The sequence below is a fragment of the Synechococcus sp. 65AY6A5 genome (assembly GCF_002760415.1).
GTDB lineage: Bacteria > Cyanobacteriota > Cyanobacteriia > Thermostichales > Thermostichaceae > Thermostichus.
The window spans coordinates 108,746-164,184 of record NZ_AXUW01000001.1; the positions used below are offsets into that span (position 1 = coordinate 108,746).

At 59.9% G+C, this 55,439-nt stretch carries 57 protein-coding genes (1 of these 57 cut by a window edge); 29 read left to right on the plus strand and 28 right to left on the minus strand.

Going from position 1 to position 55,439, the window contains the following annotated elements:
• Positions 1-56: 56 nt before the first annotated feature.
• From SYN65AY6A5_RS14225 to ubiE, 4 genes are all read left to right on the plus strand, one after another.
• Positions 57-218 carry a transposase gene (locus SYN65AY6A5_RS14225; RefSeq protein ID WP_240527399.1) on the plus strand — a complete coding sequence of 54 codons (162 nt, stop codon included), beginning with the start codon at positions 57-59 and terminating at the stop codon, positions 216-218.
• A gap of 145 nt (positions 219-363) precedes the next feature.
• A complete protein-coding gene (locus SYN65AY6A5_RS00495; protein WP_099812897.1) occupies positions 364-642 on the plus strand; it encodes a hypothetical protein in 279 nt (92 codons plus the stop codon).
• Between the two features lie 102 nt (positions 643-744).
• A complete protein-coding gene (locus SYN65AY6A5_RS14625; RefSeq protein WP_099812898.1) occupies positions 745-1,485 on the plus strand; it encodes a hypothetical protein in 741 nt (246 codons plus the stop codon).
• 51 nt (positions 1,486-1,536) lie between these two features.
• Positions 1,537-2,247, plus strand: a complete 711-nt coding sequence (gene ubiE, locus SYN65AY6A5_RS00505; protein WP_011431047.1) for a bifunctional demethylmenaquinone methyltransferase/2-methoxy-6-polyprenyl-1,4-benzoquinol methylase UbiE — start codon at positions 1,537-1,539, stop codon at positions 2,245-2,247.
• A 93-nt stretch (positions 2,248-2,340) separates the two neighbouring features.
• Here the strand turns inward: ubiE and SYN65AY6A5_RS00510 are convergent, their stop codons facing one another.
• The 7 genes from SYN65AY6A5_RS00510 to SYN65AY6A5_RS00540 form a co-directional block, all read right to left on the minus strand.
• On the minus strand, positions 2,341-3,000 hold the full coding sequence (locus SYN65AY6A5_RS00510; RefSeq protein ID WP_228375280.1) for a VanW family protein: 660 nt from the start codon (positions 2,998-3,000) through the stop codon (positions 2,341-2,343).
• Between the two features lie 5 nt (positions 3,001-3,005).
• Entirely contained in the window at positions 3,006-3,758 is a 753-nt protein-coding gene (locus tag SYN65AY6A5_RS00515; RefSeq protein ID WP_168173337.1) for an anti-sigma factor, read from the minus strand.
• A 35-nt stretch (positions 3,759-3,793) separates the two neighbouring features.
• Positions 3,794-4,384, minus strand: coding sequence for a sigma-70 family RNA polymerase sigma factor (locus SYN65AY6A5_RS00520; RefSeq protein ID WP_011431044.1), 591 nt, complete (start codon positions 4,382-4,384; stop codon positions 3,794-3,796).
• Positions 4,385-4,581: 197 nt separating this feature from the next.
• On the minus strand, positions 4,582-5,199 hold the full coding sequence (locus tag SYN65AY6A5_RS00525) for an ABC transporter permease (RefSeq protein WP_011431043.1): 618 nt from the start codon (positions 5,197-5,199) through the stop codon (positions 4,582-4,584).
• Positions 5,196-6,164: an ATP-binding cassette domain-containing protein gene (locus SYN65AY6A5_RS00530; protein WP_011431042.1), complete on the minus strand. Its 969-nt coding sequence runs from the start codon at positions 6,162-6,164 to the stop codon at positions 5,196-5,198. Before SYN65AY6A5_RS00530 ends, SYN65AY6A5_RS00525 begins: the two co-directional genes overlap by 4 nt.
• A gap of 21 nt (positions 6,165-6,185) precedes the next feature.
• Positions 6,186-7,085, minus strand: coding sequence for a glycine betaine ABC transporter substrate-binding protein (locus SYN65AY6A5_RS00535; RefSeq protein WP_011431041.1), 900 nt, complete (start codon positions 7,083-7,085; stop codon positions 6,186-6,188).
• Between the two features lie 151 nt (positions 7,086-7,236).
• On the minus strand, positions 7,237-8,499 hold the full coding sequence (locus SYN65AY6A5_RS00540) for an HhoA/HhoB/HtrA family serine endopeptidase (RefSeq protein WP_099883701.1): 1,263 nt from the start codon (positions 8,497-8,499) through the stop codon (positions 7,237-7,239).
• 537 nt (positions 8,500-9,036) lie between these two features.
• Here SYN65AY6A5_RS00540 and SYN65AY6A5_RS00545 point away from each other — a divergent pair.
• From SYN65AY6A5_RS00545 to SYN65AY6A5_RS00565, 5 genes are all read left to right on the plus strand, one after another.
• Positions 9,037-9,738, plus strand: a complete 702-nt coding sequence (locus SYN65AY6A5_RS00545) for a hypothetical protein (protein ID WP_099812900.1) — start codon at positions 9,037-9,039, stop codon at positions 9,736-9,738.
• A 321-nt stretch (positions 9,739-10,059) separates the two neighbouring features.
• Positions 10,060-10,545, plus strand: a complete 486-nt coding sequence (gene apcA, locus SYN65AY6A5_RS00550; RefSeq protein ID WP_011431038.1) for an allophycocyanin subunit alpha — start codon at positions 10,060-10,062, stop codon at positions 10,543-10,545.
• Between the two features lie 60 nt (positions 10,546-10,605).
• Positions 10,606-11,091, plus strand: a complete 486-nt coding sequence (gene apcB, locus SYN65AY6A5_RS00555) for an allophycocyanin subunit beta (protein WP_011431037.1) — start codon at positions 10,606-10,608, stop codon at positions 11,089-11,091.
• A gap of 140 nt (positions 11,092-11,231) precedes the next feature.
• Positions 11,232-11,435, plus strand: coding sequence for a phycobilisome linker polypeptide (locus SYN65AY6A5_RS00560; protein WP_011431036.1), 204 nt, complete (start codon positions 11,232-11,234; stop codon positions 11,433-11,435).
• Between the two features lie 132 nt (positions 11,436-11,567).
• Entirely contained in the window at positions 11,568-12,599 is a 1,032-nt protein-coding gene (locus SYN65AY6A5_RS00565; RefSeq protein WP_011431035.1) for an ATP-binding cassette domain-containing protein, read from the plus strand.
• Between the two features lie 24 nt (positions 12,600-12,623).
• On the opposite strand, the gene SYN65AY6A5_RS00570 is transcribed toward SYN65AY6A5_RS00565, so the two are convergent.
• From SYN65AY6A5_RS00570 to tnpA, 3 genes are all read right to left on the minus strand, one after another.
• Positions 12,624-14,264, minus strand: coding sequence for a 2-isopropylmalate synthase (locus SYN65AY6A5_RS00570; RefSeq protein WP_011431034.1), 1,641 nt, complete (start codon positions 14,262-14,264; stop codon positions 12,624-12,626).
• Positions 14,265-14,307: 43 nt separating this feature from the next.
• Positions 14,308-14,850, minus strand: coding sequence for an arylamine N-acetyltransferase (locus SYN65AY6A5_RS00575; RefSeq protein ID WP_011431033.1), 543 nt, complete (start codon positions 14,848-14,850; stop codon positions 14,308-14,310).
• Positions 14,851-14,944: 94 nt separating this feature from the next.
• A complete protein-coding gene (gene tnpA, locus SYN65AY6A5_RS00580) occupies positions 14,945-15,421 on the minus strand; it encodes an IS200/IS605 family transposase (protein WP_099883703.1) in 477 nt (158 codons plus the stop codon).
• Here tnpA and SYN65AY6A5_RS00585 point away from each other — a divergent pair.
• Positions 15,377-16,648, plus strand: a complete 1,272-nt coding sequence (locus SYN65AY6A5_RS00585) for an RNA-guided endonuclease TnpB family protein (protein ID WP_099883705.1) — start codon at positions 15,377-15,379, stop codon at positions 16,646-16,648. The genes tnpA and SYN65AY6A5_RS00585 overlap by 45 nt on opposite strands.
• A 12-nt stretch (positions 16,649-16,660) precedes the next feature.
• Here SYN65AY6A5_RS00585 and SYN65AY6A5_RS00590 read toward each other — a convergent pair whose 3' ends face one another.
• Complete coding sequence (locus SYN65AY6A5_RS00590) at positions 16,661-17,086, minus strand: arylamine N-acetyltransferase (RefSeq protein WP_011431031.1); 426 nt, start codon at positions 17,084-17,086, stop codon at positions 16,661-16,663.
• A 143-nt stretch (positions 17,087-17,229) separates the two neighbouring features.
• Between SYN65AY6A5_RS00590 and SYN65AY6A5_RS00595 the strand changes: the two genes are divergently transcribed.
• Positions 17,230-19,368 carry a polyribonucleotide nucleotidyltransferase gene (locus SYN65AY6A5_RS00595; protein WP_011431030.1) on the plus strand — a complete coding sequence of 713 codons (2,139 nt, stop codon included), beginning with the start codon at positions 17,230-17,232 and terminating at the stop codon, positions 19,366-19,368.
• 195 nt (positions 19,369-19,563) lie between these two features.
• On the plus strand, positions 19,564-21,558 hold the full coding sequence (locus SYN65AY6A5_RS00600; protein WP_240530955.1) for a CHASE2 domain-containing protein: 1,995 nt from the start codon (positions 19,564-19,566) through the stop codon (positions 21,556-21,558).
• A gap of 397 nt (positions 21,559-21,955) precedes the next feature.
• Here SYN65AY6A5_RS00600 and gshB read toward each other — a convergent pair whose 3' ends face one another.
• The gene (gene gshB / locus SYN65AY6A5_RS00605) at positions 21,956-22,903 is read right to left on the minus strand and encodes a glutathione synthase (protein ID WP_011431028.1); all 948 of its coding nucleotides are present in this window, start codon (positions 22,901-22,903) and stop codon (positions 21,956-21,958) included.
• 218 nt (positions 22,904-23,121) lie between these two features.
• On the opposite strand from gshB, the gene SYN65AY6A5_RS00610 reads away from it, so the two are divergent.
• Entirely contained in the window at positions 23,122-23,850 is a 729-nt protein-coding gene (locus tag SYN65AY6A5_RS00610; protein WP_240527835.1) for a pentapeptide repeat-containing protein, read from the plus strand.
• A 73-nt stretch (positions 23,851-23,923) separates the two neighbouring features.
• Here SYN65AY6A5_RS00610 and rpmB read toward each other — a convergent pair whose 3' ends face one another.
• Positions 23,924-24,160, minus strand: coding sequence for a 50S ribosomal protein L28 (gene rpmB / locus SYN65AY6A5_RS00615; RefSeq protein ID WP_011431026.1), 237 nt, complete (start codon positions 24,158-24,160; stop codon positions 23,924-23,926).
• A 24-nt stretch (positions 24,161-24,184) separates the two neighbouring features.
• Positions 24,185-24,547 carry a hypothetical protein gene (locus tag SYN65AY6A5_RS00620; protein WP_011431025.1) on the minus strand — a complete coding sequence of 121 codons (363 nt, stop codon included), beginning with the start codon at positions 24,545-24,547 and terminating at the stop codon, positions 24,185-24,187.
• A 187-nt stretch (positions 24,548-24,734) separates the two neighbouring features.
• On the opposite strand from SYN65AY6A5_RS00620, the gene SYN65AY6A5_RS00625 reads away from it, so the two are divergent.
• Together SYN65AY6A5_RS00625 and SYN65AY6A5_RS00630 are read left to right on the plus strand one after the other, a co-directional pair.
• Positions 24,735-25,841, plus strand: coding sequence for a dockerin type I domain-containing protein (locus SYN65AY6A5_RS00625; protein WP_099812909.1), 1,107 nt, complete (start codon positions 24,735-24,737; stop codon positions 25,839-25,841).
• Positions 25,842-26,275: 434 nt separating this feature from the next.
• Entirely contained in the window at positions 26,276-26,452 is a 177-nt protein-coding gene (locus SYN65AY6A5_RS00630) for an AI-2E family transporter (RefSeq protein ID WP_011431023.1), read from the plus strand.
• Positions 26,453-27,224: 772 nt separating this feature from the next.
• Here the strand turns inward: SYN65AY6A5_RS00630 and SYN65AY6A5_RS00635 are convergent.
• The 6 genes from SYN65AY6A5_RS00635 to SYN65AY6A5_RS00660 form a co-directional block, all read right to left on the minus strand.
• Entirely contained in the window at positions 27,225-27,854 is a 630-nt protein-coding gene (locus tag SYN65AY6A5_RS00635) for a biotin transporter BioY (protein ID WP_099812911.1), read from the minus strand.
• Between the two features lie 240 nt (positions 27,855-28,094).
• Entirely contained in the window at positions 28,095-28,703 is a 609-nt protein-coding gene (locus SYN65AY6A5_RS00645) for a hypothetical protein (RefSeq protein WP_143596978.1), read from the minus strand.
• A 216-nt stretch (positions 28,704-28,919) separates the two neighbouring features.
• A complete protein-coding gene (locus tag SYN65AY6A5_RS00650; protein WP_011431021.1) occupies positions 28,920-29,456 on the minus strand; it encodes a VWA domain-containing protein in 537 nt (178 codons plus the stop codon).
• Between the two features lie 297 nt (positions 29,457-29,753).
• Complete coding sequence (pyk, locus tag SYN65AY6A5_RS00655; RefSeq protein ID WP_011431019.1) at positions 29,754-31,595, minus strand: pyruvate kinase; 1,842 nt, start codon at positions 31,593-31,595, stop codon at positions 29,754-29,756.
• Positions 31,596-31,999: 404 nt separating this feature from the next.
• Positions 32,000-32,158 (minus strand): hypothetical protein, encoded by a 159-nt coding sequence (locus SYN65AY6A5_RS13905; RefSeq protein WP_011431018.1) that lies wholly within the window; start codon positions 32,156-32,158, stop codon positions 32,000-32,002.
• Positions 32,155-32,502, minus strand: a complete 348-nt coding sequence (locus tag SYN65AY6A5_RS00660; protein WP_011431017.1) for a hypothetical protein — start codon at positions 32,500-32,502, stop codon at positions 32,155-32,157. The genes SYN65AY6A5_RS13905 and SYN65AY6A5_RS00660 overlap by 4 nt, the downstream gene beginning before the upstream one ends.
• A 41-nt stretch (positions 32,503-32,543) precedes the next feature.
• Here SYN65AY6A5_RS00660 and SYN65AY6A5_RS00665 point away from each other — a divergent pair, with 41 nt between their 5' ends.
• From SYN65AY6A5_RS00665 to SYN65AY6A5_RS00675, 3 genes are all read left to right on the plus strand, one after another.
• Positions 32,544-32,870 (plus strand): phasin family protein, encoded by a 327-nt coding sequence (locus SYN65AY6A5_RS00665; protein WP_011431016.1) that lies wholly within the window; start codon positions 32,544-32,546, stop codon positions 32,868-32,870.
• A 138-nt stretch (positions 32,871-33,008) separates the two neighbouring features.
• A complete protein-coding gene (leuD, locus tag SYN65AY6A5_RS00670; RefSeq protein WP_041438503.1) occupies positions 33,009-33,611 on the plus strand; it encodes a 3-isopropylmalate dehydratase small subunit in 603 nt (200 codons plus the stop codon).
• Complete coding sequence (locus SYN65AY6A5_RS00675) at positions 33,608-34,678, plus strand: SAM-dependent methyltransferase (RefSeq protein ID WP_011431013.1); 1,071 nt, start codon at positions 33,608-33,610, stop codon at positions 34,676-34,678. Before leuD ends, SYN65AY6A5_RS00675 begins: the two co-directional genes overlap by 4 nt.
• Here SYN65AY6A5_RS00675 and SYN65AY6A5_RS00680 read toward each other — a convergent pair.
• On the minus strand, positions 34,660-34,848 hold the full coding sequence (locus SYN65AY6A5_RS00680) for a hypothetical protein (RefSeq protein WP_011431012.1): 189 nt from the start codon (positions 34,846-34,848) through the stop codon (positions 34,660-34,662). The two genes, SYN65AY6A5_RS00675 and SYN65AY6A5_RS00680, sit on opposite strands and share 19 nt — an antisense overlap.
• Positions 34,849-34,990: 142 nt before the next feature.
• On the opposite strand from SYN65AY6A5_RS00680, the gene SYN65AY6A5_RS00685 reads away from it, so the two are divergent.
• Positions 34,991-35,230 carry a hypothetical protein gene (locus tag SYN65AY6A5_RS00685; RefSeq protein ID WP_011431011.1) on the plus strand — a complete coding sequence of 80 codons (240 nt, stop codon included), beginning with the start codon at positions 34,991-34,993 and terminating at the stop codon, positions 35,228-35,230.
• Between the two features lie 81 nt (positions 35,231-35,311).
• The gene (locus SYN65AY6A5_RS00690) at positions 35,312-35,737 is read left to right on the plus strand and encodes an NfeD family protein (protein ID WP_011431010.1); all 426 of its coding nucleotides are present in this window, start codon (positions 35,312-35,314) and stop codon (positions 35,735-35,737) included.
• A gap of 321 nt (positions 35,738-36,058) precedes the next feature.
• Here the strand turns inward: SYN65AY6A5_RS00690 and SYN65AY6A5_RS00695 are convergent, their stop codons facing one another.
• The 6 genes from SYN65AY6A5_RS00695 to sufB all read right to left on the minus strand — a co-directional run bounded on the left by SYN65AY6A5_RS00695 (position 36,059) and on the right by sufB (position 42,999).
• Positions 36,059-37,459: a 1-acyl-sn-glycerol-3-phosphate acyltransferase gene (locus tag SYN65AY6A5_RS00695; RefSeq protein ID WP_011431009.1), complete on the minus strand. Its 1,401-nt coding sequence runs from the start codon at positions 37,457-37,459 to the stop codon at positions 36,059-36,061.
• Between the two features lie 136 nt (positions 37,460-37,595).
• On the minus strand, positions 37,596-38,048 hold the full coding sequence (locus SYN65AY6A5_RS00700) for an AbrB family transcriptional regulator (RefSeq protein ID WP_011431008.1): 453 nt from the start codon (positions 38,046-38,048) through the stop codon (positions 37,596-37,598).
• A 672-nt stretch (positions 38,049-38,720) separates the two neighbouring features.
• Positions 38,721-40,010 carry a Fe-S cluster assembly protein SufD gene (sufD, locus tag SYN65AY6A5_RS00705; protein WP_011431007.1) on the minus strand — a complete coding sequence of 430 codons (1,290 nt, stop codon included), beginning with the start codon at positions 40,008-40,010 and terminating at the stop codon, positions 38,721-38,723.
• Complete coding sequence (gene sufC / locus SYN65AY6A5_RS00710) at positions 40,007-40,822, minus strand: Fe-S cluster assembly ATPase SufC (RefSeq protein WP_099883709.1); 816 nt, start codon at positions 40,820-40,822, stop codon at positions 40,007-40,009. Before sufC ends, sufD begins: the two co-directional genes overlap by 4 nt.
• A gap of 97 nt (positions 40,823-40,919) precedes the next feature.
• Positions 40,920-41,318 carry a large-conductance mechanosensitive channel protein MscL gene (gene mscL / locus SYN65AY6A5_RS00715; RefSeq protein ID WP_011431004.1) on the minus strand — a complete coding sequence of 133 codons (399 nt, stop codon included), beginning with the start codon at positions 41,316-41,318 and terminating at the stop codon, positions 40,920-40,922.
• Positions 41,319-41,562: 244 nt separating this feature from the next.
• Entirely contained in the window at positions 41,563-42,999 is a 1,437-nt protein-coding gene (sufB, locus tag SYN65AY6A5_RS00720) for a Fe-S cluster assembly protein SufB (protein WP_099883711.1), read from the minus strand.
• Between the two features lie 180 nt (positions 43,000-43,179).
• On the opposite strand from sufB, the gene sufR reads away from it, so the two are divergent.
• From sufR to SYN65AY6A5_RS00755, 7 genes are all read left to right on the plus strand, one after another.
• Positions 43,180-43,908, plus strand: coding sequence for an iron-sulfur cluster biosynthesis transcriptional regulator SufR (sufR, locus tag SYN65AY6A5_RS00725; protein WP_099883713.1), 729 nt, complete (start codon positions 43,180-43,182; stop codon positions 43,906-43,908).
• Positions 43,909-43,958: 50 nt separating this feature from the next.
• Positions 43,959-44,084 carry a hypothetical protein gene (locus tag SYN65AY6A5_RS14630; RefSeq protein ID WP_255322479.1) on the plus strand — a complete coding sequence of 42 codons (126 nt, stop codon included), beginning with the start codon at positions 43,959-43,961 and terminating at the stop codon, positions 44,082-44,084.
• An 87-nt stretch (positions 44,085-44,171) separates the two neighbouring features.
• Positions 44,172-45,527, plus strand: a complete 1,356-nt coding sequence (locus tag SYN65AY6A5_RS00735) for an efflux RND transporter periplasmic adaptor subunit (protein ID WP_099883714.1) — start codon at positions 44,172-44,174, stop codon at positions 45,525-45,527.
• A 546-nt stretch (positions 45,528-46,073) separates the two neighbouring features.
• Positions 46,074-47,144: a 3-deoxy-7-phosphoheptulonate synthase gene (locus tag SYN65AY6A5_RS00740; RefSeq protein ID WP_011431000.1), complete on the plus strand. Its 1,071-nt coding sequence runs from the start codon at positions 46,074-46,076 to the stop codon at positions 47,142-47,144.
• Positions 47,145-47,345: 201 nt separating this feature from the next.
• Positions 47,346-47,951, plus strand: a complete 606-nt coding sequence (locus SYN65AY6A5_RS00745) for a tRNA-(ms[2]io[6]A)-hydroxylase (RefSeq protein WP_011430999.1) — start codon at positions 47,346-47,348, stop codon at positions 47,949-47,951.
• A gap of 25 nt (positions 47,952-47,976) precedes the next feature.
• Positions 47,977-49,311 (plus strand): HAMP domain-containing sensor histidine kinase, encoded by a 1,335-nt coding sequence (locus SYN65AY6A5_RS00750; protein ID WP_011430998.1) that lies wholly within the window; start codon positions 47,977-47,979, stop codon positions 49,309-49,311.
• A 301-nt stretch (positions 49,312-49,612) separates the two neighbouring features.
• Positions 49,613-51,904: a DUF1796 family putative cysteine peptidase gene (locus tag SYN65AY6A5_RS00755; RefSeq protein WP_099883716.1), complete on the plus strand. Its 2,292-nt coding sequence runs from the start codon at positions 49,613-49,615 to the stop codon at positions 51,902-51,904.
• Between the two features lie 55 nt (positions 51,905-51,959).
• On the opposite strand, the gene SYN65AY6A5_RS00760 is transcribed toward SYN65AY6A5_RS00755, so the two are convergent.
• Positions 51,960-52,952 (minus strand): hypothetical protein, encoded by a 993-nt coding sequence (locus SYN65AY6A5_RS00760; protein ID WP_240527936.1) that lies wholly within the window; start codon positions 52,950-52,952, stop codon positions 51,960-51,962.
• Between the two features lie 270 nt (positions 52,953-53,222).
• On the opposite strand from SYN65AY6A5_RS00760, the gene SYN65AY6A5_RS00765 reads away from it, so the two are divergent.
• Both SYN65AY6A5_RS00765 and murI read left to right on the plus strand, forming a co-directional pair.
• Entirely contained in the window at positions 53,223-55,094 is a 1,872-nt protein-coding gene (locus SYN65AY6A5_RS00765) for an N-acetylmuramoyl-L-alanine amidase (protein ID WP_099884471.1), read from the plus strand.
• A gap of 150 nt (positions 55,095-55,244) precedes the next feature.
• A protein-coding gene (gene murI / locus SYN65AY6A5_RS00770; protein WP_099883718.1) for a glutamate racemase crosses the window boundary here: on the plus strand, positions 55,245-55,439 show its beginning. 684 nt of this gene lie beyond the right edge of the window; the window shows 195 of its 879 coding nt (coding positions 1-195); its start codon is at positions 55,245-55,247; its stop codon lies beyond the right edge, outside the window.

Genomic DNA, 55,439 nt, shown 5'->3' on the forward strand with positions numbered 1-55,439 from the left:
CGTCCCAAAATTGTTGTGTTTGTGAGGAGCGTGTTCCCAAGACCTTGTCGGAACGGGTGCATGATTGCCCTCGTTGCGGGTCGTGGGACAGAGACTTGAACGCTGCTATCGAGATTTTGAAGCGTGGACTCAGGTCCCCCCGTATACGGGGGGATATAGGGGGGCGGTGGGACTGCCGCTCTCTGGCTGTGGAGGATCCTGGTTTACCAGTCCGTTGAAGCAGCAACTCCGGGAAGTGATTCTCGGAAGCTCCCGTCTACAGCCCGTCAGGGCTTAGCGGGAGAGGATGTCACGAGTTTGGAACCACGATAAGGCTCAATTAAGGCTAGGTTGAGATAGAGAATTCACCTTCAAAAAGCAGACATGACGGATCCCAAGTCGGCCTCTTTCCCCAACCAAAAGGCTTCTCCAACCACCTCCCAGTCCTCTCCGCCCCTTTGGCTAAGCCTAGCGCTGGGGATCACCACCGCTCCTGTTTTGTTGGGGCTGGTCTTGGCGGATCGCGCCGCCAAGTGGCTGCGATCCCTGAGCTGGGAGGATCCAGGCTGGTGGTTGGGGGAACGGCTGCCCAACCTAGATAGCGCTGCTCTCTGCGCCCAGCAGCAAGAGCGCAAAGATTCTGGGCCAGCGGAGAATCCCTAGCTCCTCGTCGCTTTCGTATCATAGGTAGAGCAAGCCGGTAGCAGGAGTGAGCATCCTTTGCGAAGATCGGTCAGGCCAGCGCAAGAGTTCACCTCCCCATTCTTGGGAGCGCTGTTTTGGCTGGGTGCGTTTTTCTTCACAGCCGTGTTGAGCGCCTGTTTGGGCTACCTCTTCGGCCAGCGCGCCCTGTCGGGGGTCTCCTCTCCCGTCACCACAGCCGGCAATGCTTCCTCCTCCCGTGGCGTTCGCGATCCCCGCACCGTGCCCCTCTTGAACGAGGCCGCGGTGATTGCAGCAGCGGAAGCGAGCCTGCGCCCACCCCCCACCCCCGCCCCTCTCTCCACTCCTACATCCGTTCCCGTGGCTAGACCTACCCCGACGCCCACCCCCCGCTTGTCTCCTGAGTTGGCGGCAGCCCCATCCCCCACCCCGCGGCCTGCTTCTCCCTCTCCCCAACCGCCGCGCCCCTCGCCGCCACCGGTGTTTACACCACCTCCCCCACCTCGGCAAGTGGCTGCCGGCGGGCAGGTTGCCATGCAGGTGCTCTCGGTTCGCCGCGAGGGAGGGCAGGTGGTTTTGAACGTGGCGATGCAGAACAATTCGGCGGAGACGGTGCGTTTTCTCTACAGCTTCCTGAACGTTACCGACGACACCGGACGGTCGATCAACGCCCTCACCCAAGGCCTGCCTGGGGAGCTGCCTCCCAACAGCCAAGTCTTCCAGGGAACTGTTCGCATCCCCGCCTCCAGCTTGGCCGGATCCCGGTCTTTGTCCTTGAGCCTGGCCGATTATCCCAGCCGCCGCCACCGAGTCGGGGTGAGCGGGATCCCGGTGCCGCAGTAGTCCCGTCTGGTGACTGCGGCCACGACTGATGCAAAGCGGAGTTGAGAAGCGGTGCCCAGCCCAACCTTTGAGCGCCCTGAGCAGATTCGGGAGCTATTCGACCGCATCGCCCCCCACTACGATGCCCTCAACCAAACCCTGAGCCTGGGCCTGCATCAGGTTTGGAAGCGCATGGCTGTGCGCTGGTCGGGCGCCGGCCCTGGCGGGCAGGTGTTGGATCTCTGCTGCGGCACCGGCGACCTGGCGCTGCAACTGGCCCGGCGGGTGGGACGAAGCGGACAGGTGGTCGGCCTGGATTTCTCCCCGGCCATGCTGGAGATTGCTCGGCGGCGCTCCCGTCTTTTCCCCGGCTACTCCCTAGAGTGGGTATTGGGAGATGCTTTGGCCTTGCCTTTTCCCAACGCCAGCTTTGATGCCGTTACAATGGGCTACGGTCTGCGCAACGTAACCGATATCCCTCAAGCGTTGCGGGAGATTTACCGGGTGCTCAAGCCCGGCTGTCGCGCCGCTCTCTTGGACTTTCATCGCCCCACAGGGATCCCTTTCCTTGCGGACTTCCAGCGCTGGTACCTGAACACCCAGGTCGTCGCCCGGGCGCAAGCTCTGGGATTGGCATCTGAATATGCCTACATCGATCCCAGTTTGGATGGTTTCCCATCTGGCCAAGAGCAGCAGCAAATGGCCTTGCAGGTAGGGTTTTCTGTTGCCAAGTTTTATCCCCTAGCCGGTGGCATGATGGGGGTGCTGGTGATTGGAAGATGATCCAAACGGCTTGTCCCCTTGCTCCTTAAAGAGGCAGCTTAGGATGCGGTTCCCCAGAAGGTGCAGCGGACTTCGCCAAGACGGTTTTGGCAGCTAGGGAGCAACGTAGCGATCTTGGGAGAGGCGCTCGTTACCGCGATAGACGCTTACCTGCAAATGCTGGGGATCCAGTCGCCGCTGCTCTACGCGGATGGGTGGAATGGCTGGAGCAGGGTGGGATCCCCGTCCCAGCACCGACACGATTAGAGTTTGGCCGCGGATCTGAAAGCGCAGGCGTACTGGCCAAGGGAAAGGATTGCGCAACCTGAGATCGGCCAAGCCGTACCAAACCGTGGCATCTAGCCCTGGCGGCACCGACTCCACCTGCCGGTAATGGGGGTGCCTTTCCACCACTTCCAGCCCCGCCAGCAGAGCCGCATTGTAAAGGCTGGAGGAGACTTGACAGATCCCGCCGCCAACCGAATCCAGGGTTTCGGCCACCATGAATACCGGCGCAGGCAGATAGCCCCGCTCCAGGGTGCGCGGCCCCACCACCTGGTTGAAAGAAAAAACCGCCCCCGGCTGAATGTAAACCCCATCCAGGCTTTGGACTGCTTGGCGGATGTTGTGGAGCTGTGGGAGAGTGCGCTCCTGTAAGGAAGTGGTGTATTGGCTCAGGGTGGTTGGGGTGGGATCCATCCACCACAAAGCCAGCAGGGCCAGGGCCAACCCCACCGATAAGGCCAATCCCCGCAGCGCTAGCTTTCCCCTCACTTCTCCTAGAACACCCTGGCTTTGAGAAGAACCTTGCCCTGGGGTTTGCGAGGGACGGCAGCGGCTTGGGCCGTAACCAGCACCTCTTGGGGGCGAGCGTCCTCTGGCAGCGGGCGCGGCGGACGTAAGGCGACAAGCGCGGATCCCTGGGCATCCACTTGAAAGTTGCCGCAGTGGAGGGTCTCGCCGTCCTCCAGCTTGAGCCAGAGATGGTAACGCTCCCCAGGGGCCGGTTGGGGCAGATCCCTCGCCGCCAAGACCACCTCCTGCCACTCTCCTGGGCGATAGAGGAGGTTAGCCGCTGCCGCCTCTCCCTGCAAATTGACCAGGCGGGATCCCGGCTGTTGCAGCAAATGGGCCAGCGCCTGCACCGATTCTAGGCGGGCCAGTTGGAGCGCCTGCCGCAGTCGCCAGTTGTCGAAAACCAGCAGGGCCAAAACCACTGCCGCCAACCCCCCCAGCCAGCGCCACTCAGCGGTGAGGCGACCGAACCCCAGAGAGGACAGGGCCGGCTGAAGAGGTGTCGGCACCTGCTCAATGCCCGCCTCTGCCATCACCTTGCCCCGCAAGCTGGCCGGCGGGATCACCCCCGGCAAGCCGTAGGGCAACAGGTGCAGGGTTTCTTGCAAAGCCTGCAATTCCGCCAGCAACCGTGGGTCTTGGGTTAGGCGTGCCTCTAGGGCGCTTGCCTGCTCAGGAGATAAATCCCCCAGCAGATAGCCGGCCAGTTCTTCCTGTTCTTCCGATGCAAGGGGCAAATGGGATGCAAACATGGCCAGGCCGACAACAGAACCTAACTCCAAACCTCAAGGAGCGCGCGCAGGGATCCCCGCAACTTGCAGAGGGCTTGGCGAGCGCGGGCTTTAACGGTTGCCGGCGGGATCCCCAGGTGTCGGGCAACGTCCGCCTGGCTCAGCCCCTGGTAGTAGATCAACTCTAGAACCTGCCGTTGGCTTTCCGGCAGTTGGCCGAGGGCCTCTTGTACGGCTTGCCGTCGCTCCTCGAGGGAGAGCTGCTCAAAGGGGGCCGGCGCCCTGTTCTCGGCGGCGAGCAGAGATTGCCAGTGCTTCAAAAGACGTTGAGAGCTGTCTTGGGAACGCAGACGGTCGATGGCACGCGAACGGGTCAACAGACAGAGAAAACTGCTCACCGATCCCCGCTGCGGATCATAGCTGGCTTTGCGCCACAGTTCGACAAACACCGCCTGAGTCAGATCTTCCGCCTCGGCCACATGGCCCAGGATCTGGAGGGCCAGCCCATAGACCAAGCCGGCATAGCGGTCGTAAAGCACCCCCAGCGCTGCCCCTTGCCTCTCTCGGATAGCCTCCATCAGTTCCCCATCGCTGCGAGAAGGCCAATCCCTTAGCGGAGGTTGCTCACCCATGTTGCGTCAGGCCCACTCTATAAAGCTACGGTCTTTCCAAGCGGCACCGAATAGCAGGAGGCTGGAATCGTCTCGCCTGGAGAAGTACTTGGCTTCTCGTCCATGCTATAGCTCTTCGTAAAATGGCAGGGGCAGACCGTTGTTCCGTCTTGCGAGGGGGGCTGTCTCCAGCGACTTGAAAAAGGCTCTGGCTCTCTTTAGCCGCGGCGGGCCGCCCACTCCAGCCCCCACAGGGCCGTGTTCACCAGCAAGGCCAAGGATCCCACGGCCAAAGATCCGGCCCAGATCTTGTCGTAGCGACCGGCCTGGGCAATGCCCTCAAAAAGCAGGGTGCCCAGCCCTCCCGCCCCAAACTTAGCCCCCACCGTGGCGATGGCAATGGCCACAATTGCCGCCAGCCGCAAGCCGGCCAGGGCAACCGGCAGCATGAGGGGCACCTGCACCTGCCACCACCGCTGCCAGAAGTTCATCCCCAAGCCCTTGGCCGCCTCCAGAATGGCAGGCTCCACCGAGCGCAGGCCCACGTAAAAATGGCGCACCAAGATCACCTGCGTGTAGAGCACCATCGCCACCACCACCGAGCGGGCATTGAGGCCAAAGTAGGGAACCAACAAGATGATTAGGGCCAGGCTGGGCACTGTGTACAGGATGCTGAGGATCCCCATCACCGGCAGGGCCAGCCAGCGCACCTGGTGCACCAGCAAAGCCAACGGCAGCGCCAGCACCAGGGCAATCCCCAAGGCTGTTGCCACCATCGCCAGGTGCTCTTGGGTAAGCTGCCACACCAGGCCGGGGTTGCTGAGAAGATAGCTCATGCGGATCCCCCCTCCAGCATGGCCAGATGGCGGATGTGATCCAGGGTAACGATGCCAATGGCCCGCCCGTCTTCCCACACTGTGAGAGCTGCTGCCCCCGTGCGCAACAGCAGCGACAAGGCCCGCCGCAGGGTTTCCTGGGGTTTCACCACCGCCCCCTCCTGGATCTGGTGGTTGTGCGGGATCCGCTCCATCGCCGTTTCCACCCGCAGCACGCTCAACTGACGCACCATGTCGTCTGCCCCCAGCAGCTCTCGGACAAAGGGGGTGGCCGGCTGGGTGAGCAGCCGCAAGGGAGTGTCGAACTGTACCACCCGCCCCTGCTGCATCACCAGGATGCGATCTGCCAGGCGCAGCGCCTCTTCCACGTCGTGGGAGACGAAGAGGATAGTCTTTTTTAGTTGCCGTTGCAGGTGTAGGATCTCGTCTTGCAGCTTGCCACGAGTGATGGCGTCGAGGGCACCAAAGGGCTCGTCCATCAGCAGCAGATCCGGATCCCCGGCCAGCGCCCGCGCCAGCCCCACCCGCTGCTGTTGGCCGCCCGAGAGTTGAGCCGGGTAGCGACGTCGGTATTCTTGGGGGGGCAGGTTGACCAAGCTGAGCAGCTCGTCCACCCGCTCGCGGATGCGCTCCCTTGGCCAGCCCAAAAGTCGCGGCACCACCGCCACATTCTGGGCCACCGTCATGTGGGGAAACAGCCCCACCTGCTGGATGACATACCCGATGCGCTGGCGCAGCGCCGTCACCGGAAAGCGGCGGATATCCTGCCCATCCAGGCGAATCTGTCCTTGGGTGGGCTCCAGCAGCCGGTTCACCATTTTTAGAAGGGTGGTTTTGCCGCAGCCGGAAGGGCCGAGGATGACCACCAACTGGCCCGAGGCCACGGAAAAACTGCACTCCTCCACGGCCGGACGGGAATTGTGGGGAAAGCGCAGCGATACCCGCTCGAACTCAAGAGTGCTCACGCCAGGGCCTCGTGCAACGGGCTACTCTTTCAAGATGCCGGCCTCCACCAAGAAGGCTCTCGCCACCTCTGCCGGCTCCCTGCGCTTGCCGCTTACCTCGTAGTTCAGCCGCTGCATCACCTCGTCCGTCAACAGGGGGGAAAGGGCGTTCAAAGCGGTGGCGATGCCGGGGTTGGCTTCCAGGGTATCTTTGCGCACTACCGGCGCCACCTGGTAAGGGGGGAAAAGCTGCTTGTCGTCCTTGAGCACCACCAGGTCAAAGGCGGCAATTTCCCCATCGGTGCCAAAGGCCACCGCCACATCCGCCTCCCCATTGACCAAGCCCTGGTAGCGCAGGCCGGGATCCACCGCCTTGTAGGCCTTGAGGCGAAAGTTGCCGTAGACTGCTTGCAGCCCCGGCAGGCCATCTTCGCGGGCCTGGAACTCCGGCGGCCCGATCATCACCAGCTCGCTCGCTCTGGCCACCATGTCTGAGATGGTAGCGATGCCCAACTCTGCCGCTCTGGCGCGGGTCATGGCCAGGGCCTGGGTGTTGTTCATGGGGGCCGGATCCAGCCAAATCAGTTGGAACTGACGCTCGTACTCGCGGGCCACCGTCGCATATACCTGGGCCGGGTCGCTGCTGGTGGGCAGCTTGAGCACCGTCAGCAGACCGGTGCCGGTGTACTCCGGGTAGAGATCGATCTCGCCGCTCAACAGGCCGGCATGGGCCACCGGCGTTCCCCCCAAGTTGAGCTTGCGCTCCACCGCCAACCCCGCCGCCTCCAGGGCCAAGGCGTACATTTCCCCCAAGATAAACTGCTCGGTGAAGTCCTTAGAGCCAACGACAATCGGCTTGCCAAAGCCCGCTTGAGGGGCGAGAACAAGGGCTGCCAGCCCCGACAGGGCCAGCAGAGCCAGGCGACGGGTGGTTTTCAGCATAGGCAAGGTGAGAAGGGATCCCCAACTCAAGACAAGCGGCCCCGCCGAGAGCGTTCCGGCCTGGGCCAGGAAGTTTCGACTGTTAGGCCACCATTAAACCATTAATTTCCCTGAGCTGGAACTGCCAACCCTCACCCCCAGCAATATCCCCTTAGCTTCTGCCGGAGGCCGGGAAGGAGCCGGTAACGGCCCGGATCTTCTGCCGCCGCCCAGCTCGCTCGATCTCCAGCTCCAGGGTGCTGCCCACCTCGGTGCGCTCTACCTCTTGTTGTACTTGGTCGGCGGTGGTGACGGCGCGACCATTGATGGCGAGAATGATGTCTCCGGCGCGCAGGCCCGCCCGCTCTGCCGGGGATCCCTGGATCACCTCGCCGATGAGCACCCCCTGATCCACCGTCACGAAGATGCGGCTGTTGGGATCCTGGTTGAGGCGCTCCTTCAGGTCGGGGGTGAGGGTGAGCATACGAATGCCCAGGTAGGGGTGATCCACCTTGCCGCGGGCGATCAACTGGTTGGCCACCCGCTGGGCCGTCTCGATGGGAATGGCAAAGCCCAGCCCCTGCGCCCCTTGGATGATGGCCGTGTTGACCCCGATCACCTCCCCTTGGGCGTTGAGCAGGGGGCCGCCGGAGTTGCCGGGGTTGATGGCCGCATCCGTCTGGATAAAGGACACCCGCTTGTCGGGCACGCGGATCTCGCCGCTGGAGCGGCCCAAAGCGCTGATGATCCCGGCGGTTACGGTGTTGTCCAGCCCCAGCGGGTTGCCGATGGCGATGGCCCACTGGCCCGGCTCGAGGAGCTCGGAGCGACCCAGCTTCACCGTCGGCAGGTTCTGGGCCTCGATCTTCACCACGGCGATATCCGTCACCGGATCGGTGCCGATTACCTTGCCGTCAAAGCTGCGGGTATCCTTGAGCGTCACCGTCACCTTGTCGGATCCCTCGACCACGTGGGCATTGGTGATGATCTGGCCATCCGGGCTGATGATGAAGCCGGAGCCGGTGCCCTGCTGTCGTCGCTGCCGCGGAATGGGGGGGATCACCTGGCCAAAGAAGTCCCGGAAAAAGGGATCGCTGAAAAACTCCTCTGGGAAGGCGCCCGGGACGCTCACCGTCCGCTCGGAATCGATGCGCACCACCGCCGGCCCCACCCTTTGCGCCACCTCGGCAATAAAATTCAGGTTCAGTTGGGGCGGGGTTGCCGTCGTTTGGGCAGATACCCCCTTGCCTCCCACCAGAGCCGCTCCCAGCCCAATGCCCAAGAGCACCAGCAGCACCGGCGAGAGAAGAGACTTGAGAACGGCAAAAGGCTTAAAAAGAGAACGAACTCCGTCCTGCTGAGGCGAACGGGCAGGTTGAGCAGAAGCTTCTGAACGGGGAGAAAGCTGGCCCGGCATGGATGTGCTGCGCTGCATAGCTACAGAAGAATAGGGGTTGGAATCGGAAGAATACCTTGGCCCTCACACGAGGGGCGAAACCTAGGGCATGACAGACTCCCGCCACTCAACCTTGTTGAGTAAACACAACTTGGCTAGAGGACGAACTTCTCGCTTCGTCGGGGAGCCATTGCAAGAACCCTCTGCGTTCGGCTGTGCCGTGCCTTAGGCATGCAGACACGGAATGCCCTACCGCGTAGTTGTATTAGATTCCGGCAACGCCGTTTTATACAACCAGCTCTGTTTTATCATTACCAGCCTGCGACTGGCGCGGGGGTATCTACCCCCCGAACCCCCACGAGCTAATCTAGCATGGACACTAGGGAGCCCAAGACGGGCGGCGATGGCGCTTTTCCGTACTTCTACCTGGGTTGAAGAGTAGCGGAATCTGCTCGCCTAGAGTAGCCCGTCCTACATCCAACTGGCTTTGATGGGGATAAAGGCCAGACGAGGCTTTTGTTCCCAGCTTTGGCCAGCTTACAGCTAACGTAGAAGTGGTAGATCGGGGGTAAGACCATGACCAACCCAGCCCGTCGTCTGTTGGCTCCTCTGCTCGGTGGGTTTCTCTGGCTACCGGCGGCCAGCCCGGTTTTGGCGCAAATGGGGCCCTTGCCACCACCGCCCCCCGGCGAGGGATGGCGCCCTGTGAATCCTCGTCCCCTCCCCCCTGGATCCCTGCAGCCAAGCCAGCCCTTTCAACTGCAAACCACCCTGCTGCTGCGCTCTGGGGATCTGATCCAGGCAGTTCATCGCTCCCCAGATGCCCTCTTGATTGCCCCTGGGGAAACCCGCGCCGTCAGCCTCAGCCTGGATACCCCTCTGCGGGACATCTACGGCAACATGGTCGTCCCGGCGGGAGCCATCCTAGAAGGCCAATTCCAACCGGTAAGCGGCGGCACCCAGTTTGTCTCGCGAGCTTTGATTTTCAACGGCCAATCCTATCCTCTCTACGCCCAAAGCCAGGTGATCCCGCTGCGCAAGGATCCCCGCCACACTTCTGCAGAGGCAGTTGTGCAGGATGCCCTGATCGGGGCGGCGGCAGGGGCGATCTTGGGCGGCCTGTTTGGCGACCGGGTGATCTCGACGGAGAAGGTGCTGGGCGGAGCGGCAGCGGGGGCTGTAATCGGCAATGTGACGGCGCCAGAGGTGGCGGTGATCGATCCCAACGCCAACTTGACCCTGACGGTCACTCAGGACTTTCAGCCCTATCTGCCCTAGCGACACCTGAAAAGCAAAACTTAACTCCCCAGCGCCGACCGCCATCCCTTGCCACACTGCCCATCCTCAAGCTGTTGACCACTCCGAAAAGCTGAGCAGGGGTTGGTCAATCTGCGGCTGCCTGGGGCTACTCCGGCCAGACCATCGGGGGCTGTTTTACGCTTAACCAACCTCCCCCTTGGCGGGAAGGGAGTGCTCCTTTCCTGGGAGACATTTTAAGAAGTGTGAAGATCTGAGATGGCAGACGGCAAGCATGTCGGAAAATAGCTTGCGGGTATGCTCGCCATACTCTTTAAAAAATTGACTTGAGGATGGATGTCCATGAGTGTTGTCACGAAATCGATTGTGAATGCGGATGCAGAGGCCCGCTACCTCAGCCCGGGGGAGCTGGATCGGATCAAGTCCTTTGTTACCTCCGGCGAGAAGCGGCTGCGCATCGCTCAAGTCTTGACCGAGTCTCGTGAGCGCATCGTCAAGCAAGCTGCCGATCAACTCTTCCAGAAGCGTCCTGACATCGTCTCCCCAGGTGGCAATGCTTACGGAGAGGAGATGACGGCAACTTGCCTGCGGGATATGGACTACTACCTGCGCCTCATCACCTATGGGATCGTTGCTGGCGATGTCACCCCGATCGAGGAGATCGGCTTGGTGGGGGTGCGGGAGATGTACAACTCTTTGGGCACGCCTATTCCGGCGGTGGCCGAGAGCATCCGCCAAATGAAGCAGGTGGCCATGGGTCTGTTGTCTCCTGAGGACGCGGCTGAGGCCGGCTACTACTTTGACTTTGTGGTGGGGGCAATGAGTTAATCCCTCATTGTTCTGACCGCGCAACTGTTTAACGTTCATTAGAGATTTAGGAAGCTCATCATGCAAGACGCAATTACCGCTGTGATCAATAGCTACGACGTCCAGGGCAAGTATCTCGACAGCTCGGCCATGGAGAAGTTAAAGGCTTTCTTCGCCACGGGCGAGCTGCGGGTGCGGGCAGCTGCTACCATCGCGGCCAACGCCTCCACCATTGTCAAAGATGCGGCGGCCAAGGCGTTGCTCTACTCCGATCTCACCCGTCCCGGTGGCAACATGTACACCACCCGTCGCTATGCTGCTTGCATCCGCGACATGGACTACTACCTGCGCTACGCCACCTACGCCATGCTGGCCGGGGATCCCTCCATCCTCGACGAGCGGGTGTTGAACGGGCTCAAGGAGACCTACAATTCGCTGGGGGTGCCGATTGGAGCCACCATTCAGGCCATCCAAGCCATGAAAGAAGTGACCGCCGCCCTGGTGGGGCCTGAAGCTGGCAAGGAAATGGGTGTGTACTTCGACTACATCTGCTCCGGCCTGAGCTAAGGTTCATTGTCTAGCGAGCATGACAGGCGATTTGCCGCAGGGATCTGGTGTGCTAACTGGGGTACGCGAGCTTTCTGAGGTGAGTCGCCTGTTTTGTTGGTCAAGCCAGTTCATTTTGCTGTCAGCAGGGATCCTTTATCATGCGCATGTTTAAGATCACGGCCTGTGTGCCCAGCCAAACCCGCATTCGCACCCAGCGGGAGCTGCAAAATACCTACTTCACGAAGCTGGTGCCCTACGACAACTGGTTTCGGGAGCAGCAGCGTATCCAAAAGTCGGGTGGCCGCATCCTGAAGGTGGAGCTGGTCGCCGGCAAGCCTGGGATAGACGTAGGACTGCTGTAGTTCCCCTGCCTGTTCGCTGTTTCTCCTCCGATCCTGAGAATACCCCCAGCCAGATCCGACATGCCCAGCCTCAGGAGGCTTGCCCTTGAAGTTGGGCTAGCGGATCTGATTTTTTAGGGGGGGTGAGGAGCTATGTTGTCTGACGTGCCAATCCGACCTGAGCCGATCATCGTTGCCCGCGACCTGAGCAAGGTTTACCCGGTAGCCATTAAGGAAGCGGGAGTGATCGGTACATTGCGCCACTTTTTTCGCCGTACCTATCACTACATCCCAGCGGTGCAATCGATGAGCTTCCAGATTCAGCCGGGGGAGGTGGTGGGTTTTTTGGGGCCGAACGGGGCAGGCAAGACCACTACCCTCAAAATGCTAGCGGGTCTCATCTATCCTTCCGGGGGCACGCTGCAGGTGGTCGGCCATGTGCCCTACCGGCGGGAGCGGGCTTTTCTGCAGCAGATTACCCTGGTGATGGGGCAGAAGCAACAGCTTATCTGGGATCTGCCAGCAATGGACTCCCTGCGGATTAACGCCGCCGTTTATGAGATCCCGGAAAAGGAGTTTCGGGAGCGGGTGGGGGAGTTGGCGGAGCTCCTCGACCTGCAGGGCAAGCTGAAGCAGCCGGTGCGCAAGCTTTCTCTGGGGGAGCGGATGAAGGCGGAACTGCTGGCGGCCCTGATCCACCGGCCGCAGATCTTGTTCTTGGATGAGCCGACCTTGGGGTTGGATGTCAACGCTCAGGCCGCCGTGCGGCAATTTCTGCGGGATTACAACCGCCGCTACGGGGCGACAGTCTTGTTGACCAGCCACTACATGGCCGACATTACGGCGCTCTGTGAACGGGTGCTGGTGATCAGCGCCGGGCAACTCATTTACGATGGCGGCCTCGAGGAGCTGCGGCAGCGCTTTGCCCCCTATCGCGAGGTGAAGCTGGAATTGGCCCGCCCCTGCCCCCTCGCCCAATTGCAAGTCTATGGAGAGCTGCGCAGCGAGGGGGATCCCGGCAGCGGCTGTGAGGTGCGGCTGTGGGTGCGGCGGGAACACCTCACCCAAACGGTTGCCCAGCTCCTGGCAGATCTGGAGGTGCTGGACTTGACGGTAACAGACCCGCCGATTGAGGAAGTAATCAGGCGGGTGTTTGCGGAAGGGATCCCTGCGGCCGGGTCCTAGAGGGGCGCTCCTGTCGGTAGCCCATCAGATCTTCTGGGTGGCGGCCTGCCGTTGCTCAGCCGTCGAGCGGGCTGCGTGCAGAGCGGCGTAAAGCTTATTGAGGGCGTTCATGTAGGCTTGGGCCGAGGCGACGATGATGTCCGTATTCGCGGCGTGGCCAGAGAAGACGCGATCCTCGTGGCGCAGGCGGATGGTGACTTCCCCCATGGCGTCGATGCCGGCGGTAACCGACTGGACGGAAAACTCGATCAACTTGTTGGGGATGTTGACGATGCGGTTGATGGCTTTGTACACCGCGTCCACCGGGCCTGTGCCCACGGCGGCGTCCACCCGCTCTTCGCCCTCAGGGGTGATCAGGCGCACCGTGGCCGTGGGGGTCTCGTGGTTGCCGCACACCACTTGCACGTGCTCCAGACGGTAGAGATCGGGCACGGGGCGGGTCTCATCGTTGACGATTGCCTCCAGATCCAGGTCGGTGATCTCCTTCTTCTTGTCTGCCAGCTCTTTGAAGCGCAGGAAGGCTTTGTTCAGATCCTGCTCTGAGAGCTCGAAGCCCAACTCCCGGAGGCGGGTACGGAAGGCGTTGCGGCCCGAGTGTTTGCCCAGCACCAGCGTGCTCGATTGCAGGCCGATGGTCTGAGCGTCCATAATCTCGTAGGTCTGGCGGTTCTTGAGCATGCCGTCCTGGTGGATGCCCGATTCGTGGGCAAAGGCGTTGGCACCAACAATGGCCTTGTTGGGCTGAACCAACATGCCGGTGAGGTTGGAGACTAGGCGGGAGGTGCGGTAGATCTCCTGGGTTTTGATGTGGGTGAGGGGTTTTTCCGAGTCGACCGGCAGGCCAAAGTAGGGGTTGAAGTAGCTGCGGCGCACATGCAGGGCCATCACCAACTCTTCCAGCGCCGCGTTGCCGGCCCGCTCGCCGATGCCGTTGATGGTCACTTCCACTTGCCGCGCCCCCTGCTTGATGGCCTCCAGAAAGTTGGCCACCGAGACCCCCAGGTCGTCGTGGCCGTGGACGGAGATGATGGCCTGCTTGATGTTGGGCACATTCTCGCGGATGCCCTTGATCAGTTGGCCGAATTCTTCCGGCATGCTGTAGCCGACGGTGTCGGGGATGTTGATGGTTTTGGCTCCCGCCCGAATGGCTGCCTCGATCACCTGGTAGAGAAACTCCGGATCGGAACGGGTGGCGTCCATCATGGAGAACTCCACATCGTCCACGAAGGACTTGGCGTAGGCCACCATCTCCTCGGCAATTTGCAGCACTTCGGCGCGGGTCTTGCGCAACTGGTACTTGAGGTGAATGTCGGAGGTGGAGATAAAGGTGTGGATGCGGGGCTTGGCGGCGGGCTTGAGGGCTTCGGCTGCCGCTTCGATGTCGGCCTTGAGGGCGCGGGCCAGGCTGCAAATCACAGGGCCATCGGGGGTGCCCACCTGTTCGGCCACCTTCTGCACCGCCTCGAAGTCCCCGGGGCTGGCATAGGCAAACCCAGCTTCAATGATATCGACCCCCAGCCGGGCCAGTTGCCGGGCGATGGCCAGCTTTTCTTCGGTGTTGAGGGTGGCGCCGGGGCACTGCTCCCCGTCGCGCAGGGTGGTGTCGAAAATGAGCACGTGATCCAGGGCTTGGCCATCAAATGTGGAAACCGCCGCAGCATCCATAATCTTTGTCGGACAACGAGACAGTGTTCTTTATTTTGACATCTTATTCTGGCACTGCTGGATAGGGTTTTGGATCGGGTTTGGAAGAGAGCTGGCGGGCTTCTGTCGGAGCGGCTGTAGGTCTTGCCATCTTTCTCTCAGGGGCAGAAGAGGTTGTGGGAAGGCGGATCCCGAAGGCGCAAGCGAGCAGGTGTTCGTATTCTTTCTCGTCCTTGAGCAGGCGTTCCCGGCGGCCTTCTGGGGTAGTTTCGATCCATTTAAAAACGGAGCCATTGGCGGAGGCGGTGAGGGTGATCCGTCCGCTGGGGGTGGCCAGGCTGCACAGGCGCAGGCGGGTCAACCTGGATGCCGGCGACGTTTGGTGGAAGCGGCACATGGGCTCGAACTCCTGCAGTTGACGCGGGATCCGATCCAGCAGGAAGAGGGTTTTCCAGGTGCGATCCGGTCGTTCCTGTTGAACCCGCCAGTAGCGTGCGGGAGCTGCGGGCCAGGGGATGAGGCGGTAGCGCCCTTCCGCCTGGGCTTGGATGCCGGGATCCCCCAGCCGCAACGGCTCCCGAAAGGCATCTCCATAGCCCACATCCACCAGCCATCAGAACCTCCGGGGTACTCCCGCCACAGCGCAGCTTGGCGGGATGGGGGATAGGCGGTGAGACGAAGGGGTTCAATGCCCCTGAGTCTCACAATCTGGGCGTTGCCTGCTGCTCGACATACTTCTTCAACTCCTCAACGGTGACCCCACCACAAGAGGCAACAAAATAGGCCCCTGTCCAAAATACAGGCTTGCTGTAGAACCGTGCCACCTCTGTGGCGAACTCTTTGCGAATCAACCGGCTGGAGACTGTTTTCAGGTTGTTCACCAGCCTCGAGACCTGAACATCCGGCGGAAAACTCACCAACAGATGCACATAATCCGCCTCACCGTTGAACTCCACCAAGGAACAGCGCCACTTTTGGCAGGTCGCTCGAAATATATCTTCCAGCCTCTGCAACATTGGAGCAGTTATCACCCGACGACGGTACTTTGTCACCAGCACCAAGTGGATTTGTAGGCTGTAAACAGAACGATGGCCTATGTTGTAGCTCATTGCGCTAAATGCTAGAATCACCTCATGATTATCACCTACGAGTACCGGATCCTGCCCAGCGACGACCAAGCCGCTCTGATGACCGAGTGGCTGGAATTGTTGCGGCGGCAGTGGAACGACGCTCTGGGGCAGAGACTGGACTGGCTGACCGCAACCCGTTGCCCAATTGACCGATGCAGTCTTGTCTCGTGCCCGTTGCCTGTGTCAGAACCCCCGCTGGAGCCGAATTATTATCGGCAGGCGGGATCCCTCAAACAAATCAAGCAACTGTTCCCGGCCTACCGGGGCATTTACGCCGAGGTGCTGCAGCAAAACTTGATGCGGCTGGACAAGGCGTGGAAAGCGTGGCGGGAGCCGGATAGCACAGGCAAACGGCGGGGGCGGCCCCGCTTCAAAAAAGCGGGGGAGTTGAGATCCTTCACATTCCCCCGCATCAATTGCCCCAAGGCGGGAGCGCATCTGGAAGGGGAGACTCTGCGGCTGAGCAAGATTGGCTCGATGCCTGTGGTGCTGCACCGCCCCTTGCCGGAGGGGTTTGTGCCCAAAACCTGCACAGTGGTGCGCAAGGCCGATGGGTGGTATGTCTGCATCACCTTGGAGGACAAAAGCGTCCCTTCCCCAGAGCCTGTGCCGATCAAAAAGGCGGTGGGCATTGATGTGGGATTGGATAGGTTTCTCACCACCAGCGATGGGGAGGTGGTGCCTATCCCGCGGTACTACCGCCGAGCCCAAAAACACTTGGCTCGACAGCAGCGGCAACTGAGCCGCAAAGTGAAGGGATCCGCCAACTGGAAGAGACAAGCCACGAAAGTTGCTTGTTTGCAGTTGCACGTTGCCCGACAACGCAAAGCGTTCCACTACCAAGTGGCGCACTGGCTGGTGGGGCAATACGACCTGTTGGTGGTGGAGGATCTCAACGTCCGAGGGCTGGCACGGACTCGGTTGGCTAAATCGATTTTGGATGCGGCTTGGGGACAATTTCTTGACATTCTGACAGCAGTGGCGGTCAAACGCGGCAAACAGGTGTTGAGAGTGGATCCCCGTGGTACGTCCCAAAATTGTTGTGTTTGTGAGGAGCGTGTTCCCAAGACCTTGTCGGAACGGGTGCATGATTGCCCTCGTTGTGGGTCCTGGGACAGAGACTTGAACGCTGCTATCGAGATTTTGAAGCGAGGACTCAGGGCGGTGGGACTGCCGCTCTCTGGCTGTGGAGGATCCTGGTTTACCAGTCCGTTGAAGCAGCAACTCCGAGAAGTGATTCTCGGAAGCTCCCGTCTACAGCCCGTCAGGGCTTAGCGGGAGAGGATGTCACGCCTCATTGCCGCAGTTCACCTGCAGGGCCAGATGGTCGCATTCGGGGCCAAAGTGGCCATCAGGCTCCGTCCGAGTAGCGTGAACGGCCCGGCTCACCTGTCCCGAGAGCAGATGGACCGAAAACCCCATCCCCTGCAGAGCAGCGGCCAGCAGGCTGTTCAGCTCAAAGCAAAAGCCGCCCCGCCGCTCTCGGACGATTTTTTGGAACAAAAAATCCCGCTCCAGGCGAATGGGGCGACCCCAGTGAATATCCAGATTTTCAAACGGCACCCGCAGCAGGTGGGCCAGGTGGATCTGGCGCAGGGTTTGCGGGGTGAGCTGGGTGGGGCCGACGTAGCCAATGCGCTCCAGGTAGGCCCTGATTTGGGCAGGCGTCAGCGGCTCTAGCATCAGCACGGGAGGCGGTTGGGTTGGCGGCATCTGGCCTACCCTAGCCTTGCTGCAGCTCCCCGGCCAGAGCCAGAAGAACAGTTTTTGGCGACGCCCCAACTCTCTCCCACCAGAGAACAAAGCAAAAAGAGAATGCTACGATAGCGGCAAGAAAAAAGAAGGCGAAGCGTTACATGGCGGAATATACTCGGTCGATTTCCTTTTACGGGCGGGAAATTGACATCAATATTGGGTTGATGGCTCCCCAGGCAGGTTGCGGAGTCTGGTTGACTTCTGGGGAAACTTCGGTCTTGGTCACGGCTACGCGACAAGCCGGTCGTGCCGGTGTCGATTTCTTGCCTTTGCTGGTGGACTATGAGGAGCGGCTCTACGCTGCCGGGCGGATCCCAGGAGGCTACTTGCGGCGGGAAGGTCGGCCACCGGAGCGGGCCACCCTGATCTCTCGTCTTATAGACCGGCCCCTGCGGCCTTTGTTCCCAGAATGGCTGCGGGACGATGTGCAAATCGTGGCCACCACCCTCTCGGTGGACGACAAGGTGCCGCCCGATGTGTTGTGTATTTTGGGGGCCTCGCTGGCCATCCACAGCGCTCGCATCCCCTTCAACGGCCCGGTGGCGGCGGTGCGGGTCGGCTTGGTTAAAGATGAGTTCATCATCAACCCCACCTATGCCGAGATCGAGGCCGGCGATCTGGATTTGGTGGTGGCTGGCTGTGCCGACGGCGTAATCATGGTGGAGGCCGGCGCCAACCAACTGCCGGAAAAGGACGTGGTCGAGGCCATTGAGTTTGGTTTCGAGGCCGTTCAAGAGCTGCTCAAGGCCCAACAGCAAGTTTTCGCCGATCTCAACATCACCCCTGTGGAGCTGCCCCCGCCCCCTCAAAATGAGGAGCTGGTTGCCTTTGTGGCAGAACACGCCCAGGAGGAGATTCGCTCCGTCCTCAGGCAGTTCCTGGATAAGACCAGCCGCGAGCAACAACTGGAGGCGATCAAGGCCAAGCTAGAGGCCCAGATCCAGGCACGGCCAGAGGGGGATCCCTTGCGGCTGTATCTGCTGGAAAATCCCAAGGAATTGGACAACCAGTTCAAGGCTTTGACCAAGAAGCTGATGCGCCAGCAGATCTTGCAGGAGGGGGTGCGGGTGGATGGGCGCAAGCTGGACGAGGTGCGACCAGTCTCTTGTCGGGTGGGCTTGATCCCACGGGTACACGGCAGCGCTCTGTTCAACCGCGGCCTCACCCAAGTCCTTTCCATCACCACCCTCGGCACCCCTGGTGATGCCCAGGAGCTGGACGATCTGCACCCAGTGGACGAGAAGCGTTACATGCACCACTATAACTTCCCCGGCTTTTCCGTGGGAGAAGTGCGGCCCTCGCGCTCGCCGGGACGGCGGGAGATCGGCCATGGGGCGCTGGCGGAGCGGGCCTTGGTGCCGGTGCTGCCCAAGGAGGAGGAGTTTCCCTACGTGGTGCGGGTGGTCTCAGAGGTGCTCTCCTCCAATGGCTCCACCTCGATGGCCTCAGTCTGTGGCTCTACCCTGTCTTTGATGGATGCCGGGGTGCCGATCAAAGCGCCGGTCAGCGGCGTAGCCATGGGCTTAATTAAGGAAGGGGACGAGGTGCGCATCCTCACCGACATCCAGGGCATCGAGGACTTTTTGGGGGATATGGACTTCAAGGTGGCCGGCACGCGGGCCGGGATCACCGCTTTGCAGATGGACATGAAAATTACCGGCATCACCGTGGATGTGGTGGAGAAAGCCCTCCTGCAGGCCAAGGCCGGGCGGGACTACATCCTTGACAAAATGCTGGAGGTTCTCCCGGCGCCTCGGCCCCAGTTGGCCAAAACAGCCCCTCGTCTGCTCACGTTCAAGGTGGATCCGGAAGATATCGGCAAGATCATCGGCCCTGGCGGCAAGATGGTGCGCAGCATCACCGAAGCGACAGGAGCCAAGGTGGACATCAGCGACGATGGCACGATCACCGTGTCCTCCTCGGTGGGCGGCCAGGCAGAAGCGGCTCGGGCGATGATCGAAAACCTGGTGCGGCGGGTGGAAGAGGGGCAGGTGTACCTGGGCAAGGTGACCCGCATCATTCCTATCGGCGCCTTTGTGGAGTTCTTGCCGGGCAAAGAGGGCATGATCCACATCTCGCAACTGGCGGAGTACCGCGTCAGCAGGGTGGAGGATGAAATTGCCGTAGCAGATGAGGTGGTGGTCAAGGTGCGCAGCATCGACCACAAGGGCCGCGTTAACCTCACCCGTCTCGGCATTAGTCCTGAGGAGGCGGCGCGGGTGCGCAACCATCACCCCTGAAGCTGCGGTTTTTCCCCAGCAACTGGGTGGGCAGGGATCCCCTCGCCAGCCGTTGTCAGCGGCCAAGATGGCAGAGGAGGCGCTCTTCAACCTGTTGGCCTCAACATGCCGAATCTCGCTTCTCCCCTTCTTGCTGGCCAAGAGCGTGGCCCTCAGAGGCGACTGTCTCCCTCCCGGCGGCGACTGGGCTGGGCCTTGGCTTGGGGCCTGGGGTGGGCCACCTTGCTCAACCTTTCTGCCCAGCACCCTTTGTTGCTGCGGCTGGAGAGCGACGCCCAGGAATGGCTCTATGCTTGGCGCGGCCCTCAGCAACCTTCCCCGGAGGTGGTGATCCTCGGCATCGATGGCCGCATTGATGGGCAGGGAGAAAGTGGTGATGGCCAGCATAATGTTGACTTTCTCTTGGAACGGGCTAACTACGCCGGCCTGACCTTGCGCCTTCTGGAAGAGGCCGAAGCCAGGGTGGTGGTGCTGAACCTGCCCAGCAGCTTTGTGGTGCCGCAGAATCTGGGCAACGAGAACCTAGATGCTCCCCTGCGTCAGGTGGTGCAGCGCTACCCGGATCGCTTGGTTTTGGCCACCCGCAGCAGCGAGAGCTTTGGACGCTCCGAGATCAACATCTACAACCACTTCTTGCCTTTTTCGTCCTTGCGCCTTGAGTATTTGGTGCCGCCAGAGCATGTTCAGGGGGTGGTGCAACACCGAGTCGACAGAACCGGGATCCTACGCCAGGCCCAGTTGCGGGGGCTCTACCTACGCCGCGACAGCCAGGAGGAGCAGATGTTCGCCTCGGTGGAGGCTCTGGCTTTTGCTAAGTACGACCCGGAGAAGGCTAGCCGCTGGTTTCGCAAGCGGGGCTTACAGCCGTTTCAGTTCAATCCCCTTGGCTCTCAGCACAGCATCCCCATCATCCCCATCGAACGGGTCTGTCCGCCGCTGATCTCCCAGACGGGATCCGGCTCCCCGACGCTCAGCCCCGGCCAAGCCTGCCGCGGCCAAGAAGGGATCCCGCCCCTCGACCCCAAAGTTGCCGACCAACTGCGAGACAAAATTGTCCTGGTCGGCTTTGTGGGCGGCTACCCGGAGACCTTCCCGGTGCGGACGGCGGATGGATCCCAGATTGCGGCAGTCGAGCTGCAGGCGCAAATCCTCTCGAGCCTGCTCACCGGAGAGGTGTACCGATCCCTGCCGGCAGGGCTAGCGGCGGGAGTTGTCTTCCTGCTGGGGGCGGGAACGGGCCTGATCTGGGTGCTCTATCGCCCCTCCCCGCGACGGAATTGCTGGGACTGGAAACAACAGCGCTCTCTCCTCTGGCCAGTGGTGGGGCTGGTTGCTTATGAAGGGTGGGCCGTGACCCAATTTTTGCTGTGGCGTTGGATTTGGCCGCTGACCTTGCCGGCTTTGGCCGTCGGTCTAACGGGGGTGAGCCTGCTTCTGACCTTGGTAATCTTGGAGAACCAGGAGCGGCTCTTGGCCCAGCAACAGGAACTGGAGCGCCTGCGCCGGGCCGAACAAGAGGCTGCTATCGACCAAGCCCGCAAGCTGCTCTACCGCATTGCCACCGACATTCACGATCGCGAGCTGCAGGAGCTGAAGGTGGTGATGGACGAGCTGGAGAGCTTGCAATGGCAACAGCAGCAGGGTAAGGATCCCGATCCTGCCATTTACGATCGTCTGCTGGAACAACTGGAAAGGATCGGGCGAGGCATTCGCGAGCAGCTTAACGATGTGCGCACCCTGGCCACCAAGCTGCGCATTTCCCCCAGCTTGCGGGAGGGCTTGCACCGGGGCATCGACACCTATCTGGACGAGCTGATTCGGACGGGCAGCCTGACCTTGCCTGTGGAGCGCCACCTACAACCTCTGGAGGAGCCCAATACCGGCGAGTGGTTCGACCAACGGGAGGACATCTTGCGCTTTTTGCGAGAGGCCATCGGCAATGTCATCGCCCATGTGCAACCTCCCAAGGGCAACGCCTCCTTCGTCAAGGTGTCCTTGGTGCAAAAGGAGCGCCACTGCTGCTTGTCGGTCATCAATGACGGCGTAGAATACGCCCCCAGCCCCGGTGGCGGCTATGGCAGCAAAGCCATGAATACCATTGCCCGCTACCTGCCCAAGGGCTCCTGGCATCGCACCCACACTCCGGAAGGCCATACCTACGTCGAGCTGCACTGGGAGATGCCGCTCTAAAAGACTTAGACAACAGCGGGCAAAAGGGAACTTTTGTCTGTGCTTCAGCGACTCCTACCTAGCTGGTCGCCCAGCCCCGGCAGACCCCAGGCGTAACTTCCCCCAGAGCTTGAGGTACAGCCTGCTAAAGAATCAAGAGGTACAGTAGCAACACTTAGCAAACCCACTTCGGAAGCGGATAGAGGTCTTACCTGCCTGATAAGCTGTCACAACTCTTTGCCGTCAATCCAAAGAATGGGTTGGCATCCCCTCCTCTCCTGCCTCTTGAATACCTGTACCCTATTTTTAACAGGCTGTAGCATCGATGCTCTTGCGAGGGAGCTCAAAGGGGGAAAGTGACTGGAGAGGGTATCTGTTGGATAATGCCCAGATTCCTCGGAAGAGGGCGTGGGGCAGTTTACGCTTTGATGGGCACTTTCTTCTCCAGCCACTGGGCCACTTGATCGGCCAGATCAACCCCTTCTAACTGGCAGATCTCCCGCAGCATAGTTGGGCTGGTGACGTTAATCTCTGTCAGCCGTTCCCCGATGACATCAATTCCAACAAAATAGAGTTTCTCCTGCCGCAGCACTGGCGCCAAAGCCGCGCAGAGGGCCCGTTCTTTTTCAGCAATCTCGGTTTTCTCCACCCGACCCCCAGCGGCCACATTGCCACGGAAATCCCCCTCCCCAGGGATGCGATTGACGGCGCCCAAAGGCTCGCCCTCCAGCAGCAAAATGCGCTTATCTCCCGCTGCTGCCTGCGGCAAATACTCTTGCACCATCACGGGCAGCCGGCCAAACTGAGTGCTCAGCTCGATCAAGGAATTGAGGTTTGGATCGCCGGCATTGACCCGCAGGATCCCTTCCCCACCCTTGCCGCCCAGGGGCTTGAGCACCGCCTGCCCCACCTGCTCGACGAATTGGCGGAGCAAGGCCTTGCTGCTGCTGACGCAGGTACGCGGGATCCACTCTTTAAACCGCAAAGCATAGAGCTTTTCGTTGGCGGAGCGGATCCCGGCAGGATGGTTGAGCACTAGGGTGCGGCGGGGGGAGAGATGATCCAGAAGGTAGGTGGCGTAGAGATAGGCCGCGTCCACCGGCGGATCCTTGCGCATCCATACGGCTTGCATCTGGCTCAAGGGCAACAAACGCCGTTCTTTGACTTCGTACCAGGGATCCGCTCCTAGATCCAACACAATCTCCTCAACGGATCCCCAGGTTTCCCCTTGATCCCAGTAGAGGTCGGCCAATCCAAGGCAAAAAATGCGGTGGCCTCGTTTCTGCAGCGCCTCCATTAGGGCAACGCTGGTGTCGTGGCCCACCTGCAACTGAGACAACGGATCGACAATGAAAGCTACCTGCATGAATGGTTTGAGCAACGAAAAGCTGCCCTGAGTATGCAACAAATTGGAGCGGATTGCTCCGGGCAGGAAGTTAAACCGATGCAGAGCCGTCTTTAACATCCCCTTAACCCTGACCAGCGAAGCAAACGTTAGCTTAGTTAGATGAGATCCCTGTTAGACCTCAGTGTTTCGGCCAGGTTGACCAGGTTTCTGGCTCGCCTGTGAGGAATGGTCTGTCTGTGAGTGTTCCTTCTCCCCAACCCTCCGAGCCGGTTCGCATTGAAACCACGCGGGACTTGCTAGCAGCCCTGCGAGAAGGGCGCTCCCTGCTGGGTGCCAACCTCGAAGGCGCCTACCTCTCGCGGGGCCTGTTCGACCGCATCCAGATGCCCAAGGCCAACTTGACGCGGGCCAACCTGCGCTCGCTCAGTATGCAGCAGGCAGATCTGCGGTTATGCAACTTTCGCCGTGCCGAGCTGGAGCGGGCCAACTTCGCTGCCTCCGATCTCCGGGGATCCAGCTTCAGTCAAGCCCTGGGAGACTACAGCAACTTCACCGCTGCCAAGCTGGACAAAAGCAGCTTTCAGGGGGGACACTTCAGCCATTCCATCTTTCGCGAGGCCAGCTTGGTGGCTGCCAACCTAACGGAAGGCAACTTTTTTGCCGCCGACTTTCGCCAAGCCAACCTCTTTCGCTGCAACCTCTCCCAGGCCATCCTATCCAGTTGCCAGTTGCAGAATGCCAACTTTGACCAAGCCCTCCTGGTGGGGGCCAACCTCCAAGAGGCCCAAATTGAAGGGGCCAGCTTTGTCGGCGCCGACTTTACCGACGCCAAGCTCTCGGACGAAATGCGCAAGTTCTTGATCGAACGCGCGAGCGGCACCAACGAGCTTACTCAGCGGGACACCCTCAACACTCTGCTGGCGGGGCTCCAGCCCAAGTCACGCAAACTGTTTGGATTGCTGTGAACTGTAGCCAGGGCCACTCTTGCGCCAGCCCCAGCAGATCGGTTTTCAAGAGGTCAAGGCAGCGGATGATCCCTCAAAATTGGTTGAGGTCGATTCCAGCTTCGCGGGCCATGGCCCCTATCCCTTTGGCCTTGAGGGTTTTCAGTGCCTTGGTGGAAAGGCGCAAACGAACAAACCGCTTGCCCTCCTCCCACCAGATGCGTTTCCACTGCAGGTTAACCTCCTGCAGACGCTTGGTACGCCGGTGGGAGTGGGAGATGGCGAAAGCGTTGTTGCGTTTTTTGTTGGTCAGTTGGCAGCGACGTGCCATGAGATCCAAGGGAACTCAGCTTCGCTATTCTATGGCCTCTTTTTGTCGAGCAGCAAGCTGCAGCTGAGCTTGCAACTGGGCTAGCTCTGTCCTCAATTGGTCAAAGGTTTGTTGGCAATGGTTGACGCTTCTCAGGGGCAGCTCTTCGTTTTTGGCGATGCAGGTGACCTGTACAGATCCGTCAGCGGCTTGGCGGGTGCGATCCACAAACACCTCTACCGTCACCAGTTTGGCGTAGGGATTTTTTCCAGGCGGCTCGCCGGCCACCCAGTAGTCAGGGCTGTTGTGTAGGACAGTAAGCTGGCAACGCTCCAAGACAGCGCGAATCGCTTCGCTTAACTGCTCGGCTGAGCCCATGAGCTGGGTAACGCAGGAGTATCGAGCCATAGGAGAAGCAAGTCACCACGGTTATCCTACCACCAAGTTTTCGGCTCCTGCAGCCAAAGGCGGGCGAGCAAAATTGCGTTTAAGAGTACTTCGCACCGGCTCGGCCAACCCTGCTGTGGGGGAGTAATTGCGTTAAAACATAAGGACATAAAGAGTGCCTTTCGGCTCTTTCCCCAGGAGAGTTGTGATGTCTAGGGTCTCCTGTTTAGCCCGTTCTCTCTTGTTGCTGGGATCCCTGGCTCTGGGTTGGATAGACCTGTCTTCTGCCCAAGCGCAGCCCTTTCAAGCAGGCGATCTGGATGGGGATGGTCGTTTGACGGTGCAGGATCTCAACCTGTTGGGGGCCTATTTGCGGGGAGAACGGGAGTTGACCGACGACCAGATCCGGGCTGCCGATGTCGATCAGGATGGGCGGATTACAGAAGCCGATTGGCAGGTGTTGCAGCAGCGCATTCAGGCGGCCACAGATGCACCCACCGGCCAGGTGCAGTTGGACTCGGCCTACTCTGGGCAGGTGGTGGATCGCCTGACAGGGCAGCCTTTGGCCGGGGTGGAGGTGGCCATTCCGGGGGCAGGGATTTCGGTGCGCACCGATGCCCAAGGGCGGTTTCGCCTGCCGGGGCCGCTGCCGGCAGAAGAAATTTTGGTGGCGCGGCTGGAGAACTATTTGCCCTATTCCCAGAGCACAGGCAACGGACAGACCGGCGGGGATCGGCCTTGGCAGTTGCAGTTGGAGCGCTGGGATCCCAACGCCACGCTGGTGCTGGAGGCCAATGTCATCCGCCTGGGCGATAACCAATATTCTCCAAAGTCGGCGGCTGCCGGGCAATTTCTGGCGCCTGCCCAAGGGGTGGAGATGACCCGCTCCTTCAGCCTAGACCGCCTGCCGCCTCGCCCACCGGTTTTGCGGCTTGGATCCCTGATTGGGTTGGATACTGCCGCTGCCTATCGGGCCGGCCAGTCCCGCATTCCCGGCGCCAATATGTCTCCCATGCGAGTGCTTTTAAACGGAGTGGAGGTGGAGCAAATCCACTTGGGGGGAGACGACCTGCGCATCCCTCTGCCACTAGAGCATCTGCGCCTGGGGCTGAATACGGTTACCTTGCGCACTGGCAAAACGGTGATCCAGCCTGGCAGGATCGCCGGCGGATCCCGGATCAGTATCCCTCTTTTGGGTGGATCCCTGGATATCTTTGTGCCGCTGGGGACTGACACAATCGGCCAGGACGGTGGGGCTTGGGTGGACTATGACGATGTGCAGTTGGCCAATGTCACGATCGAGATCCCCAACTAAATGCCCAGGCTAACTTGCGCTGGCTAGGCCGCGGGGATTTTGTTGCTCAGAAGCTTGCCCGAAGCCTTTTCGACAGGCCTACTGGGCCCTGACGTGTTGACTTTGCGCAGCTTGGTCTTCGGTTTAGTAAACCTGTTTTTAAATTGTTATCCTGCTGGATGGAAAGCGACTGTGGAGCTTATTTCTAAAGCCGTTCCCAGAGGAGTGGAAAGCTCGAATTACTGAAAGTGTGCGGCGGAATTTTTGGGATTTTTCTGGGGTTGAGCCGTGTTGTCGTTTTTCTTCGCTATTTCAGCTTTTCCAGTGTTTTTAGTACTTCGGATCCCTTCAGCTCTAACCTCATCGATGATTACAGGTTTATTTGATTTAATTCCAGGTATTGGAGCCACTATTGGGACTAGCCTAATTGCTCATATTGTCTTATCACAGAGCGTATGGCTCTCTATCCAGTAATTTGTATCTCCCTACAACAAGTAGAAGAGAGCTTACTCCTGCTTCGCGTGATGCAGGGATCCGTCAATATCAACCCTGTGATCATGTTTTTCTCTTTGTTTGTGAGCGGTACTGTGGCCGGCTTGTTGGCGGTGTTCTTGGCCATTCCGGTGACGTGAGTGTTGATCAACTTACTTGAGTAAAAGGGCATCCAAAACGGTGATCTCCGCTTCCAGATTGCCCTTCAGGTTTTCCTCTACACCACCGGGGATCAGGAGCTGTTTTACCAGCGCTACGGCCAGGCCACCCAGGAAACGGTGATCCAGTTTCTGGCTTTTGATAGGGTTGGCTTGCTAAGTGTTGCTACTGTACCCCTTAATTAGGCTGTAGCACTGGGTTGAACAGCTTGGCTCTATCCTCTGATCTACTGCTCCACATGTTCTTTTAGGGCAGTCCATCTTTTACTTCCGTGTCTTGAAAACTGTTGGTCTTAGGTTTTCTCGGCTCAGCCAGCGATAAACCGTTAACGACTGACTTCGTAAATCTATGCGGCTATTGTCGGGCTGTCCCCTTCCTTAACATACCCTACAACTCTCTCCTAAGTCTGGGCTGTGGCTCGTGGAGTTGCCTCTTGGAGTCTGCTCCATGCCATCTTATCTCTAACAGCGTTCCACCCTCAGCCAAATTGGCTATAGCAAGTCAGGGTCAGCCCTATCCCACCTTTTTTATAAAGCCGATAAAAAAAGCCCCATAAAGGGGCTTGTCGCTCAGCGACTTATAAAACTCTAGAGCAATATAGGGAAGCGCTCCATTGAATCTGTTGCTTTAAACACCGTTTTGATCACAGTCACTAGAATCTCAGAAAAAAGGCCAAACTGCGGCAGATATCATTTTTTTTTTAGATTTTCGGGAGGCTGGCCCTACACCGATCGGGCTGCTGTTGGGCAAGCCCTAGCTTGAGGACGACTTGGGATCCGCTGTCTCCCGCCCCAGCCAGCGCCAAGTGGTGGGCAGCAGGGCTGCTGCTAGCACACACTTCAGCAGATCGCCGGGGATAAAGGGGAACACGCCTTTGGTGAGCACGGCCAAGACGGAAGTGGGGCCGACATTCTCGTTCAGCCACACCCCCAGCCAGGTGGCTCCCAAGACGTAGATCAAAACCGAGCAGGAGAGGATGGACGCGGCCATCTTCCAAGGGCTGCGATCCACCCCCCAGCGCTCCACAAACCAGCCCATCAGCCCTGCGGCCAGGGGAAAGGCCAGCAAGTAGCCCCCTGTCGGTCCGGTTAGGTGGCTGAGCCCGGAGCCGCCGCCGTTGAAGAAGGGCAACCCCAAAAGCCCCTCCAGCAGGTACAGCAGCAAGGCGAGAAAGCCCAACCTCGACCCAAAGCCTGCCCCCACCAGCATCACGCCGAAGGTTTGTCCGGTGATGGGTACTGGCGTAAAGGGCAAAGGGATCCGCACCTGCGCCAGGGCCGCTACCAACAAACTTCCCCCCAACACCAGCATGGAATCCCGAACCCAGGAAGGACGGGTCAGAAGGGTTTGCGCCAAAGGTGTGTGAACAAAAGTAGCAGTCATAGGATATTTGGGGCGCTGAGATACAAGAGATAACAGCTCTTTTCCGAGATCCCCTGACCCATCCCAAAAGCTTTTGGCCAGAGGCTGCAACTAACCGGCAAAGGGCCTTATCTGGGTAGTATATCGCAACCGGAGGATTCTGTACCTATGCACTACCTTGCTTGGCCGCGGCCATTTGTCTGGCGCATCCACTGAATCCGCAGAAGGGTGAGGCAAAAGATGAACCACAAAGCCCCCAGGCTATACCCCGCCAGCAGATCGCTGGGCCAATTCAACCCCCAGTCGGCCCGGCTGAAACCGATGAAGAATAGGATCCCCAGCACTCCTCCAGCGAACCAGCGCCGCTGAGCAGGATAATAGCTTGCCACCAGATAGCCCAAAAGGCCGTAGATTACCGTTGCTGCGATGACCTGTCCACTCCGACAGGATGGGATCCCAAAGATCTGGGCGGGGGCGAGAAAAGGTAGGCTGCAGGATCCCGGCGATCACGGCAGCTCCTAAGGCTGCAACCAACAGTCCCCAAGCCGTCCGTCTTTGTTGGCTGCGCCAGAGCAAAACCCATCCCCAGGCGGTCAAACCCACCAGCCCAATCGGATGCCCTAACCCCCACCCCACCCAAGCCAAGGGATCCAGCCAAGGGCTGGCCCGCTGCAGCCATTGTAAAATCCATGCATCGATGGCTTGACTGGAGGGCGCCAGTCCTTGCAAAGCCAGAGTCAGTCCCCAGAGGACCAGAGCCGAGCCGAGGATCCCGCCCAGGCCCACGGTTGCGCTCAGCAGGGTCAGGCTCGGCGAAACCCGTCTCACCCAGAAGATGGCGAGCTTTTCGGCGGAGTTGGGTTTCCGCACAGGCGGCGCGATGCACCTCGATCTGGACGGGGGTTGTGCCCACCACTTCTCCGTCGACAACCACCTTCTGGGGTGGGTTCGTCTCAACCCAGATGCGGGAAGCTTTGAAGGTGAGGATCCCTTTCAGCTAGAAACCGCAGGAGCCCCGCCCCCCTGCCCCCGTATACGGGGGGTTGGAGCGTGGCCAGGATCTCGGCAAGTTGCACCGGTAAGGGATCAGCTCTTGTTATTCTTCTTCTTCTTGTTCGGGTCGTCGGGATGCTGGCGATCTTCTTCGAGGAACATCAAACTGTGAAGACGAGCTGAGCGGTAGTCGGAGAGGCGCATCGCAAGGGAAGCCCAGGCTAATTTGCTGCCCAAGCCGGACTTCTGGTACAACAGGGAGGCGACGGGAGCGACGCCGACGGCCTTGGCATCGCGGATGGCAGCCAGATCGGCGCTCAAGAAAACAAACTGCCAGCCGTCTTTCTCTGTTTTTTCTTTGATCATCTTCTCGACTTGCTCTTTGCGGAACTCGCGGCTGGCGTTCTCTTGGCCATCGGTTACCACCACCATAACCACCCTCGCAGGGCGATCTGCTTCAGCGAGTTGGCTGAGGCCGCTTTCCAAGTCGGTGATGCCGCGACCCATGGCATCTAGCAAAGGGGTAGAGGCCCGCGGCACATAGGTCTCGCGGGTTAGCTCGGGAACTTCGGCGATGGGCTTGAAACGGTGGATAACTTCGTAGGGATCCTGCGAGTCAAACTGAACCAAAGTGAGGGTGGCAAACCCTGGCTCTGCCCTCTGCTATGGTCACCGGCCTCCTGTAGGAAATCTAACTTGGGACTTCTGCCAGCGACCCGTTTGTGAAGGATTCTGTGCAACTATTTGCAAAGGTTATCAGCTTGATGGGCTTTGATAAATCCTTGTCGGCGCAGAGCCCTGAGAGAGTATCTTGAAGCGTCAAACGGCAGTGAAACCGCTCATTGCGCGGATCCCTGCCTTCCCTTTCCCGGGGAGAGAGGAACTGGGAGACGGTCTCAAACTTGTCTGAAATGACCGCAAAACCCTCTAAAAGCCCAGCCCATCTGCTCCTGAGGTCACCGTGCCTTTTTCTGGGTCTAGGGTGACGATGGCGCCGTCGCGGATGAGGCGCGTAGCATCCTTAACTCCCACCAGCACCGGCACCCCTAACCGCAGACCGATCACCGCCGCATGGGAGGAGGCCCCATCTTCTTCGGTGATCACCCCGGCCGCCTGTTTGATCGCCTCCACATAGTTGGCATCGGTAGCGCGAGCAACCAGGATGTCGCCGGCAGTGATCTTGCTGGCATCGAGGCTAGATCTGAGGATGCGGGCCGGGCCGCTGACAGTGCCTTTGCCAAACCCTCTGCCTTTGGCCACCACTGCCTTGACTACCTCTACCTTAATCAGATCGGTGGAGCCGGATACGCCTGGCAAAGTGCCGGCGCTGAGCACCACCAAGTCGCCATCCTTAAGCAAGCCTTCTTCCTGAGCCACGTTGATGGCGGCCTGAAAGGTCTGGCGGGTGGTAGGCAAATCCATGACCAACAAGGGCCGTACCCCCCACACCAACTGCAGTTGCCGCGCCACCTCTACATGAGGAGTTACAGCCAAGATCGGGGTGCGCGGGCGAAACCGGGAGACATTGCGAGCCGTAGCCCCGGTTTTGGTCAGGGTCATCACCGCCACCGCATCCAACTCCTGGGCAATCTCCCCTACGGCGCGGCTGATTGAGTCGGTGACCAGGGTTTTGGGCCGGGGCGAGCCATTGCCACCGGGGCTGCCGTTATTTTGACTCAGCTCCTGCAGGGTGAGGGTGCGCAGGTGTTGGCGGCGATCGACATAGATCGGGCTGAAGTAATCCCGTTCGATGCGCACAGCAATGCGGGCCATGGTCGCCACCGCCTCGACGGGATATTTGCCTACCGCCGTCTCGTTGGAGAGCATGACGGCATCGGTGCCGTCCAAAATAGCATTGGCCACATCCGAGATCTCGGCCCGAGTGGGACGAGGGCTGTGGGCCATGCTGTCCAGCATTTGGGTAGCGGTGATCACCGGGATCCCCAGGCAGTTGGCCATGGCAATGATCCGCTTCTGCAAAATCGGCACCTCTTCCGCCGGCAGCTCTACGCCCAGATCTCCCCGCGCCACCATTACCCCGTCGCTGAGGGCCAGGATCTGGGGCAGTTGTTGGATGGCCTCGTGTTTTTCGATCTTGACAATGATAGGAACCCGCTTGCCGACAGCGGCCATCAGTTCCCGCAGCTCCAGCACATCCGAGGGATCCCGCACAAAGCTGAGGGCCACCCAGTCCACCCCTTGGTTGAGGCCGAAGTAGAGGTCTTCTTTGTCTTTTTCGGTAACGGCGCGGATGCTGAGGCGCACGCCGGGGAAGTTCACCCCCTTGTTGTCGGAGAGGGTGCCGCCGACAATGGTGCGGCAGAAGAGCTCCCCCGCCTCGGGATCCACCGCCTCCACCCGCATCTCCACCCGACCGTCGTCGAGGAGGATCGTCGCCCCTTCCGGCACCTCTTGGGCTAGCTTGTCGTAGGTGACCCAACTGCGCTCCTGGGATCCCAAAATGGGCTTGCTGGTCAACACGAAGGGATCCCCGCTCCTAAGGGTGATCGAGCCTTCGGCGAACTTGCCGAGGCGAATTTTGGGCCCCTGCAGGTCTTGCAAAATGGCGACCTGGATGCCGAGGTCCATAGCGGTTTGGCGGATGAGGCGGATGTTGCGGCGGTGCAGGTCGTGATCCCCATGGGAGAAGTTGAGGCGAAGGGTGGTTGCCCCTTGCAGGATCATTTCCCTTAGGATGGCGGGGTTGGAGCTGGCAGGGCCGATAGTGGCAACAATTTTGGTGCGTCGAAAAGACTCGCTCGAATGCATGGCAATCTTTACCAAGGGAGAGCAGCCCAGATTGTTTCCCCACACAGGGATCCCCTTGATACGATAACCCGTTTTGACACTTCCGGCCTTAAGTGGCGGGGATTTTCAAGCAGCCCGGAAACAGACTCTTAAAGGCGTTGTCAAAGCGCCTCTGCTGACTTTCCACAGACAAAGTCCAAAGGTTGCCGTTACTTCGTATTCGTCGCCGCATGGGCGTCGGCGTTGATGAGCCAACCCTCTGGGGTTCTAAACAGCTCACACTTACCTGCTTTTTCCAGCCTTTTTTACCGCTTCTAGGCAGAAAATGCCATCTTGGGCCTCGACTGGAATGTGTCGCTGCGCATCCGCGGAGAGCAGATCCTCCTCGTGGAGATGGGTGGCAGCATCAACTGGATTTCCCTGCCTCAGTCGCTCACCAGCCGCTGCCGAGAGTGCTGGCGATCGTGCCAAGTGAGAGAAACGGTCTCCATCTGGCCAGGGATCCCACCTGGCGGCTCAACCAGCAGCTCCGTTACTGCAATAACCGCCGGCTCCTCGCCCAAAGCGTGTCGGCCTTCGCTCATCTCAGAGACTCCAGATATTGGCTGAGGTCTTCTTGCAGGCGGGAGAACTCCACTTCAATAGAAAGGCGCAATGCCCCTGTTTTCAACATTACTAACACCTTGGCGGCGTGGGGGCCGGGCCAGATATTGGGATTGCAGAACATCTCCAGGTACAAGTTTGGGGCGGCATGGTGAAACTCAATCGGCGCCTGGGGCTGGCGTTGGGGGCCGCTTGCCCCCACTTTGAGCCGCTCCACAAGGGTTTGCAAAGCCCTGTGCCACTCCCGCGCCCCCTCTGCCGAAAGCGGGAAGCTGGCCGACCCGGTTGCGAAGTTGAGGGCAAACTGAGGAGAATAGGTAGTCATAGAAGCCCGTACCTTCGGCAAGCATTCTCTGGAGGGCAGCGTTGGACAATAACAGTATCTTACGTCAGCTCTTACTAATGGGCGTGGGCACCACCGCTCTGCTCGCGGAGCAGTTGAAAAAGGCTGCTGACGAGCTGGTGCAGAAAGGTCAGCTCAAGCCAGAAGAGGCCTCCAACGTCATCAACAACCTGCTCAACCAGGTGAAATCCGAGCAGAGCAACCTGGAGTCTTACGTGCAGCGGCAGGTGCGCAACGTCCTGCAGGATTTGGGTGTTCCTCGCCAATCGGAAATGGACGAGCTGCGCGGGCGGCTGGATCGGCTGGAGCGGCAGGTGCGCAACCTGGAAAACCAAGTTTACCGCCGCTAGCCGAGCTGGATGGTTCGTTTCTGGCGCTTGGCTTGCCCCCTCGGCCAAGCAGAGTTGGGCAAGGGATCCCAGGCTATACCCTGCAAAACTCTGAAGCCAATTCCCAGCTTTTGAGTCCAGAAGGTCACTGCAATTCCCATGCCAAGCGAAGTTTTGACCATCACGGGCCGCGGGATCCCGCTGGTGGGCAACGACATCGACACTGACCGGATTATCCCGGCCCGTTTCTTGAAGTGCGTTACCTTTGAGGGCTTGGGCCAGCATGTATTTGCCGACGACCGGGCCCAGAATCCCGGCCAGCATCCCTTTGACCTGCCTCAGTACCAGGGGGCAGAGATCTTGCTGGTCAACGCCAACTTTGGCTGTGGCTCCAGCCGGGAGCACGCCCCCCAAGCCCTGGCCAAGTGGGGGATCCGCGCCCTCGTCGGCGAAAGCTTTGCCGAGATCTTTTTCGGCAACTGCCTGGCCTTGGGGATCCCCTGCGTCACGGCGCCCGCCAGCGTGATCCAAACCCTGCAAGGGGCGGTGGCCGAGAATCCACAGCTCCGGTTGACGCTGGATGTGCTCAACAAACAGGTGTGCTGGGAGGATAGAACCGCTGCTGTCGAGATCCCACAGGGGGCCTGGCAGATGCTGGTGCAGGGGACGTGGGATGCCACCGGACAATTGCTGGCCGCCCGGGAGCGGATTCAAGAGGTAGCTGCTTCCTTGCCCTATTTGCGATGGCAGCGGGTCAGGTGAGCAGGTTTCTTCCCCCCACTACTCACCTGTGGCTGGGCAGCGCCGACCCCGATTTTCTGGATCTGGCGAGGCGGGAAATTGCGGCAGCGGATCCCGAGGCCGTCTTTCAGCCTTTGCCGGAGGCACCTGGCCTAGTGCGGGTGTGCAGCCAGCGCTCGTTTGCCGACCTTGCCCAGGCCTGGCAGGCTAACCCGCCCATTTTTTTGCGCCACATCTGCCCCATCCACCAAGAGCGACAGCTCGACGAGATCTCCCTGCTGCGCCTCGATCAAAACCTCTTGGCGGCCATCGACCCTGCCCTCAGCTTTTCGGTACAGACGCGCCGGTTTGGCAAGCTCAACGTCAAGCCCTTCCAGGTTAACGCAGCCCTGGCCGAACAGGTGATGGCGACGGTGGGATCCCCTCTGCAGGTCAAGGATCCCCAGCAGGTGATCTCGGTGGTGCTCCTGGCCAGCTCGACAGGGCTCCGGGCTTGGCTGGGCCTGTCGCTGGCGGCGCAAAACCTCTCCACCTGGGCCGGCGGCGTCCACCGCTTTCGCCGCGATCCCGACCAGATCAGCCGAGCGGAGTTTAAGCTGCTGGAGGCCATCCAGGTGTTTCGCGTCCCTTTGCAACCAGGGGGACGGGCCTTGGATCTGGGGGCGGCGCCGGGGGGCTGGTCGCGCATTTTGCGCCTGCATGGCCAGCAGGTGACGGCTGTGGATCCGGCGGAGCTGGACGAGCGCCTCCGCCACGATGCCGGCATTTGTCACCATCGCCTCAGCGCCCAAGCCTATCTGGCCCGCTGTCCAGGTCAGTTTCACCTCATCCTCAACGACATGCGCATGGATGGCCGTGCCTCTGCCCATCTGATGGCGGCTTTTGCCCCTCATCTGGAGCCGCAGGGGGCAGCCGTGATGACCCTAAAGCTCCCCCACCAGCATCGCCTGCGGGTGCTCCGCCAGACCCTAGACATCTTGGGCAGCGCCTTCCCGGTGGTGAGGGCGCGCCACCTGTTTCACAACCGCAGCGAAATTACCCTCTACCTGCAAAAAGGGATCCCGGCCCCTCACTCTTCCACCACCTGAATTTCCCGGCGCAGCACCTTCTCGCGAATGGACTCCAGCAAGCTCATCTCTTCCGGGGAGATTTTGCCATCGGCCCGGATGGCGGCGATGATTTGATCCACCTCGCTGCGGGTTAACTTCTTATCTTCCAGGGCTTGCTCCACCAGCACCTGCAGTTGGGAAAACTCCATAAAACCACTGCTCCTCTGGGCTTAACCGGTCTTCTCACTTCATCCAGGCTATCTGCGCCCATTCCGATCCCCGGCAGGCGCAAGATTCTCTTCAGGTCAGGTATTCTGAAGAAAATGTAAAAGCCTAGGAGAAAACGACCTCATGGCTGGCCCAACTCTCAAGAGCACTGAGCACGACTGCGCCACTCTTTGCCGAGATGGCTGTGTCTTGGGCGACGCCTGCCCCCACCGAGAGGCGGCTCGTCAAGCAGTGGCCTTCGTCATGAACACCGACTGGGAGACGCTGATGCGGATCGCCGAATCCAGGAACCTACCCAAGGATCCCCCCCAAGCAGAGGTGGATCCCCTGCAGTTTTTGGAGAACTACCGCCTGGGCGGCTAGCTAACAGCTCGGCAACAAATCCCAGTGCAGAATCCAGGTGCTTTGAGCCATACTAAAAATGGGGTCGAATGCCTGGGTTGTATGGTTTGGCCCTGGGTTGTCTTCGGCTTGGTTCTCATTGCTGCCGAGCTGTTTTTGCCGGAGTTGGTGGCCGGGCCGGCGGGTGTGGCTGCCCTAGGGGCTGCTCTTTTGGCCTATTGGGGGTGGCCAGTTTGGGCCCAGTTCTCGGCCTGGATTGTGCTCTCCCTTGGGTTGATCGTTCTCAGCCGGCGTCTGCTGCCCTCTACTTCAACTCAGCTGGAAGATCTCCTGAAGGAATCGCGAGAAGCGCGGGCAGTTACGGCCATTCCGCCGGGCAAGCGGGGTCGGGTCTCCTATCTCGGCTCCACCTGGAATGCCAAGTGCAGCGTCCCCGACCTGGAGATCCAGCCTGGGCAAGAGCTCTACGTGGTCGATCGCCAAGGCAATACCCTGATCGTGATGCCGATGCAGATGCTCAAGTCTTGAGGGGGATCAGAGGCTTGGCTGCGACTCACTGGACAGGCTCTTTTGAAGAAACACCTGAGGAGTCGGGGAATCTCTGCGAAGGCGAACAAGAAGCTCGCCCTCAGTCCACCGTACTCGGCTACCCATCCCAACAAGTCTAGCAGGTTCTAAGTAGAAGATGCCGTTGGCGGTGGGGGGATAGAGGGCGGGGCTCCCGCGGTTTCTGGCTGAACGCTGGGGAGGCCTTCCCTACAGGCGGCGCAACAATTCCCAACAACAGGCCGGTATCGGTTTCGGCCCAGGCCTTCCCGCTCCCCTCGACAAGGCCAGCCAACCCAGATCTCAGCCGACGGCCACGCTCGCAGGGGAGCGCGGGATCCCTTGCAGCAGCCGCTCCATCTCCGCCTGCAAATCCTGGGTTAGAGCTTGTACGGCTTGCCGGCGGTTGGCCTGGTAGGCGGGCCAGCGCTCCGAAACCGAGAGGGGATCGCCGATGCTGAAACGGGCCAGCCGCGGCCCCAACCTGGGGGGGGCAGCGCCGACGGCGTTTTTGCCTTTGATCCAGGCCAACAGGTTCCACAGCCGCAGGGCGGTTTCGGCCAGTTCCTCCAAACTGGGTTGCTCCGGCAGGGGACGCACGGCAAACACCATCAGGGTCTCCACCAGGCGCATGTGCCAGAGGTGGAAGCTGGCCTCAGAGGCGACGCGATTGGCCAACCCCTTCTCCACAGCCGAAAGCGCCGCAATATCAGGGATATCTTCCCGGTAGATCCAGGCCCAGCCTGCCTGTTCGATGCGATGCCGCCGCTCGATCAAGTCTCCCTGGGGCTGCAGGCCAAAGTGCTGCTCGGCCACGCGCAGGGCCAGATCCGATAGGCTTTGCAGACGTGCCAACAGATCCCCTCCCCCTTTCAGGCTGACCCGCGCCGCGTCGGGCAAAGCTGGGGCGTAGAAGCGCTCGTAAAAACGCTCCATCACCTGAATCAGATGCTCGGCCAGGCGGAGCAGGCGGGCCATCAAAAACCCTTTGCCGACATGGGCCGAGCGCGTGGCCGGGAGCTTGCAATCCGCCTCCATGCGGCGGAGCAACCTGTCCAGCGCCAGGCTGGGATCCCTCAAGTAGGAGTAGCGGAGGCCCACCGGCAAGATCAGCACCTCCTCCGGGCGCCCCGCCTTGTGCAGATCCTCCACCGCCCAGAAACTCATTTGGGCCACCCCCGGCTCCAGCGGGTTGAGCAGCCCACTCATGCCGTTGATTGTCCCTTCGGGAGCCACCGCCAGGGGGTACGGGCCTGACACAAACTGCTCGCGAGAGCTCTTCAGCCCTGCCCGATCCAGACGGCCCCGCAAAATCGGGATCCCGCCCAGCCGGGGAAGCCCCCAGCGGCCAATGAAGCCCAGCCATAGGGGCAGGCCGCGGTCGTAGACAAACAAAACATGGGGACGCTGCCGCAGGCGGATCCCCTGTTGTCGAGCTACCTGAGGCAGAAGATGGGAAAACAGGTACATCAAGCAGGGGGGATCGTCGAGGGTGGGGTGGCGAAAGGCTACCAACAGGCGAATCTTGCCTGCCTCAAATTGCTGATAAAGCTGGGCCAAACGCTCGCCCCCCTCCACCTCAACGCGCGGGATCCCCTTGGCCCAGCGCAACCACAAGGGCAAACCCGCTTGCGCCAAACGAACTACCCAAGGCGTCAATCGCGGCGGCAGAAACTTGAGAGGAGGTTGAACAGTCTGGTACATAGGGATCTTCAGATCTAGGGTTGGCGAAGTCAATAAACCCAAGCTTCGGATCCCATCTTAAGGAGGGTTTGGAAGAGAGAAAGCCCTGCAGTGACAGTTTCTCAACTGGATTTCCTTGCCCAACTCCAGAAGAGGTTCAAGCTCCTGTTGTTTTTTTCCTGCGGCTCCGCGTCTTTTTGGGGGCAGCTTCTTCGTTCGAGGTTGAGTCCTCCATCACCTGACCGTTGAGCACTTGCTTGAGGTGAATGTGCTTATAGCCCAACTGAATCTCAAACTCATCGCCGGGCTTGAGATTCATTTTTTCGGTGTAAGCGGACCCGATGATGATCTGACCATTCTTGTGAACGCTCACGCGAAAGGTTGGCTCGCGACCGCGCCTGTCACGCTTGGCAGTTGGACTGAGGCTCAGACCTTTTGCCGCCAGCACCGCATCATAAAACTCATTTAAGTTGACGCGGAGCTTGTTGGTCTTGGTCATGGTTACGTAGCCACAGCGCTTTGCCGTCTCGCGGCGCGGAAGATGGCTCAACGCTTCTACCTTCTGCAGGAGAGCCTTTCCGGTTAAAGGTTGTGGTGGTATGTCCAACATTTTCTAATGCCCTACAGTCCTCTCCAGGATCATAACCTCCTGGCGTACTTCTGCAACCAAAAGTTGGGGACTCTTTTCGAGGCCACATTTTTCTCCTACTACTTGAAGTGGTTCTCTAAAGGAGAAAGGCTCTCCTCAATAGGCGTTCAATCGGTGTTCTTGCCGTGGTAAAAGGTGAGGGGGGAGCAGGGACTCAAGCGCGGAGGGGGCTGCAGCTTTTGTTTTGATGGCGCCAAAGGCTAGAGAATCGGTATGGCTCTTCGGCGCGCTGGGTGCTTCGGCAGAGAGGCCAGAGGGATCCGCAGAATCGGGGGAAGAGAAGTGGGCCAGGCCAGGATTGGCGATGATAAAGTCGCGCCAACCAGACTAGATCTGTTCCTCCGATTCCCACCCCTCTGCCGCCCTAAACCCCCAAGACAGCTTCTCCGAACTTCAGCAAAAGGGGCTGGAGTTGTTTTGCACAACGGGTCGGAAAGATAGCCAAAGCAAGCCTGCGGCCCAATGCCATCACCTACAGGGCCGGTAAGGGATTTCGGGCTTCTCGGCGGGAGCCGGCGACGCCACGGGCGTTTTTTTTTCGCCGTTCGACGGGCGCGGGCGACGCAGGCCGCTAGCAGCCATTTCAAGACTGGCCGATGGCAGTAAGGGCTGGAGCGAAATGGGAGGGACAACTCAGCCGGATCCCAAGCGCTTGGCCACCTGGGAAGGAAGCTGGGCCAGCGGGATCCCCTCTAGGATCTCTGCCGCAAAGGCGTAGGTGAGGAGTTGCCTGGCCTGGGCTTGGGGAATGCCGCGGCTTTGCAGATAGAAGATCTCTTCCGCCTCCAGTTGGCTGACGGTGGCTCCGTGGGCGCATTTGACGTTGTCGGCAAAGATCTCCAGTTGGGGCCGGGTATCCACCCGCGCCTTGGGGCTCAACAGCAGGTTGCGGTTGGTCTGGGCGGCGTCTGTCAGTTGGGCTGCTTGGCTCACCAGGATCCGCCCGCTGAAGACCGCGCGGGCCGCCTCGTCCACGATGCACTTGTGCAGTTGGCGGCTGCTGCCGTGGGGCGCTTGATGGAGCAAGCGGGAGTGGGTGTCGCTGTGCTGGGATCCCTTCAGCAGCGTTAGCCCCTGCAGTTGGGTGTGGGCCTGGGCTCCGGCTTGGGTGATCTCCAGGTTGTGGCGGGAAAACTGGGATCCCCACTGAATCGCCTGGAGGCGGTAGTGGCTGTCGCAGCTTTGGCGCACGGCGGTCTTGTTGATGTGGAAGGCTGGGGATCCCTGCCTTTGCAGGATCACATGGTGCAAACGGGATCCCTCTGCCAGGGCGATCTCCGTAACTGCGTTGCTGAAGGGGATCCCGGATCCCAGGGATACATGATCTTCGATCAGCGTGAGGGAGCTGTGGGCTTGCAAAGACAGCAGGCAGCGGGGCTGGGCCAAAACGGCCTCTCCCTCAGGAGCCACCGTTATGAACAGCAGGTGCAGCGGTGACGGAACTTCCTGGCCGGGCTGTAGGCCAATCTGGATCCCATCGCCCAGATGGGCGGTGTTGAGGGCCGTAAACACATCCGTCTTGGCCAGCGTTTGCAGCAACTCCCCTGGGGCTTGGGCCAAAGGGATCACCTGCAAAGCGGTGGGCAGGCCGCTCAAATCAGAAAGCTGGGGGGCAAAGTAGCCGTTGACGAACACGGCGCGGCTATAGCTGGCTTCCGGCCAAAGCCAGGGCTCTAGGGTTGCTGCATCCAGAGACGGATCCCCCGCGGCAGCCAGGCGAAACTTGTGGGCCAGCAGTGGCGAGAGATCGCTGTATTTCCAATCCTCTTCCCGTGGGGTCGGGATCCCCAGTTCGGCCAATTGGGCGCGGGCCTGCTGCCTAAGGGTGGTGTAGGGATCCTGCCTTTCCGGGATTTGGCCGAGGATGTGCTCCAGGAATAGGCGGCTCTCTGGGGCAAAAGGTTTGGGCAAGGTGGCGCTCATCCCTCTTTCTCCTGCCGAGATGTCGCAGCTGCCGGTTCTTGACCCGACTGAGTTTTGATCCAGTCGTAGCCCCGTTCCTCCAGCTCCAGCGCCAAGGTCTTGTCCCCACTGATGACGATACGACCCCCCTCCATCACGTGCACGTAGTCGGGGGTTACATAGTCCAGCAAGCGTTGGTAGTGGGTGATCAAGAGCATGGCATTCTCAGGGCCGGCCAGTCGGTTGATGCCGTGGGCCACAATGCGCAGCGCGTCGATATCCAGACCGGAATCCGTCTCGTCCAAAATGGCCAGCGTGGGCTCCAACACCGCCATTTGCAGGATCTCGTTGCGCTTTTTCTCACCGCCGGAAAAGCCCTCATTCACAGAGCGCTCCAAAAAAACGGGATCCATTTTGACAATATCCAACTTTTCCCGTACCAGGTCGTCAAAATCCAGAGCATCCAGTTCCGGCTGATCCCGATATTTCTGGCGAGCGTTGTAGGCGGCGCGCAGGAAATCCAAGTTGCTCACCCCTGGGATTTCGATGGGGTATTGAAATGCCAAAAAGATCCCTGCCCAAGCCCTCTCTTCTGGCTCCATCTCCAAGAGATTTTTTCCCAGGTAGAGGATCTCGCCCCCCGTCACCCTGTAGTCAGGGTGGCCGGCTAAGATCTTGGAAAAAGTGCTTTTTCCAGAGCCATTGGGGCCCATGATGGCGTGGATTTCTCCGGCGCGAATTTCCAGGCTCAACCCCTTGAGAATGGGGGTGCCATCGATCTCGGCGCTGAGATCTCGAACGGATAAGATGACAGGGCTGTTTTCACGGATCATGGCTAGACTCTAGGGTTGACACCGAAGGGCAGGAGCTGAAAAGTTAAGGGATCCCTAAACCAGGTATGGATTTTGGGCCTAAGGATCCCCTATAGCTCTATTGGGAGTGGCGATTGAGGATATCCCGGATCTCTGTCAGCAAAACCACTTCTGGTGGGGGCAATGTGGGAGGAGATTCTTCCTCCTTTCGCTGTAGGGTGTTGATCGCCTTCACCAGTAAGAAGATGGCAAAAGCGATAATCACAAAATCAAACACAGCTTGCAGAAAGCTGCCGTAGTTAATCGTAACTGGGTCTTCAGGACTTCCACCGATTTTCCAGACCAAGTTCTGGAAGCTCACTCCACCAATCATCAAGCCTAAAACTGGAGTAAACAGATCTGCTACAAAAGAAGTCACGATCTTCCCAAAAGCACCTCCAATAACAACGCCAACAGCCAAATCTAAGGCATTGCCCCGGCTGATGAACTTTTTGAACTCCTCCAGAAATGCCCTCATGGGGAACTTCTCCTGCCTAGCCTTACGGTTCAAAACTCCTTGATTATCCCCTCTCCCCCCCTGCATCCATGCGCTGTTTGCAACGTCGCCAAGCCCTTGGGCCGCCTCTGGCTTCAGGGGATCACAGACCTCTGCCTTGGGAGTTACCTAACCCCTTACCCTTCTCCTGAAAATGGCAGCGCCTGCTCCCACAGCGTGTCAGCGGCCTCGCCCACTTGCTCAGCTTCGCATTGGGAGCAATCCCCTAGCCGACGGATCCCTCTAACTTTAGGCTCAGCAATCGATCGGCTTCTACAGCAAACTCCATCGGCAGTTGGTTGAACACTTCTCGGCAGAAGCCGCTGATGATCATGGACACGGCATCTTCCATGCCGATCCCGCGCGACTGGAAATAGAACAATTGCTCCTCTCCAATCTTGGAGGTGGAAGCTTCGTGCTCCACTTTGGCGGTGTTGTTTTGCACCTCAATATAGGGGAAGGTGTTGGCGCTGCACTGATCCCCAATCAACATGGAATCGCACTGGGAAAAGTTGCGGGCACCTTCCGCTTTCGGCCCGATTTTGACCAGGCCGCGGTAGCTGTTTTTGGAGTGCCCAGCCGAGATCCCTTTGGAGATAATTTTGCTGCGGGTGTTGCGGCCCACGTGAATCATCTTGGTGCCGGTATCGGCCTGCTGGTAGTTGTTGGTGAGGGCAACCGAGTAAAACTCGCCCACCGAGTTTTCCCCCACCAACACGCAGCTAGGATATTTCCAAGTGATGGCCGAGCCGGTCTCCACTTGCGTCCAAGAGATTTTGGAGTTGGCCCCCTGACACAGGCCGCGCTTGGTTACAAAGTTGTAAATGCCCCCTTTGCCGTTTTCATCGCCGGCATACCAGTTCTGTACCGTCGAGTACTTGATCTCGGCATTGTCTAGGGCGATCAGCTCCACCACCGCCGCATGCAGTTGGTTGGTGTCGAACATGGGGGCAGTACACCCTTCCAAGTAGCTGACGTAGGATCCCTCGTCGGCAATGATCAGGGTGCGCTCAAACTGGCCCGATTCGCCGTTGTTGATGCGGAAATAGGTGGAGAGCTCCATCGGGCAGCGCACCCCTTTGGGCACATAGACAAAGGAGCCATCGCTAAACACCGCCGAGTTCAGCGCAGCGTAGTAGTTATCAGCAATGGGAACCACACTGCCCAAGTACTTGCGCACCAGCTCCGGATACTCCCGCAGCGCCTCTGACATGGAGCAGAAAATCACGCCTTCCTTGGCCAGCTTTTCCCGGAAGGTGGTGGCCACCGAAACGCTGTCGAAGATGGCATCCACCGCCACATTGGCCAGCCGCTTCTGTTCAGACAAGGGGATCCCCAATTTCTCGAAGGTCTCCAACAGCACCGGATCCACTTCGTCCAGGCTCTTTTTCTTGGGCTGCACCTTGGGGGCCGAGTAGTAGACAATGTTTTGGTAGTCAATGGGCGGGTAGCTGACGTTGGGCCAGGTGGGCTCGCTCATCTTCAGCCACTGGCGGTAGGCCCGCAGCCGGAACTCTAGCATAAAGTCCGGCTCCCCTTTCTTGGCCCAGATCTGCCGAATCACCTCTTCGTTCAAGCCTTTGCCAATCGACTCAGAGGGGATGTCGGTTACAAAGCCGTACTTGTAGGGCTGGTTGACCAGGGCGCGGACGCTCGTAGACATGGATGGCTCTCGGGTAGTGACAGGGTAGAAACGCGACTAAGACAGATGGCCAAATAAAACAACAGAGTTGTTGTTTAACTGATCCTCAGGTTACTTTAGCAATGATCCCGTTGTCAAAATAGCAGAGAGCTGTGCTGGCAGCGGCAGCCGATGGATCCCGGTCTAACCAGGAGGGCGAGGGTGGACAGCACGCGCAAGATCTCCGGGCAGGTCGCTCAACCCGCTTCGAGTAAGCAGGCCATCTTGGTCTATCTGCGCAAGGCGGGGCAGGCCAACGCCCAAACTCTGGCAGAGCACCTGCGCATTTCTCCCCAGGCCATCCGCCGCCACCTCAAGGATCTGGAGGCAGAGGGGTTGATCCAACATATCGCTCAACCCAATGGTCTAGGGCGACCCCAGCATCTCTATCAGCTCAGCCCCTTGGGAGAAGAGCAGTTCCCCGCCAGCTACGATGAGTTTGCCCTTGGCCTGCTCAATACGCTGGCCGAAACCCTGGGATCCGAACAGATGGGATCCCTGCTCCAGCAGCAGTGGCAGCGCAAAGCCCAAGAGTACCAAGCCCAGATGGGATGCGGATCCCTGGCCAAGCGGCTGGAGCGCTTGGTGCAGTTGCGCCAGGCAGAAGGCTACATGGCGGAGTACTACCCCTACCCCAACCACCTGGCTGCGGCCAGGGCAACAGAAGGCGCTGAGCAGTATGCCGAGCAATACGTATTGGTGGAGCACCACTGCGCCATTGCCCAAATTGCCCAGCGTTTTCCCAGCGTCTGCGGCCACGAGCTGGAGATGTTTGCCGCCGCCCTGCCCGACTGCCGGGTAGAGCGCCTCACCTGGCAGGTGAACGGAGAACACCAGTGCGGCTACTGGATTGCCAGGATGGGATCCCCTCCTAGACCCAGCCACGAGTAGCAGTAGGTGGCGGCTTCGGAAGACAGGCAAGAGCAGCTATAGCTCTGGCCGTGCAAGGGCCATGGGTCAGTTGGCTCAAGTCCGCCTTTGAGCAGTATTTCCTAGCCAAGATGCGCTGGGGGTGGGCGGTGCCTTGGTTTGAGCGCCTCAGTTTGCAGGGGGTGGGGCTCTCATAGAGCCCATCTCCAAGCCATTGGGAGATTTGGTCTTTCCTTAGCCTCTTTCTCTCGTCACTCTCAAGTTACGCCTTGGACACTTGCACTATGGAAACTCAAGTCGGCAGGTTGCACCAACAAAGGTTTTCCGGCTGGAGCTGGGGCCACCTGGGCTGGGCGCTGCTGTTCCTCTCGCTAGGGGGGCTGGGCGGCTGGCTGCTGGGATCCCAAAGCCGGCCCGGTCCAGGGGTAGCCGCTTCGGAGCTTCCCGTCAGCGAGACGGAGTCCTTGGAAACCGCCAAGGCCGCCCCGTTGGCCACGATGGAGGTCAAGCCTCGGGAAATCGGCCAAGAGCGGATTCTGGTGGGCAGCCTAGAGGCTGTGGAGCGCACCTCCCTCAGCAGCCGCATTGTGGGCCGAGTTCTGGAGCTGCCGGTTCAGGAGGGGCAGCAGGTGGCGGCCGGATCCCTGATTGCCCGTCTGGATGTCAGCGATGTGCAGGCCGCCCAGCAACAGGCCCAGGCCCAGCGGCAACAGGCTGAGGCGCAACTGCAGCAGGCCCAAGCAGGCCTTCTGGCCGCCCAGGCAGGGGTGAGGGGAGCGGAAGAAGCCTTGCGCCAGGTGCAAGCCCAGAAGCAGCAGGCGGAAGCGGAGCTGCAGGAGGCCCGTTTGCACCAAGAACGCATGCAGAAGCTGCACGCCGAAGGGGCCGTGGCCCAAGCCCAGGTGGATCAGGCCAATACGCGGGTAGCCGTGCTCTTGGGCCGGCTGGCCCAGCTCGAGGCCGGGATCCAGCAGGCCGAACAGGGATTGACCCAAGCGCGGGCCCAGCTTGCCCAGGCCAAAGGCCGGATCCCTGAGGTGCAGGCGGCCATGGCCCAGGCGCAGGCGGGGGTGGCACAAGCCCAAGCCAACCTGGCCTACGGAACCCTGGTTGCCCCCTTTGCCGGCGTCGTCACCCGCAAGTATGTGGAGGTAGGGGCTTTGGCGGGGCCGGGCCAGCCGATAGTGGAGCTAGAAAGCAGCGAGCGGCTGCGGTTTTCCGTGGCTGTGCCCGAATCGCTGGCCGGCCAGATCCGGGTGGGACAAGGGGTGCCCATCAGCATCGACAGCCTCAACCAAACCGTGGAGGGAGCCATTCGCCAAATCATCCCCAGCGCCGATCCCAGCTCGAGAACCGTGGAAGTCAAGGCGGAGATCCCTCCGCTCCCCGGAGCCATGCCGGGCATGCTGGGCCGTCTGAAGTTGGCAGGAGAAACCCGCCAAGCCCTGCTGCTGCCCCAGACAAGCCTGGTAGAACAGTTCGGCCTGACGGGCGTGTATCGGCTGGCGGACGGCAAGCCGCTGTTTACGCCGGTGGCGGTGGGATCCCGCTATGGGGATCTGGTGGAGATCCACGCCGGGCTGCAGCCTGGAGACGAGGTGATCCAGGAAGCGGCTGCCGTTCGGGCCGGATCCTTCTGAAGCCTGTTTTCTGGGACAGAAGCCCAGAGTCCTGCTGACTGTCTTGGTTTCCGCCGGGCTTGCGGGGCTTTCGCCGCTGCGGCCCTGTCAGGCTGAGGCAGCGGCAGGAAGTTCCTAGTTGCCCTGAAGCTTTTCTCCTCGCACCGCTTGCAACAGCGTCGCAGAGCGATGGCTACGGGGCGGGCAAGCCTCTTGAGCTGGGTGGGGGAAAGCCGTCCTCTGGGCTGCGCCCGGGGAACCCTGGGAGCGACCCAGAACCTGAGCCCGTCTTGGCAAATCCAGTTTCTTTTTGGGTATACTTCCGCTATACTCATCTCGTACAGATTCCGAGTTCCTTCCCCTGAAGATGATCTTGCGCGCTCCCTTTTTTGGCTACTTTACCTTTCCCTGGCAGCGACCAGGGCGGAAGGGTGGCGCGTAAACTATAAAGCCTAGGTTTACCTGAGTCAGTCCTGAAGCCCTGAGCCCAGTGCCAGGGCTTTTTTGATGGCTCGACAGCTCAATCCCTCACTTGCCCATCCCTTGGACACAATGAAGGACAGTTCTATGCCCCCCCAAACCGACAACTGCAACATCCAAGAGGTGACTCCCTTGATTGCCCCTGCTGCTGTCAAGGCCAAGCTGCCGCTGACGGAAACGGCAGCCCAAGTGGTGCTCTCCACGCGGCAGGCCATTCGCGACATCATCCACGGACGGGATCTCCATCGCCTGGTGGTGATCGTCGGCCCCTGCTCCATCCACGATCCGGAAGCGGCCTTGGAGTACGCCCACCGCCTCAAGCGGGTGGCCGACCGAACCCGCGAGCACCTGGTGATCGTGATGCGCACCTATTTTGAGAAGCCGCGCACCACCGTGGGCTGGAAGGGGTTGATCAACGATCCCCACCTGGATGGCTCCTGCGACATTGCCACCGGCTTGCAACTGGCCCGCTCCATCCTGCTGCAGATCAACGAGCTGGGCCTGCCCTGTGCCACCGAGATGCTGGATCCGGTGACCCCTCAATACACCGCAGACCTGGTGAGCTGGGCGGCCATCGGCGCCCGAACCATCGAAAGCCAGACCCACCGGGAAATGGCCAGCGGCCTCTCCATGCCCGTGGGCTTCAAAAACGGCACCGACGGGCGGCTGGAAATTGCCCTCAACGCCATCTTGTCTGCCAGCCACCCCCACAGTTTTCTGGGCATTGGCCAAGACGGCATGACGGCCTTGGTGAAAACCACCGGCAACCCGGATCGGCACATCGTGTTGCGCGGCGGCGGCGGCAGAACCAACTACGGCCCGGAAGATGTGGCGCGGGCGGCGTTGCTGATGAAGGATCAAGGGATCCCGCGCTCGGTGATGGTGGACTGCTCCCACGACAACTCACAGAAGGACTACCGCCGGCAGGGATCCGTCTGTCGGGCGGTGCTACAGCAGTACCAAGCGGGGCAGCGGGCCTTGATGGGGCTGATGCTGGAGAGCAACCTCAACCCGGGCAAGCAAACCTGGCAGGAAGGGGCGCCGCTCCAGTACGGCGTTTCCATTACCGACGGCTGCATTGGCTGGGAAGAGACCGAAGACCTGTTGCAGGAGATGGCGGCGGTCGTAGCAGGGAAAACCTTGGCTCTGAGCCATTGAGGCGGGGGCCAGCCTTCTGAAAAATCCCCGAACTCCCCTCTCCCTCTGGGAGAGGGGCCGGGGATAGGGACAACTGCTGCCAGAGCGTCAGACGGGATCCAAGACTTAGAAAGGGGTACGCCGGCAAAGCTAAGATCCGATTAACCCAGTTCCGTTCCCTGCTCCCGCAGCGGGCAGGGTGGGTCAACCTGGAAGCTGTTGATGCCTGAAACCTCTTCTGACCCTGTGCCGACGCTACAACTGGCCTCGCCGACTTCTGCGGCCTGGATCGACCAAGCCATTCGTCACCTCGACCTTATCTTGTTGGATCACGCCAACTGCGAGAAAAAAGCGGCGGGCAACGCCCTTAGTTTGCTGTTTCGCTACCCGGCCAACGGGCGGCTGGTGGAAGCGCTGTCGCCGCTGGCGCGGGAGGAGCTGCAGCACTTTGAGCGGGTGCATCGCCACCTGCAACGGCTGGGGATCCCGATCAGGCCCCTCTCGGCTGCTCCCTACGCCAGCCGTCTCAACCAGCACCTGCGCCGCTCCGAGCCGGAGCACCTTTTGGACGCTTTGCTGGTGGCCGCCATCATCGAGGCCCGCAGCCACGAACGCCTGGGCCTGCTGGGGATCCACGCCCCCGACCCGGAGCTGCGGCAGTTTTACCTCTGGCTGGCGGCGGCTGAAGAGCGGCACTGGCAGTTGTATCTAGACCTGGCGCTGGAGCAGTTCCCCGCTGACGAGGTGCAGGAGCGGCTGGACACCCTGCTGCAGGTGGAAGCGGAGATTTTATCGACCCTTCACCCTGAGCCTCGTGTCCACAGCTAACCCATCCCCTTCCCGCGCAACCCCCATGTTCCAGGCAACGCGGCGGTGGTTGGCCCTCTGGTACACCGTGGTAACAGGGGTGTTTTTGTTGCTGTTTGCCGGCAGCTTCTACTGGTATGTGCAGTCAACCCTGATCGAGCGGGTGGACGACACGCTGGGCCATGTGGTGGAAATTGTCGAGCGCTCCCTGGTGGTGGACGAGAGCCTCTTGGATCCACAGCAGGCCCGCCAGAGCTTAGAGGCCAGCTTTCGGGATGATCCCAGCACCCTGGAGGACGACCACATCGACCTGGAGTGGTTTGATCCCCAGGGATCCCTCATCTGGTCCACGGTGCCCGGCGGCATCCCTGCCCCCCTGCTGACCGAGGGATCCCTGCACACCGCCCGCATCGCGCCTGGGTATTGGCTGCGCCAGTTCACCGAGCCGATCCTGGCCGGTGGGAAGCTGCTGGGGTATTTGCGGGTCAGCCACCCCTGGTTTGAGGTGAGCAAGCCGACACGCCAGCTCATTCGGGATCTCAGCCTCTGGGTAGTGGCCAGTTTGGCCTGTGTGGGGGGAATCGGCTGGCTGCTCTCCGGTTTGGCCATGCAGCCCATCCGCCAGTCTTACCAGCAGCTCAAGCAATTTACCGCCGATGCCTCCCACGAGCTGCGCAGCCCCTTGGCCAGCATTCAAACCACGGTACAGGTGGCTTTGGCCGATCCGCACCTGGACGCCGACACCCGCCAGCGCTGGCAGATGGTGGAGCGGCTGTGTTTGCGGCTGGGCCGCCTGGTGGACGACCTGCTGTTTCTGGCCCGCCACGACAGCGGCATGGTGCCTTTCCAGCCCCGCTGCTGTGCGCTGGATGCTCTGCTGCTGCAGGTGGTAGAGGAGTTGCAAGGGCTGGCCAACCAGAAAGGGATCCACCTCAAGCTGGACATTGTCACCCCCGACGAGGAAGCAGAGGGCTATCCCTTCGCCTTTTGGGGAGATGAAGACCTGTTGGCCCGCCTGTTCACCAACCTGATCGAAAACGCCCTTCTCCACACTCCCTCTGGCGGCGAGGTGCAGGTGCGCCTTAGGCAGCGGCTGCGCTCCGGATCCCCAGAACTGGTGCTTCAGGTGCAAGATAGCGGGCCGGGGATCCCACCCCAGGCGCTGCCCCACCTGTTCGACCGTTTCTACCGGGTGGATCCGGCCCGCAGCGGGGATCCCAATCGGCGGTCGGGATCGGGTTTGGGGCTGGCCATTGTCAAAAGCATCGCCGAGCAGCATCGGGGGCAGGTGCAGGTGGAGAGCGAGGTGGGGCAGGGATCCACCTTTGAGGTGATTTTGCCCCAGCGACAATTGGAAACTTGCACTCCAGAAACCCTCTGAAAGTGCTCCAGAAAACAGACAATTCTTGGACAGTATGTTAAGTTCAAGCTAAAGTTCAATTGTTCTTTACTTAGAGAGCTTTACTTTGGGGCTTTAGGTCTTTTTTGTGGCCTTCTGTGTTTTCTGTTTGCGGATCTGAGAACTTCTTTTTTTTAAAACTCAGGATAGGCCAGACAAGGCGGAACTGGATCGCAGCTTTTGTTTTCTCTTACCAGTTGTCGGCAGGGTAATAAGCCAACTGATCAAGCCTGTCTATCTACCGGCAAATCCAGAATAGGTTCCTCTCCCTCTCCTTCGGAAAATGTATCGCTTTCAAGTTCGCGCCACCACTCAGCCCGGCGATCGAATTGCCCTGGTGGGATCCAGCCCTCAACTGGGCGCCTGGGATCCCTGCCGCTGTGTTTGGCTGCAGACGGATCCCGATCGCTACCCGCTCTGGTGGGTGGAGTTGCCATTAGGCCCGGCAGATGGCACTTCTAGCCCACTGTCCTCTGGGGAGGGACTCGAAGAAACCCCTCGACTGGAGTACCGGTACCTGCGCGTTCAGGCCGATGGCGAAGTTATTTGGGAAGCCGCCGATAGGAATCGCTGGGTGCCGCTTGAGCCGGAACCTTTGCCGGCAGTTTTGATCGTGGAAGATGGCGAGTTTGGCCGGATCCCTTTCTATCCATACGGCTATTTTGCCTTGCCGGTGAGCGAGCCTGAGCCCGAAGATTGTCCGGGACTGAAGATAGTCGTCTTGGGCAGTTCGGTGGCCCTGGGGTGCAGCGCCTGGCTGTTGCGAGGATGGGCCTGGCTGTTGCAGAAAGCTCTACGAGAACGCTATGGCCATCAAGTGCGGAACCTCTCCGAATTGGGGGCAAACGTCAGCCGAACCCTGGCCCGATTTGAGCAGGTGGTGATCCCTGAACATCCCGATGTCGTTATTGTTGCCTTGTCTTTGGGAAATGAAGGCTTGGCCACGGCTCTGCCGGAGCATCGCCGTGCCGTCCAAAGGCGGTTTGAAAACGGCCTGCAGCGGTTAATTCAGCGAATTCAAGACATTGGAGCCTTGCCAGTTTTGGGAGGGGTTTACCCCCATGCAGACTACGGCCTAGAACAGCATCTGCTTTTGCAGGAAACTCAGCAAAGGATGCTCAGTTGGGGATGCCCCGTGTTCAACTGGCTGCCCATCTTAGACGATGGCCAGGGGCGCTGGAAGCCGGATCTGGCTTTTGACGCGGCCCACCCTAATACCAAGGGGCACCAACTCATGTTTGCGGCTATTGACCTCTCGATTTTTGATCCCAACACTGTGAAGTCAGCCCCCCTAAAGCTGGCATCATCCAAAGAAAAGCTGATTTTTGAGGATCCCTCTGGCTTTTGGGCGGCCTTGGAGGGTCAGAATCGATTCCGCCTTGTTAATATTACTCCTTATGATTACACCTTGACACCGACTTGGCAATCTTTACAAGCTGCTTTTCAAGAAGCTCGACTACAGCCAGGCTTATATATTGGTAAAAGCGGTGAGAAAGGGCAAGATCAACCTTTGTACTCCCTCTCCATTCATGAGAATGGCTTGATTCAAACAACCCTTTCCATTCCCCCAGATGCCGACCTTGTCTTTTCTCCGGCAGCCGATTTTTTCTCTCCGGAATCCTCAGAAATAGTCTTTAGTGACGGGACTCTAACACTCCTCAAACTTAGCTACCCATCCGCCGGCTTGGATCCCAAGCCCCGCCTGTGTGTGATTAACCAAAGCAGCTATGAGTACAACATCCACCCTATGTGGAAAGAAGTGCGGGCTGCCCTCAAAGCTCTGCCAACAGGCGTTTATGAGGATCCCCTCTATCGCGATGCTCCCTTTCGCACGTTGATGATTGGAGAGGGGGGGTTGGAAAGCCGGGTCAAGGCTGCTCCCAACTCGGTCATGCTATTGGAATACACATGCGCCTTATCTGATATTCATCGCGTTGCTGTTGTTCCCCTGGGGGATCGCTGTGCGGTGCGGATGCTGCTCTACAAGTTGGAATACGACGGGCCTGCCTTTCCGTTTGATCTAACCCGCACCAGCAACCTAGCGGATGTAGCCGATATGATCCACCACGAGTTTCAGGGCATGTGGGATCCGCAATATTTGCACTACAGCCCTGAAGACAGGCGAATTTATCACAGCAAGTGGACAGGTCTTTCTTTCGGCCATGAGGTGGAAGAGGGGGAAGACCCCCTGCAGAATATGAATCCAATCCATGAGCGGATGCGGACTCGTTATACAGCTCGCGCCAAGCGCTTTCTATATGTCTTGGAAAAGGCGGACAAGACCTTGTTCGTGCGCACAGGCGGCTGTCAGCGGGGCGCGGTGATCGACTTGATGGATAAATTGTCCGCTAAGCGAAAGGGCAAGCCCTTCCTACTCCTTATCATTTCCCCTCAGCCTTCAGAGGAGTTTGCCGGGATCCCCAATGTCATCCACTACGATATGGAGTTCAACCCCGACCGCATGTGTGCGGATCCCGAGCATTGGCGGTACTGCACAGAGATCATGAGAGAGATCCTCCATTCTCTGGGAGTTTCCAGCCGCAATCTTTTCTGGTGTCCTCCCCAGCCGGCTTAATTGCCTGAGATCCTACCTAGAATGCGATGCCGGTAGGATCCTGCTCTGCCCTACCTCAGCGGTGTTTGCTTGGCACAGAAAGAGCATCAGCCCAGAGGATCAGCCTTGCTTGTAGGTTTAGCCAAATCCCATCGTTCATTCGCAATAAAAATACGATATACAAGCCCAATATAAACAAAATGCACAAGTTCCCTAACCATTTGTAGGTCTGGATAATTTGGTCGGCACTCCAGCCAAAATCATCAACCAAGCGGTTCATATCCCCACCAGCATCCCCCTGGCCACACAGCAGAGTTCCCCACGGGATCGGAGCTAGCCCTTTTTGGATTCTGTGCCATTGCCAAAAGCTTCTCCAGAGGCTGCTGGCTGCAACTCCCAGAACGACGAATCGCCAAAAGTCCCACCGCCAGCGATCTGGCAAGCGAAGATAAAAGCAGGCCATCAAGAAGGTGCTGATGTAAAACTCGCCGCCCACGCCGCCAAAGGTAATTAGCATTTCTTTGGTGCGATTGGGCATTAGCCAGGTCATATAAAACTGCAGCAGCGCAAGAACAACAACCAATGCCTGTAGCCATCGAATCCGCTCCTTGCGGGTCGACCAGAATAGCAAGCTCAGCAAAAAGAGGATCCCAAAGTACACAAAGGGATCCTTTTCCGGACTGATGCTGGTCCAGCCAAAAGGTAAGGGCAAAGCTCGATGCCCGCTCCACCAGGCAATGCTGGCATGGCCCAGCTCGTGAATCCAAATGTGCCAAGGCAAATGTAACAACTCCAATAGGGCAATGCTGTTTACCAGCAGGGCTACCACAAATGCAACTGGGTAAGCCCAGATATTTATCGCCCAGCTATCAAAAGAAAACCGATCCCATCGCTTTTGGGATCTCAAACGCAGGCTGCGCTGCCAAAGCAACTGAGAGCCACAGAAAGCGCGGATTTCCAATTGCTCTAGGCGTGGAATCCGCAGTTGCTTCACCATCAAAAACAGCCGGGCCACAACAACCGGCGGAGAGGGGCTTTGGGACGGGGATCCCAGCAGGTCGATGCGCAAGGTGTTGTCGGCAAGATACACTTGCGCGGGCCAGCGCCACTTCAGGAGCTCTGCCCGAACCACCCGCAGGATCGCTTGGCTGTCCCCAGCGCGGGCCAGGGGGAGGGGATCAGGTAGGGGGGACATCCACACTCCAGAGGCAGGACGAGGATCCCTACCCATTGTGGCCTGGGCCGACTGGCAACGGCGAAATTGCGCTCCCTCTCAGGCCGCTCTGGGGGGAGCTTGGTATAGTTGAGGGCAGCAGGTGTGCCGGAGTGGGTGCAATTCATGCCTGGATTGGAACGGGAGCCCAAACTGTCTAGGCAGAGCTCTCTGTGGGGGGCAACGCTGCTGCTGGGCTTGGCCGGAGCAGGTTTATTTTCCCCCTTGCCCGCTCAAGCAGAGCTGACCGCCGTTCCTGGCTTGTCTCGCATCGAGAGTTGGCACTACGACCCGCAGCGGGGATGGCTAGAGGTCAACACCCAGGGAGAGGTGCGTCCTTTTCTGTTTGTGCTGCAAAACCCTCCTAGGGTAGTGCTGGATTTTCCCAACACTCTCTTTGGGCGGGAGCCCCAAACCCAGACCTTTCCGGGGCGGGTTACCTCGTTGGAGATCAAACAGTTCACCCCAACGATCACTCGCTTTGTGCTGCACCTGCAGCCGGATCAGCCTCTCAGCCTCGACCAACTGCAACTGCTCACGGCTGGTCCCTCCCGCTGGGCTGTCCAGTTCCTCCAACCCGAGCAGCCCTTGCCCGCAGCAGCACCGCTATTTCCCTCGGCAGCCGGCCCCAGGGATCCCATCTCACCGTCCCCGCCGCTGCCCCGCCGCCCCGAAGCCAGCCCACTCTCTCCTCCTGCAACCTCCCCTTCCAGCCATCGGATCTTGGCCATTTCTCCGCAAGCGGAGGGCTTTTTCATCCGCACTCAGGGTAGCCCTTCCACCACGGTGCGGCGCATCCTCGATCCGGATCGAGTGGTGGTGGATTTTCTCAACACCACCCTCAGCCCCGCCCTCACCCAGCGGGTCTATACCGTCAACCGCCTGGGGGTTTCGCGGCTGCGGGTGGGGCAATTCGAGCCCACCATCGCCCGCGTGGTCTTGGATGTGGATCCTTCCAGTGGCGACTGGGAGGCCCGCTACGACCCGCAGCAGGGAGGAATCTGGATCCAGCCCGCCGGGGGTGCTGCCCAGGCCAGCCTTCTGCCCGATCTCAGCTCTGCCGACTCCCAAGGGCCCCTGGCTACCTTGCGCTCTGTGGAGCTGCGGGGGAATCAGCTCATCATCAGCGCCGATGGGTTCATGTTCTACCGGGCCGGCTGGGATCCGGAAAGCGGCGGCTACCGCATCAACGTGGCACCGGCCCGCCTACCCGAGTCCTTGCCGGATCCCGGCTTGCCAATTGGAGGGCCGGTGCAGCGGATCCGCTTTGTGCAGGAAGATGCCCGCACGGTCAGCATTCTGGTGCAACCTGCCGAAGAGTTCAACGTCTTTGAGCCCAATCCCGGCCAGGGATCCCGCCGCATCACCCTGGAGCTGCGCCCCCTCCACGCTCCGCCGTCCGCACCCCAGCCGCAACCGCCTGCCCAAGCTTCCCTTCCTTCCCGCCGGGGCCGGACGGTCATCGCCATCGATCCAGGCCACGGCGGACGGGATCCCGGTGCCATTGGGGTGGGTGGGATCCAGGAAAAGGACATCGTGCTCTCCGTTTCCCACCAGGTACGACACCTGTTGCAAGAGCGGGGGTATGAGGTGGTGATGACCCGCACCGACGACCGGGAAGTGCTGCTGCAGCCGCGGGTGGATATGGCCGTGCAGGCCAACGCCACTCTGCTGGTGAGCATCCACGCCAATGCTCTAGAGCGCTCCAGCATCCACGGCATTGAGACCTACTACCTGCGGCCCGACAGCGCCGAGGTGGCTGTGGTCTTGCACCGCAGCTTGGTGAGGGCCAGCGGCGCCGCCGACCGGGGGGTGCGACGGGCCCGCTTCTTCATGGTGCGGGAAACGCCGGTGGGCATGCCTTCGGTGCTGCTGGAGCTGGGGTATGTAACCAACCCAACCGAAGGGCGAAAGTTGGCTACCCCCGAATACCAGGCCATTTTGGCGCGGGCCATTGCCGAGGGCATCGAGGCCTTTCTGCGTAGCCGCCAAAGATAGGGACTCGGTCGGATCTTTGGTTTGAGCCGTTCGCCCCTACGGCCCACTCCGTGAAGGGACGAAGTCCCAGGGTAGGGAAGCTGTCGCCGAGACTCTCGGAAGCAGGGTAGGATACAGCAGCTTCAGCCAAGGTGTTGAGGAGAACGGAGCATGCGTTGGGAGTGGGGATCAGATCCGGATCCCAGTTGGCCAATTGGGGTGTTTGACAGTGGCTTGGGCGGGCTCACCGTCTGGCGGGCCCTGCGCCGTCGCTTGCCCCAGGAGCGCCTTGTCTACTTTGCCGACACGGCGCGGCTGCCCTATGGGGATCGCTCCGCCGAGGAGATCTTGACTTTTGTGCGGCAG

Coding starts and splice junctions, on each gene's coding strand:
- apcA (WP_011431038.1), top strand. CDS start 10,060: ATGAGTGTTGTCACGAAATCGATTGTGAATGCGGATGCAGAGGCCCGC.
- sufC (WP_099883709.1), bottom strand. CDS start 40,822: ATGATCCGTGAAAACAGCCCTGTCATCTTATCCGTTCGAGATCTCAGC.
- SYN65AY6A5_RS00750 (WP_011430998.1), top strand. CDS start 47,977: ATGTTCCAGGCAACGCGGCGGTGGTTGGCCCTCTGGTACACCGTGGTA.
- SYN65AY6A5_RS00680 (WP_011431012.1), bottom strand. CDS start 34,848: ATGGAGTTTTCCCAACTGCAGGTGCTGGTGGAGCAAGCCCTGGAAGAT.
- SYN65AY6A5_RS00590 (WP_011431031.1), bottom strand. CDS start 17,086: ATGCCGCCAACCCAACCGCCTCCCGTGCTGATGCTAGAGCCGCTGACG.
- SYN65AY6A5_RS00740 (WP_011431000.1), top strand. CDS start 46,074: ATGCCCCCCCAAACCGACAACTGCAACATCCAAGAGGTGACTCCCTTG.
- SYN65AY6A5_RS00560 (WP_011431036.1), top strand. CDS start 11,232: ATGCGCATGTTTAAGATCACGGCCTGTGTGCCCAGCCAAACCCGCATT.
- SYN65AY6A5_RS00620 (WP_011431025.1), bottom strand. CDS start 24,547: ATGGCTCGATACTCCTGCGTTACCCAGCTCATGGGCTCAGCCGAGCAG.
- SYN65AY6A5_RS00540 (WP_099883701.1), bottom strand. CDS start 8,499: ATGCAGCGCAGCACATCCATGCCGGGCCAGCTTTCTCCCCGTTCAGAA.
- SYN65AY6A5_RS00595 (WP_011431030.1), top strand. CDS start 17,230: ATGGCGGAATATACTCGGTCGATTTCCTTTTACGGGCGGGAAATTGAC.
- SYN65AY6A5_RS00585 (WP_099883705.1), top strand. CDS start 15,377: ATGATTATCACCTACGAGTACCGGATCCTGCCCAGCGACGACCAAGCC.
- SYN65AY6A5_RS00625 (WP_099812909.1), top strand. CDS start 24,735: ATGTCTAGGGTCTCCTGTTTAGCCCGTTCTCTCTTGTTGCTGGGATCC.
- leuD (WP_041438503.1), top strand. CDS start 33,009: ATGCCAAGCGAAGTTTTGACCATCACGGGCCGCGGGATCCCGCTGGTG.
- SYN65AY6A5_RS00635 (WP_099812911.1), bottom strand. CDS start 27,854: ATGACTGCTACTTTTGTTCACACACCTTTGGCGCAAACCCTTCTGACC.
- SYN65AY6A5_RS00525 (WP_011431043.1), bottom strand. CDS start 5,199: ATGAGCTATCTTCTCAGCAACCCCGGCCTGGTGTGGCAGCTTACCCAA.
- SYN65AY6A5_RS00565 (WP_011431035.1), top strand. CDS start 11,568: ATGTTGTCTGACGTGCCAATCCGACCTGAGCCGATCATCGTTGCCCGC.
- SYN65AY6A5_RS00745 (WP_011430999.1), top strand. CDS start 47,346: ATGCCTGAAACCTCTTCTGACCCTGTGCCGACGCTACAACTGGCCTCG.
- rpmB (WP_011431026.1), bottom strand. CDS start 24,160: ATGGCACGTCGCTGCCAACTGACCAACAAAAAACGCAACAACGCTTTC.
- SYN65AY6A5_RS13905 (WP_011431018.1), bottom strand. CDS start 32,158: ATGAGCGAAGGCCGACACGCTTTGGGCGAGGAGCCGGCGGTTATTGCA.
- apcB (WP_011431037.1), top strand. CDS start 10,606: ATGCAAGACGCAATTACCGCTGTGATCAATAGCTACGACGTCCAGGGC.
- mscL (WP_011431004.1), bottom strand. CDS start 41,318: ATGAGGGCATTTCTGGAGGAGTTCAAAAAGTTCATCAGCCGGGGCAAT.
- SYN65AY6A5_RS00700 (WP_011431008.1), bottom strand. CDS start 38,048: ATGTTGGACATACCACCACAACCTTTAACCGGAAAGGCTCTCCTGCAG.
- gshB (WP_011431028.1), bottom strand. CDS start 22,903: ATGCAGGTAGCTTTCATTGTCGATCCGTTGTCTCAGTTGCAGGTGGGC.
- SYN65AY6A5_RS00735 (WP_099883714.1), top strand. CDS start 44,172: ATGGAAACTCAAGTCGGCAGGTTGCACCAACAAAGGTTTTCCGGCTGG.
- SYN65AY6A5_RS00495 (WP_099812897.1), top strand. CDS start 364: ATGACGGATCCCAAGTCGGCCTCTTTCCCCAACCAAAAGGCTTCTCCA.
- SYN65AY6A5_RS00690 (WP_011431010.1), top strand. CDS start 35,312: ATGGTTTGGCCCTGGGTTGTCTTCGGCTTGGTTCTCATTGCTGCCGAG.
- sufB (WP_099883711.1), bottom strand. CDS start 42,999: ATGTCTACGAGCGTCCGCGCCCTGGTCAACCAGCCCTACAAGTACGGC.
- SYN65AY6A5_RS00755 (WP_099883716.1), top strand. CDS start 49,613: ATGTATCGCTTTCAAGTTCGCGCCACCACTCAGCCCGGCGATCGAATT.
- SYN65AY6A5_RS00660 (WP_011431017.1), bottom strand. CDS start 32,502: ATGACTACCTATTCTCCTCAGTTTGCCCTCAACTTCGCAACCGGGTCG.
- SYN65AY6A5_RS00695 (WP_011431009.1), bottom strand. CDS start 37,459: ATGTACCAGACTGTTCAACCTCCTCTCAAGTTTCTGCCGCCGCGATTG.
- SYN65AY6A5_RS00765 (WP_099884471.1), top strand. CDS start 53,223: ATGCCTGGATTGGAACGGGAGCCCAAACTGTCTAGGCAGAGCTCTCTG.
- pyk (WP_011431019.1), bottom strand. CDS start 31,595: ATGCATTCGAGCGAGTCTTTTCGACGCACCAAAATTGTTGCCACTATC.
- SYN65AY6A5_RS00520 (WP_011431044.1), bottom strand. CDS start 4,384: ATGGGTGAGCAACCTCCGCTAAGGGATTGGCCTTCTCGCAGCGATGGG.
- SYN65AY6A5_RS00570 (WP_011431034.1), bottom strand. CDS start 14,264: ATGGATGCTGCGGCGGTTTCCACATTTGATGGCCAAGCCCTGGATCAC.
- SYN65AY6A5_RS00685 (WP_011431011.1), top strand. CDS start 34,991: ATGGCTGGCCCAACTCTCAAGAGCACTGAGCACGACTGCGCCACTCTT.
- SYN65AY6A5_RS00535 (WP_011431041.1), bottom strand. CDS start 7,085: ATGCTGAAAACCACCCGTCGCCTGGCTCTGCTGGCCCTGTCGGGGCTG.
- SYN65AY6A5_RS00545 (WP_099812900.1), top strand. CDS start 9,037: ATGACCAACCCAGCCCGTCGTCTGTTGGCTCCTCTGCTCGGTGGGTTT.
- SYN65AY6A5_RS00630 (WP_011431023.1), top strand. CDS start 26,276: ATGGCTCTCTATCCAGTAATTTGTATCTCCCTACAACAAGTAGAAGAG.
- sufD (WP_011431007.1), bottom strand. CDS start 40,010: ATGAGCGCCACCTTGCCCAAACCTTTTGCCCCAGAGAGCCGCCTATTC.